This window comes from Tabrizicola oligotrophica (assembly GCF_011008935.1).
Taxonomy (GTDB): domain Bacteria; phylum Pseudomonadota; class Alphaproteobacteria; order Rhodobacterales; family Rhodobacteraceae; genus Tabrizicola_A; species Tabrizicola_A oligotrophica.
The window spans coordinates 1-56521 of record NZ_JAAIVJ010000006.1 but is presented as its reverse complement, the minus strand read 5'-3'; the positions used below and the strand labels follow the sequence as shown (position 1 = coordinate 56521).

The following is a 56521-nucleotide window of genomic DNA, read 5'->3' as shown; positions in this document are numbered from 1 at the left end:
GAATTCGGCACCGATGCCGCCGGCAACATCCTGATCGCCGACGAGATCCACACCCCCGACAGCAGCCGCTACTGGATCGCCTCGGGCTATCCGGCGGCCTTTGAGGCCGGCAGCAGGCCGCCGTCCTTCGACAAGGACGTGATCCGGTCCTGGGTGGGCGCGCGCTGCGACCCCTACAAGGACCCGATCCCGGAGATCCCCGCCGAGATGATCGAGCAGACCTCGCGGGTCTATATCGACGCCTATGAGCAGATCACCGGCGAGCGTTTCGTGCCCGACCTTGGCGGCGACACCCCGCTTGACCGGGTTCGGGCCAATCTCGCGCCCTACTTCCAGTAAGGGGCGGCCTTCGCCCCAAGCAATGTTTGCGCTAACATCGCCTTTTCCCTATCTTCTGCGAAAGCAAAAGGAAGGCCGACATGATTCTCTCCTGTGGTGAAGCCCTGATCGACATGCTGCCGCGCACCGCCACCACGGGCGAGCCGGCCTTTGCGCCCTATGCCGGGGGGGCGGTGTTCAACACCGCCATCGCCCTTGGCCGGCTTGGGGCGCCCTCGGGCTTTTTCTCGGGCGTCTCTACCGACATGCTGGGCGAGATTCTGGCCGATACGCTGACTGCCTCGAAGGTCGACACAAGCTATCTGGCGCGCTCGGGCCGGCCGACCACGGTCGCCTTCGTCAAGCTGGTGAACGGGCAGGCAACCTATGCGTTCTACGATGTCGGCACCGCGGGCGTGATGCTGGCCGAAGCCGACCTGCCCAGCCTTCCGGCCGAGGTTGGCACCCTGTTCTTCGGCGGCATCAGCCTTGTCAACGACCCCGCCGCCAGCACCTACGAGGCGCTGCAGGCCCGCGAATGCGGCCAGCGCGTCACCATGATCGACCCGAACATCCGCCCCGGCTTCATCGCCGGCAAAGAGACCGAATACCGCGCCCGGATCGAGCGGATGATCGCCCGCGCCGATATCGTGAAGCTGTCGGACGAGGATCTGCACTGGCTGATGGGCGCCGGCGATGTCGAGGCGCTGGCCCGCCAGATCCTTGGCAAGGGGCCGAAGGTGGTGTTCATCACCGAAGGCGCCGCGGGCGCGCGGGCCGTCACCGCCGGCCAGAACCGCTTTGTTGCCGCCCGCAAGGTGACGGTTGCCGATACTGTCGGGGCGGGCGACACCTTCAACGCCGGCGCGCTCTGCGCCCTGCACGAAGCTGGCGCCCTGACCAAGGCGCGCGTCGCGGCGTTGACGGATGCCGAACTGGATGCCGCGCTCAGCCTTGGCGTTCAGGCGGCGGGCGTCACCGTCAGCCGGGCCGGCGCCAACCCGCCGTGGAGAGATGAACTGTGAGAGCCGTCCTTCAGCGCGTGACCCGCGCCGCCGTCTCGGTCGACGGTCAGACCGTGGGCGAGATCGGCACCGGCCTGATGATCCTTGTCTGTGCCATGCAGGGCGACACCGAGGCGCAGGCCGACAAGCTGGCCGCCAAGATCGCCAAGCTGCGCATCTTCAAGGATGACGCCGGCAAGATGAACCTGTCGGTGAAAGACGCCGGCGGCGCGGCGCTGATCGTCAGCCAGTTCACCCTTGCCGCCGACCTGCGTGGCAACCGCCCCGGTTTCAGCTATGCCGCCAGCCCGGACGAGGGCCAGCGGCTTTACGAATATTTCACCACCCGCATCGCCGCCGAAGGCATCTCGGTGGCCAATGGCATCTTCGGGGCCGACATGGATGTGTCGCTGGTCAATCAGGGGCCGGTGACGATCTGGCTCGACACCGACAGCCTGTAGGCCCGTAAGCGGGCGGAACCTTTCCGAAACGGTCAGGGGCGCGCTGGTCGCCCCCCACCCCATCCCTCCCCACAAAGGGGGAGAGGGCTGTTCATTCCTGACATGTCTTGACGTTGGCTGGCGCTGGCACCTCCCTCGCCCACAAAGGGGGGAGGGAAGTTCCCGACGGCCGTCAGCAGCGCGGATGGCGAGGGGCGCCTGCCCGGAAGGCATGAGAACCTCCCCTCCCCCTTCGTGGGGAGGGGCCGGAGGTGGGGGTAGCCCCCCGTCAGTCGAACGGGTTGCCGTCGTTCTGCTGCAACGCATCGCCGCATTCGGCAAGCGCGCCCATCGAGGCGCTGGAGCCTTGCAGCGAGTAATCCATCACCGGCTCTCCGGCAGCGGTGCGCAGGTAAAGCCGGCTGCCCTCGGCCACCTCGGTCAGGAAGTTCACCGACTGATCGCTGTCAGGCAGGTTGAAGAGGATCGAGTTCTTGTAAAGATCGGCCGCATTCAGGTTCCAGTGCGCGCGGTTGCCGATCTGCACCTGCAGATCCGCCGTATCGCCTTCGCCGAATTCCCAGGAGGTCGAATAGAACTGCAATTTCACGGTGTTGTCGGCGTAAAGCCAGATGGTGAAGCTGTCGCTTGAGGCATCCACCTCGGCCAGGCAGGCAAACGTGCCATCGTCAAAGCCGACGATCTCCACCTCCCAATGCTTGTGCTGGAACAGGATCTCGGACTGGGTTTCGGCCAGCACGACACCCGGCAAGAGCACAGCAGCGGCCAGGGACGCGGCCTTACCCCATGAAAACATCTGCAATTCCTCCGTCTTGGAAATGCCGGCATGATGGGCGGGCGCGGGGTTAAAGTGCAAATGAAAACTGCACCGCCTGTCCGGCGATGCAGTGATTTTCCACGGCTGAACGGCCGCTTCAGGCGATCCGTTCCCATGCGGGCGGAAACTGGCCCAGCACCCCGGCAAGCGCCTCGTCCTCGACCGGGCCGGTGGTGGAGATGCGGGCGACAAGGCCGCGTTTCTTGTCCTCGGCCACCTCGGCGACATGGGCGGGAAGGCCCGCCGCCGCCAGCGCCGCATCATAGATGCGGGTGATCGCCCGGCGCCGCAGATCGGGTTTGAACACCTTGCCCACCGCGGTTTTCGGCAGTTCCGCCAGCACCTCGATATGCTTCGGCACCGCCGCCTTTTCGTGAATATGCTGATGCGCATACCCCATCAGCTCGGCCGCCGTGGCCTCGGCGCCCTTGACCAGTTCGACATAGGCGCAGGGCAGTTCACCCGCATGGGCATCGGGCTGGCCGATGGCGCCGACGAAGGCCACCTTGTCATGGCCCATCATCGCCTCTTCGATGATCGCCGGGTCGATGTTATGGCCGCCCCGGATGATCAGATCCTTGGCCCGGCCGGTGATATAGAGATAGCCGTCGGCGTCCAACCGCCCCAGATCGCCGGTGCGCAGATACTTCTCGCCGGCAAAGAGGCCGCGGTTCTTGTCGGCCTCGGTATAGGTGTGGCCGGGAAAGACCCCGGGGTTGGAAACGCAGATCTCGCCGATCTCGTCGACCGCGCAGTCACGCAGGCCCCCGGCGCCGTCCGCAGTCAGGATCTTCACCTCGCAATGCGGGAAGGGCAGACCGACCGAGCCGATCTTCTTGTTGCCCTCGGGCGGGTTGACCGAGACAAGGCAGGTGCATTCGGTCAGGCCATAACCTTCGACGATCTCGACGCCGGTGGCCTTTTCAAAGCGGTTGAACAGCTCGATCGGCAAGGGCGCCGAGCCGGAGAACGCCCCGCGCAGGGTGGAGACATCGGCATTCACCGGGCGCTGCATCAGCGCCGACAGCGCGGTCGGGACCGTGACCATGTAGGTCACTTTCCAATGCTCGACGAGCTTCCAGAAATTGTCGAACACCCCCTCGCCGCGATAGCCCTGCGGCGTGGGAAAGACCACATGCGCGCCCGAGCCGATCATCGACATCAGGATCGGATAGGCGGCAAAGACGTGGAACAGCGGCAAGGGGCAGATCACCGTATCGCTGTTCTTGAACAGCAGCCGCGCGCCGAGCCAGCCGTTATAGACCATGCCCGACAGCTTGTGCTGCGCCACTTTCGGCATGCCGGTGGTGCCGCCGGTGTGGAAATAGGCCGTCACCCGGTCAGTGGTGATATCCTTGAACACCAGCCGGTCCGCCGGCTGCTTGCGGCATTCGGCGTTGAAATTCTTCACATTGGCGCTGTGGCGGGCCGGGTTCTTCGGCCGGATCAGCGGCACGATGAACCACTTGGCCCCGCCGAGATAGCGCAGGAGGTCCACCTCCAGCACAGTCTTGACCGACGGCGCGTGTTTCACCGCCTCGTTCACCTTCTGCGGCAGGTCAGTCTTCGGGAAGGCGCGCACCGTGACCACCACCTTGGCCTTGGTCTCGCGCAGGATGGCCGATATCTGCTCGGCTTCCAGAAGCGGGTTGATCGGGTTGACGATGCCGGCGACCGCCCCGGCCAGCAGCGTCACCGCGGTTTCCACGGCATTGGGCAGGATATAGGCCACCACGTCCGTTTCGCCGATGCCAAGGCTGTGGAACAGGTTGGCCGCCTGCGTCACGCGGCCGTGCAGCTCGGCCCAGGTCAGGGTTTCCGACTTCGAGCCGGGCGCCGACAGAAGCTGATAGGACAGCGCCGGACGCGAGCCGTGGGCCGCCTTGGTGCGCGACAGGAATTCATGCATCGAGCGCGGCAGATCGCGGTCTTCCCAGGCCGATTCCGCCTCGATGGCCTTCAGATCGGCGCGCGATGCGAATGATCCCATGGTCTTTTCCTCCCCTGATCCCGCCTTGGGTGCGGGTTATCGTTCTGCCCGCCAATGTGGGGGGGATTGCGGCCTTTGCCAAGAAAAAGCGCGGCGGGGAAACGCAACGTCAAAGCGCCGGATCAGCCGCCGCGCCGCGTCACCCGCAGCATGCGGCCCATGGCAATGGCAAGCGCCGCCGCGCCGAACGAGAACACCGCGCCCATCTTGGCGGCCTCTTGCGCCGCGCCGGCCGGGAAGGCGACCGTGGTGACGAACAGCGCCACGGTAAAGCCGATGGCGGCGACGCAGCCCAGGACCCAAAGGTCTTTCGGCGTCATGCCGGCGGGCAGGCCAAAGCCCAGGACTCTGGCGGCCAGCATCCCCAAAAGGAAGATCCCCACCGGCTTGCCGATGACCAGCCCGCCCAGAACCATCCAGGTCGGTTCGCCGAACGAGGCAAAGACCACGCCTGCGTTAAGCAGCCCGAAGAAGAACAGCATGACCTCGACAAAGTATTTCAGCCGGTGTTCGATCCAGTTCAGAAGGTCGCCCAGATGTTCCTCGGCCTCGGCGAAAAAGCCGTAGGGCTTGTCGGCGTGCGGGACAGTGGGAACGATCGGCAGCAGGCCAAGCGCGGGGTGGATGCCCGCATTGTGAAAGCCATACCACGACAGCAGCCCCGCGATGGCATAGGGCCAGAACGAGGCCTTCTGCCGCATCCGGGTCGACCAGGGGCGCCTGGGATCAGAGCCGTCCAGCCGGGTCGGCAACCAGTTGGCCAGAAGATAGACCCCGACCGCCGCGCCAAGCGACAGCAAGAGCCAGGCGGGCTGCAGGTCGCCCGTCGGATAGAAGATCGCCAGAATGACCATGCCGCCGGCATCATCGGCAATGGCCAGGAGCAGCAGGAACGGAATTGCCGGATGGCCCGCGCCAAAGACGATGCGGCCGACAAGGTAGGAAAAGGCGATGTCGGTGGCAGTCGGGATCGCCCAGCCCTGGGCATAGTCGGTCATCACCCCCAAGGCCGCGCCAATGGCCAGATAGACCAGCGCCGGCCCCAGCATGCCGCCCGCCGTGGCGATAAGCGGCGTCATTGCCTTCTTGCCGCGCAATTCGCCGTCTTTCAGGATGATGCCTTCCCAGACTTCCTTGGCGGCGATGGCAAAGAAGAAGGCCATGCAGATGTCGTTGACCAGAAAATGCAGCGTCAGGCTGCGAAAGACCTCGCCGCCTTCGCTATGGGCCTCACCGATAGGGGCGTGGTCCCACAGCGAGAAATGCACCAGGTGCTGATAGCTGTCGCTGTCGACATTCGCCCAGACCAGCGCCAGCGCCGCGCCGGACAAAAGCAAGAGCGAATAGGTGGAAATGACGTCCCAGACTTTATACATCCCTGCCCCGTTGCTTTTGGCGCCCCTGACCTGCAGTCACCGGTTTCTGCGCACAGGTCAAGCCCTTCGCCATGGCAGGCGACTGTCGGGCGGACAACCTCAGGCGGCGGCGCCCAGCAGGCGGCGCACTTCCTGACGCAGTTCCTTCAGCTCGAACGGTTTGGTGATGAAGCCGTCGGCGCCGATTTCCAGCCCCTTGCGCTTTTCGATGGCCGAGCCGCGCGCGGTCATCATCAGGATCTTCACATCCGCGAGGCTCGGGTCAAGCCGGACGCCCTGACAGATCTCATAGCCCGAGGCGCCGGGCAGCATGATGTCAAGCAACACCAGATCGGGGTGCAATTCGCGGATGCGCGACAGGGCCAGGGCGCCATCGGAGACGCGCGCGTGGTCATAGCCTTCGCGCATCATCAGGAATTCCAGCGCGAGCGCGATGTTGTCCTCATCCTCGACCACCAGAATCCGGGGTTTCGCCAGGGTCATGGCCGGACCATTGTCGCAGTTGGCCGGAAGGTCGGGGTTGAAAAATCCGGGCCTTGCGTCCATGACGATGGGACCGCATCCAGAACCAAGGGGCCCCCGATGCCGACCGTCGCCGACCTGATTGCCTCCGCCCTGACCGACCCGTTCCGCGTTATCCTGCTGGTGGGTCTGGTCGTCACCCAAAGGCGCACGGCGGCGTTGACCGGCACGATCCTGCCGCTTGTGGCGGGGATCCTGTTCGTGGCCGTCGTCATCCCGCTGACCATGGGTTTCGGCGCCGAGGCCGGGATGGTCAAGGCAGTCGGCGCCGGGCTTGTCGCCAATACGATCTGGCTGGTGCCGATCATCGCGATCGTGCGGTTCTGGGACAGCCGCGCGCGCTGAGCCTGCATCCCGGCCCGGCGGGCTGGGTTGCACCTGCTTGCAGCGAACTGCTTCACGGGGCGAGCTTTCGCTTCCATGCTGTCCTTCCGGGGGCCATGCGGCCATGCCGTCCTCTCGTCGCATGAGACGCGCCACTGTCTCATCCGAGGAAAGGAAAAGGGCGCGCGAGTGATCCCGCGCGCCCCGTTGGTCAAGCCAGCTTACTGATCTGCATCAGCGAAGATGTCTTTCTTGTGGGTGCCGCCCGGCACGAAGAGCGCGCCGACGACAACGGTCATCAGGGCCACGACGATCGCGTACCACAGGCCGGTGTAGATGTTGCCAGCCTGAGCCGAGATCGCGAAGGCGGTCGCGGGCAGGAGACCCCCGAACCAGCCGTTGCCGATGTGGTAGGGCAGCGACAGGCCGGAGTAGCGGATGCGGGTCGGGTAGAGTTCGACAAGCATCGCGGCGATCGGGCCGTAGACCATGGTCACCAGCACGATCAGATAGGTCAGGATCAGGATGATCGTGATCTTCTGGCCGGTGAAGATGTCGAGGACATGCTCGGCCTTGGCGACCGTGGTGTTGTCCTTGGCGACGATCGGGTAGCCGGCGGTGGTCAGCGCCTCGGCCACGGCCTTGTCGAAGGTACCCTTGACGCCCTTGACAGCGTCGAGCGCGGCTTTCGCGGCGTCCTTGGCGGCCTGGTCGGTGCCTTTTTCGGCCTCTTCCAGCGCCGCGGTGGCGGCTTTGACATCGGCGCCATTCTTGCCGGCGTCATAGGAGGCGATCACGGTTTCACCGACCTTGATGGTGGCAGGCTCGCCCGCCGGGCCGTCAACGGTTTCCGAGTTCACCGACAGCGAGTAGAGCTTCGCCTTGGCGATGTCGCAGGAGTTGGTGAACTTGACAGTGCCGGTCGGGTTGAACTGGAACGAGCAGTCAGCCGGGTCGGCGGTCACGGTCACCTGGGTTTCCTGGGCAGCAGCCAGCATCGGGTTCGCGGTCTTGGTCAGGAAACCGAACACCGGGAAGTAGGTGATGGCCGCAATCAGGCAGCCCGCGAGAATGATCGGCTTGCGGCCGATATTGTCGGACAGGCGGCCGAAGAAGATGAAGCCGTAGGTGCCGAGGATCAGCGACCAGGCGACAAAGACGTTGGCCGAGAAGCTGTCCACCTTGATGACGTTCTGCATGAAGAACAGGGCATAGAACTGGCCCGAGTACCACACAACAGCCTGGCCCGCGGTCAGACCCAGAAGCGCGATCAGGGCGATCTTGCCGTTCTTCCAGTTGCCGAAAGCTTCGCGCAGCGGGGCTTTCGACGCAGCGCCTTCTTCCTTCATCTTCTTGAAGGCGGGCGATTCATTCATCTGCAGGCGGATGTAGAGCGAGATCAGCAGCAGGATGATCGAGCCAAGGAACGGGATGCGCCAGCCCCAGGCGTTGAAGGCTTTCTGCATGGCGGGGGAGCCATCGGCGGCCATGGTCGGCTGACCGGCGGCGTCCAGAACCGGCATGTCCGGGTAGGCGCCGTTGATATAGCCCTGAACCGACAGGATGACGACCAGCGACAGCAGCAGACCCAGCGTCGCGGTGGTCTGGATGAAGGCGGTGTAGTAGCCGCGATGGCCCTGCGGGGCGTGTTCGGCCACATAGACCGCCGCGCCACCGTATTCACCGCCCAGAGCCAGACCCTGCAGCATGCGCAGGCCGATCAGGATGATCGGAGCGGCGATGCCCCAGGAGTAGTAGGAGGGCAGCATGCCGACGAGGAAGGTCGACAGACCCATGATCATGATGGTCATCAGGAAGGTGTACTTGCGGCCGATGAGGTCGCCGAGCATCCCGAACACCAGCGCGCCGAACGGGCGAACGATGAAACCTGCGGCAAAGGCCAGCAGGGCAAAGACGTTCCGGGTTGCTTCCGGGAACGGCGTGAAGAACTGCGCGCCGATCATCGCGGCGAGCGAACCGTAAAGGTAGAAATCGTACCACTCAAAGACGGTACCGGCGGACGAAGCAAGGATAACCTTCTTCTCTTCCGCGGTCATGGGGCGCGCGCGCGCACTCCCCTCAACTGCAATATTAGCCATGTGGCCTCCTCCGTTTTGTCCGGTCCCTGTGGACCGGGTCCCTGTTCCAGATGCCTTTCCCGGTTGTTGTTTCCCCGAAGGGCCCGGTTGAGACACCTGTCTCCCGACTTCCGCCCGGCTGTGCGGGCGCAAGTATTTCCTCAGGCCGCAACGCCCTGGACGATCTGTCCCAAGGCACTGCGGATGTCTGCGATGGCCCCCATCGCATCGATCTTCTGCAAGACGCCCCTGCCCGCGTAATAGGCGATCAGCGGGGCGGTCTGGGCGTGATAGGCCTTCAGCCGCTCCCGCACGGTTTCGGCGTTGTCGTCGGCCCGGCGCTTCATCTCGGTGCCGCCGCATTTGTCGCAGGCCCCGGCTTGCGCGGGTATCTTGAACTGGTCGTGATAGCCCTCGCCGCATTTGGCGCAGGTGTAGCGGCCCGAAACCCGGCCCACCATCGCCTCGTCATCGACCTCAAGGCTGATCGCGGCTGTCACCTTCTGGCCATTGGCGGCCAGAAGCCCGTCGAGCGCCGCGGCCTGACCGTCGGTGCGCGGGAAACCGTCAAGGATGATGCCGCGCGCCACGTCCGGCTGCGCCATGCGCTCCTTCAGGATCGCCAGCACGATGTCATCGGACACCAGTTGCCCGGCCTCCATCACCGCTTTGGCGCGTTTGCCGGCCTCGCTGCCCGCAGCCACCGCCGCGCGCAGCATGTCGCCGGTCGACAGCTGAACCAGACCGAAGTCCTCCTCCAGCATGCGGGCCTGCGTGCCTTTGCCGGCCCCCGGAGGGCCGAGCAGGATCAGGACGGGTGCATTCGATGCCATGCGCGCTCAGCCCCGGTTCATGCGGTTGTTGATCAGCTCGTCGACGACCGAAGGATCGGCCAGCGTCGAGGTGTCACCAAGGCTGCCATAGTCGTTCTCGGCGATCTTGCGCAGGATGCGGCGCATGATCTTGCCCGAGCGGGTTTTCGGCAGGCCGGGGGCCCACTGGATCAGGTCGGGCTTGGCAATCGGGCCGATTTCCGAGCGGACCCAGTTCTCCAGTTCCTTGCGCAGCGCGTCGGTCGGCTCGACCCCGTTCATCAGGGTGACATAGGCGTAGATGCCCTGCCCCTTGATGTCATGCGGATAGCCGACCACGGCGCTTTCAGCCACCTTCGGGTGCGCCACCAGCGCCGATTCCACCTCGGCGGTGCCCATGCGGTGGCCCGAGACGTTGATGACGTCATCGACGCGGCCGGTGATCCAGTAATAGCCATCGGCATCGCGGCGGCAGCCGTCGCCGGTGAAGTAGTACCCGCGATACTGGGCGAAATAGGCCTCTTCAAAGCGGGCATGGTCGCCCCAGAGCGTGCGCATCTGTCCCGGCCAGCTGTCGGCGATGCACAGCACGCCATCGGCTTCGGTGGCCTCTTGAACCGTCGCGGTGGCCGGGTCCAGCACCACCGGCTTGACGCCGAAGAACGGCTTGGTGGCCGACCCCGGCTTTTGCGGAATGGCGCCCGGCAAGGGCGTGATGAGGTGGCCGCCGGTCTCGGTCTGCCAGAACGTGTCGACGATCGGGCATTTGCCCTTGCCGACATGGGTGTTGTACCAGTTCCAGGCCTCAGGGTTGATCGGCTCGCCCACCGAGCCCAGCACTCTCAGGCTGGAGAGGTCATGCTTGTCCACCCATTCCGGCCCCATGCCCATCAGCGAGCGGATGGCGGTCGGCGCGGTGTAGAACTGGTTGACCTTGTGCTTGGCGCAGACTTCCCAGAACCGGCCGGCGTCCGGGTAGGTGGGCACGCCTTCGAACATGATCGTGGTCGCGCCATTCGCAAGCGGGCCGTAGATGATATAGCTGTGGCCCGTCACCCAGCCCACATCCGCCGTACACCAGAACACGTCGCCGTCCTGATAGTCGAAGGTCATCTGCTGCGTCATCGCGGCGTAAACCAGATAGCCGCCCGAGGTATGCACCACGCCCTTCGGCTTGCCGGTCGAGCCCGAGGTGTAAAGGATGAACAGCGGGTCTTCGGCGTTCATCTCGACATAGGGGCAATAGGGCCTGGCGGCGGCCATCTCGGCCTTGACGTCGACATCGCGCTCTGCCGACCAGTGGGTCTGGTCGCCGGTGTGCTTGACCACAAGGCATTTCACCCGGTCATCGCAATGCAAGAGCGCCTGATCGGTGTTCGACTTCAGCGCCGTCTTCTTGCCACCACGCGGCGCGAAATCGGCGGTGATGACGATCTTGGCTTCGCTGTCGTTGATCCGGTTGGCCAGCGCATCGGGCGAGAAGCCGGCGAACACGATGGAATGGATGGCACCAATCCGGGCGCAGGCCAGCATGGCATAGGCGGCCTCGGGGATCATCGGCAGGTAGATCACCACCCGGTCGCCCTTTTCCACGCCCTGCGCCTTCAGCACATTGGCCATGCGGCAGGTGTTTTCCAGAAGCTGGGCATAGGTGATGTGCTGGGCCGGGGCGGCGGGGCTGTCCGGCTCCCAGATGATCGCGGTCTGGTTGGCGCGCGAAATCATGTGGCGGTCGATGCAATTGGCCGAGACGTTCAGCGTGCCGTCCTCATACCACTTGATCGAGACATTGCCGTAATCGAACGAGGTGTTCTTGACCGTGGAGTAGTCCTTGATCCAGTCGATGCGCTTGCCCTGCGCACCCCAGAAGGCGTCCGGATCGGCAACCGACGCCGCATACATGGCGGCATATTGCTCGGCGTTCACATGCGCGTTGGCGATAAAGTCTTTCGACGCGGAATAGACGCCCGTCGGCTGTCCGTTTTCTGCCATTGGATCCTCCTCAATTCTGACCGGCCTGGCGTGCCGGTCACTCAGGCCCGCGCCAGGACGCGGCTTCCCCCGTGCCTGGGATCATAGCGAAACTGTAAAAGAAATGCTAACTTTAATTGCAGCAACAATTTTCTTGTAAATTATTTGACAGACACCAAGGTCAAATCTGTAAATACGGCGAAAATTGGCAGGAAAAATAACGCAGTCGTGAGATCGCCCGCCGGCAAAGGCGGACGACGATCCGGGCGCGGCCGCCGAACCACCACGCGACTGGCAAAATCTGATAGCGCAAGCAACTCTCGATCCCGCGGCCCATCCCGGCCGCAACAATCTTGCGCAGGCGCGATTCGCCTCAGGCTGGAATCGCCTTGGACACGGCATTGGGCAGGGCCGCGAGATTGGGGATGAAGATAACCTGATTGCCCCGCGTGCCGGCCCGGCGCAGCGCGCGCCGCACTTCGGGGCGGGCGCCGGAAATCACCAGCCGTCCGCCCTTGCGCGCCATCTTTCGCGCCAGCAGCGCAAAGGAATAGGCCCCCGAACTGTCGATCAGCGGCACTTCGGCGAAGTCGACGGCAAAGGCGCGCGGATGGTCGGACACCTGATCCAGCACCGAGCCCAGCCGCGCCGCCGCCCCAAAGAACCACGGGCCGCTCAGATGGTAGATCACCACGTCGCCCGCGGTCTCGACCCCCGATTCAACCTCGCCCTCGGTTTCCAGTACCGCAATCGGCACCCGGCTTTCCCGAATGGTGGTGCCCGCTGACATGCGGTTGATGAACACCAGCCCCGCCAGCGCGAACCCCACGACGATGCCCTCGGTCAGGTCGCGGAACACCACAAGGCCGAAGGTCGCCAGCAGCACCACCGCATCGGCCCGCGAGTGCCGGGCAAGCGCCCACATCTCTTCCTTCTCGGCCATGTTCCAGGCCACCACCGCCAGCACCGCCGCCAGCGCCGCAAGCGGGATGAACCCGGCAAGGGGGGCGGCGACCAGCATGAAGGCCAGCACGAACGCCGCGTGCAACATGCCCGACATCGGCCCGTGCGAGCCGGCGCGCACATTGGTTGCCGTGCGGGCGATAGTGCCGGTCACGCAGAACCCGCCAAACAGCGGCGAGACCACATTCGCCGCGCCCTGCGCCAGAAGCTCGGCATTCGGGCGATGCCGGCGGCCCGACATGCCATCGGCGACGACGGCGGAGAGCAGGCTTTCAATCGCGCCAAGCAATGTGAATGACAGCGCCCAGGGCAGCGCCGCGCGCAGGTCATCCAGCGCGGCGTCGGGCAAGGCCGGCGCGGGCGGGATACGCGGCAAGGCGCCAAACCGGCTGTGGATCGTCTCGACCGGCAGATCCAGGGCGACGACAGCCAGCGCGGCGAGCGTGACGGCGATCAGCAGGTTCGGGGCCTGCGGACGCAGGCGCTTGATGGTCACGATCACCGCAATCGTGCCCACCGCCAGCACCAGCGCCGCCGGATTCAGGCTGCCGCGCGCCGCCCAAAGCGCCTCTAGCTTGTGCAGGATCTCGGCGGGCTCGCCTCCTGTCAGCGTCAGGCCCAGCAGATCCTTGATCTGGCTGGCAAAGATGATGACGGCAATCCCGGAGGTGAAGCCGATCGTCACCGGATAGGGAATGAAGCGCACATAGGACCCCGCCCGCAAGAGCGCGAGCAGCACCAGAAAGATGCCGGACAGCAGCGTTGCCAGCAAAAGCCCCTGCACGCCGATCTCGGCGGCGCAGGCCGACACCAGCACGATGAAGGCCCCCGCCGGCCCGCCGATCTGGAACCGCGAGCCGCCAAGCGCGGACACCAGAAACCCGCCGATGATGGTGGTGAACAGCCCACGCTCGGGCCCGACTCCGCTGGCGATGGCGATGGCCATGGACAGCGGCAAGGCAACGATGGCCACAGTCAACCCCGCCAGCGCATCCGCCCGAAGGTCGGCGGGCCGGTAGCCTTCGCGCAGGGTGGTGACAAGTTTGGGCAGAAACTCGGACGAGCTTTGGCTGGGCGTAGGAGGAAGGGCCATGAGGACGGCAACCTGTCAGATGAGGGATGGGCCAGAAATCATGGCAAAGGGGCTTAAATGCCGCTAACAAACGCCTCAGCCCCGCGCCTGTCAACGGTCTTTGCCGCAGGGCGGGCATTCAGAACCGGAGCTTTCCTCACATGACCCCGAAGCCCGACCCCGTTCAGCCCGCCGATGCCGAGGCCCGCGCCCTGGCGCGCAGCCTGCTGGGCGCCACGCATGCCGCCCTGTCCTGGCTGGATGTGGAAACCGGGCACCCGTCGATCAGCCGCATCGCCTTTGGCCTTTGCCCGCAGGGGATGCCCCTGACGTTGATCTCGGGTCTGGCGCCGCATCTGGCGGCGCTGAAGGCCGACGCCCGCTGTTCGCTGATGGTGGGAGAGGTCGGCGCCAAGGGCGATCCGCTGACCCATCCGCGCCTGATGATCCGCGCCCGCGCCACTTTCGTCGCGCCCGACGATCCGGCCCGCCCCGAACTCCGCGCCCATTGGCTGAAGGGCCACCCGAAAGCGGCCCTTTACGTCGATTTTCCCGATTTCGCCTTCGTGCGCCTGATCCCGGAAAGCGCGCTGCTGAACGGCGGCTTTGCCCGCGCCTTCCGGTTGACCCCGCAAGACCTGGCGGGCTGACGGCGCTCAGACCGGGTTGTCACAGCGCAGCGTGAGCATCGCCTTGCCCTTCACCGCACTGGGCCATTGCAGGTTCACCAGCCGGTTGCCGGCGCCCTGCTCGGTCTCGACATAGGGCTGCGCCCATTGCACCGCGTTCGCGGCATTGCGCAGCGGACCTTCCAGCACCAACGCGCCCACATTGCGCGTCCGCCCGTCAAACGGCATGTAATCCGCTGCATCCACCACCCAAGTCGCGGCGGCCGTAGTCTGGTTGTGCTCGACATAGAGCGGGCTCAGCGTGGCCTGCGCCACGCCGGTAAAGGTATTGTTCTCGAACACCACGTTGCGGAAACTGCCGGTGTTCAGCGTGCCGTTCGTCGTATCCACTCGCTCCACCCGGTCGATGTTGCCCTCGCTCGATCGGAACACGTTGTTTGTCACGACGAGCCCGTTCAGCGAATGCCCCGCACCTTTCGGGCTTACGGTGATGAAGCGGAACGCCGGGCTGGTTTCGGAATAGAGAAACAGGTTCCCGGTGATGGTCAGCCCGCCAAAGGTGTAGCTCGATCCGAAATCCGGATCGGGGTCATATTCGTTCGACAGTTCGATGAAATGGTGGTCGATGTAATTGCCGGTGATGAAGCCGCGCACATTGGGCGTGGTAAAGATCAGCCCCGCCCGCATGTAGGAGGGTGAGCCGTTGGCATCGGGGAACATGTGGTTGCCGATGATGATATGGCTGCCCCCGGCAAACACCCCGAAATGCGCGCAATAGGCGGAGCGGTTGTTGCGGATCTTCGAATCATTGGCGTTGACGTTGAAGCCGATGATGTCCTCGGGCGGGGTCAGCCCGCCGCCGTTGAACAGGCAGCCGTCGATCACCAGCCCCTGACAGCCGCTGTAGAACGAGGTCACGGCCTTGTTGCGCGGCATCATGAAGGTACAGCGGTCCAGCCGGAACAGCGCGCCGACATAGGGCAGATTGACGGCGCTGGCCTGATAGCCGCAGGAAAACTCGATATCGTTGATCTCGAACCGCACCAGCTCGGCAAAGCCGCCGAAGTCCAGCAGGTACTTGAAGCGCTTGAATGTATAGCTGCGCGTGCCGTTGCCGCCCCAGAGCGGCTGGCTCAGTTCCAGCGTACCGGCGCCGGTGTTCTTCGAGGCGACATAGACCTCGCGGCCGACCCCCGTGCCGCTGATCCGCGCGCCCACCGGGATCGCCGCGATGTTGCTGACACCGCTCAGCCGCGTGGGATTGGCGGTGTCATAGGTGCCGACTGCGGTCACGGTCACGCTGTCCCAACCGCTGCCCGAGGCCGCCGACAGCAGGCCGTTGGACAACACCCGGCGCTGGCCGAAGGTGGTCAGGCCCGCCAGCGCCGCCACGTCGATTGGCTCCGTCAGGTCAATGCGGCGGCCGTTCAGGTCAAGTGTGTTGTGGTCGGTGAAGTAGAACAGCACCTGCAGCGCGCGGCGAAAGCCCTCCAGCTCGCTGCCAAAGGCCGCGGCATAGGTGTTCAGGTTGTAATCGCGCGTGCAGGACAGGCGCTGGCTGGCCGGCATGACCAGCGACCCCTCGAACTTGACCGGATTGTCAAAGGTGAAATGGCTGCCGATGAAATAGCTGCCCGGCGACACCACCAGCGTCTTGCCGTTCGCCGCCGCATCGGCCGCGGTGAAGGCGTTCCAGTCGTCGGTCACCCCATCGCCCACTGCGCCGAAATCCCGCACATCGACCCAGTCGAACATCGCGGCGTGGAATACGGCGGTAACATCCTCGATGCTGATGTCGTCGATCCGCACCACGCCGCCCGTCGGCCCGGTCAGGTCAAGACCCAGATGGCCATAGGCGGGCGCAGTGCCCCAGACCATGTCGACCCCCTGCCGGTTGCCCGACCCGATGATCGCCGACACCTCGACCATCTGGCCATAGGCGGTCAACGCGACATCCGGCCCCTGCTGGTCGGCACCGGTCACATTGCTGCCGGAGCTGCTTGCGGCCCATCCGGCAATGCGCACCGTCGGCAGCGGCCCGCTGATCGCCTTGACCCGCGCCGTCACCCGCAGATAAAGGCCGGGCTGGAACGGGATCTGCTGAAAGCACCGCAGTTTCAGCAGCGCCGTGGTCTTTTGCACTTCAAGACAGCCCTCGAAATCCTGATCCGCCGGCACGAAGGCCGCATTGGGCTGGCCGGCATAGCTGTCATCGCCCGGTGTCCCATCCTCGCTGGACCACAGGCCCAGCCCGGCCGAAAACGGCGGCGGCATCAGAACCAAACCTTCGGTGATCGCCTTGTTCATCTCGGAAAACCTCGCCCTTTGCCGATTGGTGCAGCGGCCGGCCCCGTCGGGTCTGCCCATGCGGGAAGGGTTTGGCAGAGAGCAGTTAACCACCCGTGCCAGCCGCGAACGCCGGCAGCGGTGCCGGCGCAACGGGGCGCGGCCCGAAATCCCATGCAGCCGCGCAGCCGAGGCGAAGACACAGGCATATCTTCCACCCAGGGATGCAAACCCTGTGCAAGTGGAGTTGGCCGTGCTAGGCCTTGTTTCCGGAAGGGTCAGATTCCCATTTCCCCAGCCAGAACGCCTTATCTCGGACTCAAGCCTTGGTTCAGGATCTCTACAGATTTCTTCTCGGGTTGAGCCGCCGCAACAAGATGGCAATCCAGTTCATCGCCGATGGGCTGGCCATGTGTCTGTCCTTTGTTGCCGCGATGTGGCTCCGGCAGGACAGCCTTGCATTCCTGGGCAACCCCCACCTTTTTCTGGCGCTGGTTCCGGCGATCCCGGTTGCGCTTCTGGTGCTGCATGGCCTGGGATTTTACCGCGCGGTCATCCGCTATATCGTGGTCCGCGCCCTGAAATCGGTCCTGCTTGCCGCATTGGCCTCGGGCGGCACGCTGGCCCTGACGGCGCAGTTCCTTGCCTTGCCGATCCCGTTTTCCGTCTCGGTGATGTATGCGATCCTCGCCTTCCTGACGGTCGGCTCCTCGCGCTATGTGTTCCGCGAAGCCGCCTATCAGACCCAGAATCCCTACCGGGAACGTGTGGTGATCTATGGCGCGGGCGCGGCGGGGCGTCAGCTGGTGCAGACCCTGCGGCAGGGCACAGACTACCTGCCCATCGCCTTTCTGGACGACGATCCCCGCACCCATGGCACGATGGTTGCGGGCTTTCGCGTCCATCCGCCGGAAAAGATCGACCAGTTGATCCGCAACAACAGCGTGACCTCGGTTCTGCTGGCCATTCCCTCCGCCTCCAAAGCGCGCCGCAGCGAAGTGCTGAAATGGCTGGAACAGTTTCCGCTGCACCTGCGCACCGTTCCGGGCCTGCATGACATCGTGACCGGGGTGGCGCGCATCGACGAGCTGAACGAGGTTGCCATCGAAGACCTGCTCGGGCGTGATCCGGTGCCGCCGCGGGAAGATCTGCTGGGCGCCAACATCACCGGCAAATCGGTTCTGGTCACCGGCGCCGGCGGCTCGATCGGGTCCGAGCTTTGCCGCCAGATCCTGCGCCAGCGGCCGCACCGTCTGGTGCTGCTCGATATCTCCGAGCCCGCGCTTTACGACATCGAGCAAGAGCTTGGCCTGATCCGCGCCCATGAAAAACAGGCGGTCGAGATCGCGGCGGTGCTTGGATCGGTGCAGAACCGGGGCCTTTTGGAACGCACCATGCGGCGCTTCGGCGTGCAGACGGTCTACCATGCGGCCGCCTACAAACATGTGCCGCTGGTCGAACACAACATCGCCGAGGGTCTGCGCAACAATGTCCACGGCACCCGCGTGGCGGTAGAGGCCGCCGTGACCTGCGGCGTCGAGGCCTTCATCCTGATCTCGACGGACAAGGCGGTGCGCCCGGCCAATATCATGGGCGCCTCCAAGCGACTGGCCGAGATGGTCTGTCAGGCGCTGTCCCGCGCGCCCCATGTCCGCACCCGCATTTCGATGGTTCGCTTCGGCAACGTGCTGGGCTCCTCCGGCTCGGTGATCCCGCTTTTCCGTCGCCAGATTGCGGCGGGCGGGCCAATCACCGTGACCCATCCCGAAATCACCCGCTTTTTCATGACCATCCCCGAGGCGGCGCAGCTGGTCATTCAGGCTGGCGCCATGGCGCAGGGCGGCGATGTCTTTGTCCTCGACATGGGCGAGCCGTTGCGCATCACCGAACTGGCCGCGCAGATGGCCCGGCTGCATGGCCTGAAGGCCGTTCTGGTTTCCGAATCCACGCCCGTCGGCCCCGGTGAAATCGGCATTGTCTTTACCCGGCTGCGCCCCGGCGAGAAGCTTTACGAAGAACTTCTGATCGGCAACAGCCCGCAGGCGACCGCCCATCCGCGCATCCTGACCACCACCGAGCTGCATCCCTCGCTGGCGGAAATCGTCCGCCTGCTGGAGCTGCTGGACAGCGCCTGCAACCGCAGCGACATTGCCGCCATCCGTCGCCTGCTGGTCGAGGCACAGACCGATTATCTGCCCTATTGCGACGTGGTGGACCATTTCGGCACCGAGGCCGCGACCGCCGATCCCGACGCCGAAAGGCCGGCTTCCGAGAGCAAGCGGCTGACCGTCATCGCCGGCGGAACGCCGCGCCCGTGACGCCCTTGGCAGTCGTCGGGCAGACCGGGCGATTCGGTGCTGTCGGAGCGGTTTCCGGGCCTTGTCGCCAGCGCCAAGCCCGGCTTTTCCAAGGCGTTGTCCGGGCCGGCGCAACGAAGAGTCACGGACTGTTGCCAAATTGACGAAACTCCCTTTCTTGCACGAGGAAATCCCTGATATCGAACTGGACTTGGTTGTTTTTGCTTCCCCAACCGGGTTAGATGGCGGGGAAGAGGAATGCTTGGCTTGTCGGCGTCGCCTCTGAACCCAATCAGACGCCCTGCTTTAACCTGGAGGTCACTATGAAAAAGATCGCTCTCGCTGCCGCTCTGTCGGTTGCTGCTACCACCGCTTTCGCTGGCGGCATGGCTGAGCCCGTGATGGAGCCGGCTGTTGTCGAAGCTGGCACCTCGTCGTCGGGCGGCATCCTGCTCCCGCTGCTGCTGCTGGTGGTTGTTGCCGCCGCTGTGGCGTCGAACTAATCCTTTCGGGATTGTTCAAGATAGGGGCGGCAGGGTTTCCTGCCGCTCTTTTCTTTTGTCGCGGGCGTCGCTGCCCCTGATGAAAGCTCAGCCCCACACCCCGGTCAGGAGGTTGCGCGTCACCTGCTCGACCGGGCGGTCGCGCGCAATCAGGCCCGCCACCCATTCGCAAGACCCGGCGTTGAACACCGCACCCTTGCCGCGCCGGTATTCCGCCATGCAGCCATTGCCCCGGCTGGCCCGGCCCAGCGTTTCGGCATCGACCCGGCCATAGACCTGCGCGGCCACCTCCTCGGCATCCAGCGTTCCGATGAAATGGTCCAGGTCATGCGGCCCGGTAGAATGCGCCAGCGTCGTCGCCGGTGACAGCCCGACAATGGTCAGCACGCCGTGCAGCCCGGTGCCTTCGGCGGCATGCGGCAACCCGTGCGTCATGCCGTAGTCGATGCCGTCAACCTCATAGCCAAAGATCTTCGACGCCGCCCCCAGCACATCGCCATAGCCCAGCCCGGTGCCCGCCATCGCCCAATGCTCGGGCCGGTAGATCGCAAAGCCGCCCGATCCATGGGCGGCGCAGCGGCTCCAGCCGGCATAGACGCCCATCGACCCGGTCAACCCCATGGTCGCCACCGCCGGACGACCCACCTGCGGGTGGTCCCAATAGCTCGTCAGACGGTTGGTCCCGGCCAAGGGATCGGCCTTTTCCGCCGTGGTCTTGAAACAGGTCTGGGTCAGCAGGTCCGCCGAAAGCCGCGTCTGCCAGAAGAAATTCCCGCCGAACCGCGCCAGTTCGCCCCCCGCATCCACCCAGGCCTCCAGATGGTCGCGCATCTCCCAGGTCCAGTATTCGTCATGCCCGACGATTACCGCGCGGGCATAGCCCGCCAGCGCCGCGGAGTCGCGGTGCAGGTCGTGCTGGGTCAGGTAGTCCAGGGCGATCCCCTGCCCCTCGCACCACAGCGCAAAGGGCCGCTCAAAGGCCGCCCAGCCGGACGAGGCGTATTTCTTCGACACCCCCTTGGCGCGGGCATAGTCCATATGCGGATAGCGCGGCCGGCTGAGAAGCGGCGAGGCATGCGGGATGCGCGGGGCATCCGCAGGCCACAACACAAACCCCTTGGCCCAGGGGCGCAACAGGCTGACATGCGGCGCGAACTCGCCGCCGCTTGTCCCGGTCAGCCCCTGATAATGGTTCGACCCGCCCCAATCATTGTAAGCGCACCACGTTCCCGTCGCGAGGATCATGGCGATCCGTGCCGTCGGCGTGGCGGCGCGCAGCACGAACATGTGCTGCGACTGGTGGCCGGGAATGGTCAGCGTGACCGTGTAGACCCCGCTTTTCCAACCCGCCGGAATCTCCATGCGAAAGGCCTCGGGCCAGTCGCAGCCCGTGACCGAGCAATCGGCGGGGGTGGGCGCAAAGACGGTGGCGATCTTTTGGTCCAACACCGTTTCCGGCGCCAACCCGTCGCGGGCGATCACGACGCGCGCGACCTTGGCCGAGGACATGGCATGCAGTACCAGCACCTCGCCCGGAGCATAGGACAGCGCCCCGGTATAGGCCCAGACCTGCGGTCGGGCGGCGTCATCCGAAGCCGCCTCGTAGTAATGCCCCGTCACCGGGCTGCCGTCGTCATGCGGACCGGGGACGAAGAAACCCTGCAGGGTCATGACCCTGCGCCCATCAACCGCGCCACGTCCAGCATCCGGTTGGAAAATCCCCATTCGTTGTCATACCAGCCAAAGACTCGCAGCATCCCGCCCTTGGTCACGCGCGTCTCGGGCAGGGCCATGATGATGCTTTCAGGCCGCGCGCGCAGGTCGGTCGACACAAGCACCTTGTCCGTCGCGCCAATCACTCCGCCCGTAGCCGCAAGAACCGCATTCACCGCCTCGGCCGTCGCCGGTCGTTCGGTCATCACCGCCAGATCCACCGCCGAGACGCTCGCCGTCGGCACCCTGACCGCCGAGCCCTCGATCCGCCCGGCGATCTGTGGCAGCACCGTATCCAGAAGCCGCTGCGCGCTGGTCGTCGTCGGCACCATCGACAAGGCCGCCGCGCGCGAGCGCGAGAAATCGGCCGCCGGGGCATCCACCGTCGGCTGGCTGCCGGTATAGCAATGGATCGTGGTCATCGACCCCGTCACCACGCCCCAATGTTCATGGATCAGCCGCGCCAGCGGCGCGAGCGCGTTGGTGGTGCAGGAGGCGTTCGAGACAATCAGCTGTGCGCCCAACTCTGCCTCGTTGGCCCCCAGAACCACCGTCAGATCCGCCGCTTTCGACGGGCCGGAGATCAACACCCGCGCGGCCCCGGCCCGCAGGCCGCGTTCGGCGACCTCGCGCGCGTCCGCCCGGCCGGTGCATTCCATCACCAGATCGACGCCAGCCAGATTCAGCCCGGAAATATCCGCCGTGCGGTGCAAGGGAATGGCACGGCCGTCAATGACCAGAGCCTCGTGGGTCAGGGCGACCGTGCCGCGCCACGGACCAAAGACGCTGTCGAATTCAAAGAGATAGGCGCACATCTCGGGCGCGGCGATGTCATTGATGCCGATGACGTCGATCCCCGGCGCGGCGCCCTGTGCCCAAGCCCGCAGCACCGACCGCCCGATCCGGCCAAAGCCGTTCACGAAAACCTTCATCGCCTGCCCTCGCGCCAAATTCCGCCCTCAGGCTGCAGATCAGCACGCGGCGCGGGCGCTTGCAACCATGGCCGGTTGTTTTGATCAAACTGGACGTATTGCCTGCCCGCTCATCCCTTGCCCGGGTTCGTCGCCGGCGCTCCGCCTTCGAACCGGTTGCCATGCCGGTAGTCGCAGGGTGCCTCCTGCATCTGCAGGTGCAGGCCGGCCCCGGTGAAGGGATGGGCGCGGGCCAGATCCTCGTCGAACTCGATGCCCAGGCCGGGGCCTTCGGGCGGGATGATGTAGCCGTCTTCCCACCGGATCGAATGCTTGATGAGCCGCAGGTGGAACTCACCCCCCGTTTCGATGGTTTCGGCAATCAGAAGGTTCGGGATCGAGGTGGACAGATGCACGTTCGCCGCCCATTCCACCGGCCCGCAGTACAGATGCGGGGCCATCTCGGCATTGAAGATCTCGGCGATGGCGGACAGCTTCTTGGCCTCCCAGATGCCGCCCAGACGGCCAAGGGCGGGCTGCAGGATCTTGACCCCGCCTGCGCGCAAGAGCGTGCCGAATTCGGCCTTGGTGGTCAGCCGTTCTCCCGTCGCCAGCGGAATGCGCACATGGCGCGCGACCTCGGCAAACTCCAGAAGGTTGTCCGGCGGGATCGGCTCTTCATACCAAAGCGGACTGTAAGGCTCCAGTTCGCGCCCCAGACGGATCGCGCCGGGCGTGGTGAACTGGCCATGGGTGCCGAAAAGAAGGTCAGCCTTGTCGCCCACCGCCTCGCGGATCTTGCGGCAGAACTCGACCGAGCGGGTGATATCCGACATCGCCGGCTCATGCCCGCCGCGCATTGTATAGGGGCCGGCAGGGTCAAACTTCACCGCCGTAAAGCCCATTTCCACATAGCGCGCGGCCGCCTGCGCCGTCATGTCGGCGTTGACCCAGAACTCCGCCGCATCCTCGCCGGGCTGGGGGTAAAGATAGGTGTAGCTGCGGATGCGCTCGTTCATCTTGCCGCCGAGCAGCGCCCAGACCGGGCGGTTCCGCGCCTTGCCGAGGATGTCCCAGCAGGCGATCTCCAGCCCCGCAAAGGCCCCCATCACTGTAGGATCGGGGCGCTGGGTGAAGCCCGAGGAATAGACCCGGCGATACATCAGCTCGATGTTTTCGGGGGTCTCGCCCTGCATGTGGCGCTCGAACACGTCTTCGATCACCGCCCGCATCGCCTTTGGCCCCACGGTCGAGGCATAGCACTCGCCGTACCCAACGATCCCGGTATCGGTGGTGATCTTCGGGAATATCCAGTAGCGCCCGCCCCAACCCGGTGCGGGCGGGGCGACGACGAAGATTTCCAGATCCTTGAGTTTCATGGGCGTGCCTCCGCTATGACCGGCAGGCTGGCCCGAGGCGCGGGCAGGATCATGTCAGGCTACGACAGAAAGTGTCGCGATGAGGCGATGGATCGTCGCGGCAAGCGGCACCGGCATCGACAGATGCGGGCAATGGCCCGAGGCAAGCTCTTCCTGCGCGATGTCCGCCGCCATGGCGCGTTGCCAGTCCGGGGGAATGGCGCGGTCATCGCGGGCGATGAGAGCCGCGCGAGGCGGCAGGGCACCATGGGCGGGAAACGGGGTTTCCTGCGGGCGAATGGGCTCCGGACCCATGCGGGCGGCAAGGGCCTGGGCGTCGGGGCAATCGTGAAAGAACAGCGCCGCGCAGCGTTCGGGCGCAAAGCGGTAGCTCATGCGGTCCGGGCTGACCTGAAACGCCCCGCGCATCGGCTGTGACGGCCCAGCGCGGCGCAGGTCGGCCAGCGATATGCCGGGGCGCGGGATATAGGCGGCAAGGTAGACCAAGGCCTGAACCCGGTCGGGCGCCAGCGCGGCGGCAAGGGTGGCGGGAATGCCCCCCGCCGAATGGCCGACCAGCACCGTCGGCCCGCGGACGGCGGCCAAGATGGCGTCGGCATGGTCTTGCAGGCTGACGTCCGACCTGTCGCGCCCCGGCAGATCCAGCGCCCGCGCGCTGTGGCCAAGGGCAGAGAGCGCCGGGATCAGCCGCGCCCAGGCCCAGGCGCCAAAGCCAGAGCCGTGCACCAGCAGCAGCTCAGCCATGGCCGATGCTGCGCAGGAAATCGTCGAGCAGCGCCATGAACTCTGCCGGCCGCTCGACCATCGGCAAATGCCCGGTCGCGCGCATCAGCTCCCACCTGTGACCGCGGATCAGATCGGCGGTTTCGCGTACCAGATCGGGCGGGGTGGTGCCGTCATTGGTGCCCGCGATCACCAGCGTCGGCAGGCCCAGCGCCGCCGTGGTGGTGTAGAAATCCGCCCCAGAAATCGCATGGGCGCAGCCGATCCAACCCTGCGGGTTCATCGCCTCCAAGGTGGCGCGGATGGCCGGCATCGCTGCGGCCTCTTGCCAGTTCCGGCCGAAAATCCGCTCCATCGCGCCGGGGGCGTAGGCGGCCAGCCCCTGTGCTCCGACCTCTGCCGCGCGGCCTTGCCACAGACCCGGCCCGCCGATCTTTGCCGCCGTATTGGCCAGCACCAAGGCGCGCACCAGATCCAGCCGCTTTGTCGCCAGGCCCTGCGCCACCAGCCCGCCCATGGAAGAGCCGACCACCACCGCATCCTTCAGCCCGAAATGTTCCATCAGGCTTTCGGCATCGCGGATCAGCGCCCCCATGGCATAGCGCGCTGGCGGCACATCCGACCGGCCATGCCCGCGCGCATCGAACCGCAGGCAGCGAAAACGCGGGGCAAGGGCCGCCACCGTCGCGTCCCAAAGGTGCAGATCGGTGCCCAAGGCGTGCAGGAATACGACGGCAGGTGCCGTGTCCGGCCCTTCGATCACGGCGTTCAGACGCAGGTCTTTCAGCCAGATCAAGGCCATGGATTGCCTCCGAACCGCTCAAGGCAGTCGCGGAACACCGCCACATCGACATTGCCGCCGGAGGCAGTGCAGATCACCGTCCCCGGCAAGTCCTGCCGGAACAGGGCCGCCGCAAGGGCCACCGCGCCCCCCGGCTCCACGACGATCCGCAGATGCTGGAACGCCAGAACCATGGCGCGCAACGCCTCTTCGTCGCTGACCACCAGACCGGGGCCGCAAAGGCGCTGCAGGATCGGAAAGGTTATCTCGCCGGGGCTGGGCGTGACGATGGCATCGCAGATCGAGCCCGTCGTGGCGGCATTCCTTTCCCGCCGGCCAGAGGCCAGCGACCGCGCCGTGTCGTCAAAGCCCGCCGGTTCCGCTGGGCGCACCCGCAGCCCCTGCGCGCGGGTCTCCAGCGCCAGCGCGATCCCCGCCGTCAGCCCGCCACCGCCGCAACAGGTCAGGACATCGGCCCCGCCAATGCCGGCCTCGGCCGCCTGCCGGGCAATCTCCAGCCCCGCCGTGCCCTGCCCCGCGATCACCTGCGCATCGTCATAAGGCTTGACCAGCGTCAGCCCGCGTTCGGCGGCAAGCGCCGCGCCAATCGCATCACGGTCGTCCTTCACCCGGTCATAAAGCACCACCTCCGCGCCATAGGCACGGGTGTTGGCGATCTTCACGCCGGGCGCGTCTGCCGGCATGACAATGACGCAAGGCGCGCCCAGCCGGCTGGCGGCCAGAGCCACCCCCTGCGCATGGTTGCCCGACGAATAGGCCAGGACCCCTTTGGCCCGAAGCTCGGGCGAAAGCGCGGTCAGGGCCGACCAGCCACCGCGAAACTTGAAGCTGCCGGTCCATTGCAGGCATTCGGCTTTGACGAAGACCCGCCGCCCGGCCAGCCGGTCCAGCAGCGGCGCGTTCAACAGCGGTGTGACGCGGGCATGGCCGGACAGTCGCACCGCCGCCGCTTCGATCATGGCCAGAGACGTCATGCGCAGGCCCTCAGGAATGCCCGCAGCGCCGCAACCGCCTCGGGTTCGTCAAGGAATGGCACATGCGCCCGGTCCGGCACATCGGCGAAGATCATGTCGGGCCGGCGCCGCTGCATCCCCGCCACCGTTTCCGGCGTCAGAAGATCGGAGTTCGCCCCCCGGATAAGCGCCACCGGCAGGCCCGCTGTTGCCTCCCACAGCGGCCAAAGATCCACGGGCGGCCCCTGAAACGCCGCGAGAAACGCCTCGCGCAGCGCCGGGTCATAGGTGATCTTCAGACCGGCGGGGGTTTCGGTGTAGAACTTCGTGACCTCCTCCAGCCAGCGGCTGGCCGGCACATCGGCAAATCCCGGATTGTACCGCGGCATCCTTTCAGCGATCTCGGCCAGCGTCCTGGTCGACGGATTGCGCCCGACATAGTCGAAAATCCGCTCCAGCCCCGGCCGGGCAATCTCGGGCCCGACATCGTTCAGGCACAGCCCCAGAAGCCGCTCCTTCGCCACCGCCGCCAGCATCATGCCGATGAGCCCGCCGCGCGAGGTGCCAAGGACCGCGGCCTTGGCCACCCCCAGATGGTCCAGAAGCTCCAGCACATCCTTGCCCTCCTGCGGCACGGTATAGCTTGCCGCCCCGGTCCACTGGCTTGCCCCCCGGCCCCGGTAATCCATGCGGATCAGCCGCACCGGGGGCAGATGCGGGATCATGTAATCGAAATCCGCCATGGTCCGCGTCAGCCCGGCAAGGCACAGAAGCGGCAGCCCATTGCCCTCGTCGCGAAAGGCCAGCCGGGCGCCATCCGAGGCGGTGAAGAACTGGATCATGGCGGTCTCCTTCGCGACGCACAGTCGCATGCGGCAAAGCCGACGAAAAGGGGGCCTCGCTTGCCTGCCGGAACCGCAACAGGTAAGGGGCAGACAGCAAAAGAGGTATTCCATGGCCGAGCCAACCGAAGAACGGGCAAAGTCGAAACAGGTGGGCGCGCTGGCCGCGCTCTGGCCCTTTGTGCGGCCCTACCGCCCCATGGTCATTCTGGCGGCGCTGGCGCTGATCCTGACCTCAACCGTCAGCCTTGTGCTGCCCATGGCCGTGCGCCGCGTCGTCGACAGCTTCGGCGCCGGCAATCTTGCCATTCTGGACACCTATTTCACCGCCTTTCTCCTGATCGCCGCGCTTTTGGCGCTGGGAACCGGCGTGCGCTATTACTTCGTCACCCGTCTGGGCGAGCGGGTGGTGGCAGACATCCGCTGCGCCATCTTCGACAAGGTCATGGGCATGTCGCCCGCCTGGTTCGAGCGCATCATGACCGGCGAGATCGTCAGCCGCATCACCACCGACACCACGCTGATCCTGTCGGTCATCGGCTCGTCGGTGTCGGTCGCGCTGCGGCATTTCCTGACGCTGGTGGGCGGGCTGGTGCTGCTGGCGCTCACCTCGGCCAAACTGGCCGGGATCGTGCTGCTGCTGGTGCCGCTGATCGTAGTGCCGATCATCGTTCTGGGGCGCCGCCTGCGCCGGCTTTCGCGTGAAAATCAGGACTGGATCGCGAATTCCTCGGGCAAGGCGACCGAGGCGCTGGGCGCGGTGCAGACCGTGCAGAGTTTCACCCACGAGACCGCCACCCGCGTGGAATTCGGCACCGTCACCGAGCAATCCTTCCTCTCCGCCAAGACCCGCATTGCCACCCGCGCGGTGCTGACGGTCATCGTGATTTTCCTCGTCTTTGCCGGCGTCGTCGGCGTGCTGTGGCTTGGCGCGCGCGATGTGCGGGGCGGGGTGATGACCGCCGGGGAGCTCGTGCAATTCGTCATCTATGCCGTGCTGGTGGCCGGGGCCGTCGGCAGCCTGTCGGAAATCTGGGGCGAGTTGCAGCGCGCCGCCGGCGCGACTGAACGGCTGGTGGAAATCCTGCAAGCCGAAGATCCGGTGACGGATCCGACCCGGCCGATGCGCCTTCCCGTCCCGGTACGCGGCGAGATCACCCTCGACAACGTCGCCTTCCACTACCCCTCGCGCCCCGAATACCGCGCGCTGAACGGCATTTCCCTGACCGTCCAGCCCGGTGAGACCGTGGCGCTGGTCGGCCCCTCGGGGGCCGGAAAATCGACTGTCTTGCAGCTTCTGACGCGCTTTTACGATCCGCAATCGGGTGTGATCCGCTTTGACGGCATCGACCTGCGCGACATGACGCGCGAGGATTTCCGCGCCCATATGGCGCTGGTGCCGCAAGACCCGGTGATCTTCGCCGCCTCCGCCATGGAGAACATCCGCTTCGGCCGCCCCGGCGCCACCGATGCCGAAGTCACCGACGCCGCCCGCGCCGCCGCCGCGCATGAGTTCATCACGGCCCTGCCGCAGGGCTATGACACCTTCCTTGGCGAGCGCGGCGTGATGCTGTCTGGCGGGCAAAAGCAGCGCATCGCCATCGCCCGCGCCATCCTGCGCGACGCGAAGGTTCTGCTGCTGGATGAGGCCACCAGCGCGCTGGACGCCGAAAGCGAACGCGCCGTGCAAGAGGCCGTCGACCGCCTGGCGCAAGGCCGCACCATGCTGGTCGTCGCCCACCGCCTAGCCACCGTGAAGAAAGCCGACCGCATCGCCGTCTTCGACCAGGGCCGCATTGTCGCCATCGGCAGCCATGACGATCTGGTGGCCGAGGACGGGTTGTATGCCCGGCTGGCGCGGTTGCAGTTCACGGACGGGGCGGCGTAAGGCGGGGCAGAACGGTCCTCCACACCTAGCGGACAGTCCGTTCCCCAAACTCGTTCATCAGGCCGAGGCCCGGATTCTGCGCCAGATAGTCTCCCAGTCTGGCATCCTCTGCATAGCGCGGCTGCTCATCCACGATCGCAAACTCCACCGCCAACTCCTGCCGCAGAAGCCTCAGAAGTCGTTCCACATCCGCATTGAACCGATCACACAGCCCCTGTGACCAAAGGCTCGGGTCAAGCGGGTAAAGCGGATTGAGATAGCCGGAATGTTGATGATCAAGCTGATCCCGAAGGCGACGGGCGGCGTCCGAGATGGGTAACATCGCAGGGGAGGCAGGCATGTCACCGACCCGTAGGGGTTCCGCATCCACTGGACCGCCCCCCAGTCGCGCGCGGGTTCCGGCGTCGCCGGCCCAAAGGCAACCGCCAGCGCCATACTCGAAAAAGAACCTGAGAACGCCTCGAGCCATCCCCCCCTCAAAACACCTCTACCGGATACCCCACCCCGGTCAGATACAACCCATCCGGCGGGCACACAGGCCCACAAGCCGCCCGATCCCGCGCCTCCAGTGCCGATTTCACATCTGCAGCGGTCCATGACCCGGCCCCGACCCGCTCCAGCGTGCCGACAATCGACCGCACCTGATTGTGCAGGAAGCTGCGGGCGCGCAGGGTAAAGCGGATTTCGCGCCCGCCGGGATAGGGCATCTCTTCAATGCCGATCTCGTCCAGCGTCTTCACCGGGCTTTTCGCCTGACACAGGGTCGAGCGGAAGGTGGTGAAATCATGCAGGCCGATGAGATGCGCCGCGCCGTCGCGCATCGCCTGCACATCCAGCCGGTTCTGCACCCGCCACGCCAGCCCCGCGTCATGGGTCAAAGGCGCGCGGCGTTCGATCAGGCGGAACAGATAGCGCCGCTCTATCGCCGAAAACCGGGCGTGAAAATCGTCGGCCACCCGCGCCACCGCCAGAATGGCCACCGGCGCAGGGCGCAGATGAAAGTTCAGCGCCTCGCTCAAGCGAAAGGGCTGCCAGTCGCGCGTCAGGTCGACTGTCGCCACCTGGCCCCAGCCATGCACCCCCGCATCGGTGCGACCTGCGGCGGCAATCGTATGCGGCCCCGGTTCGAGCCGCGCCAGCGCTGCCTCCACCGCCCCTTGAACCGAGGGCAAACCCTGCGCCTGCCTTTGCCAGCCGGCAAAGGGCGCACCGTTGTATTCGATCTTCAGGGCATAACGCGGCATGGCCCCGGCTTAGCGTGACGCGACGCACCTGTCCATTCCCCCTACCCATTCCCCCGCCCCATGCCTATCTTGACCCCGCAAGCATGGGGCGCAGTTTGGTTTTCTCAGCCATCACCGACGGACTTACCCGGCAAATCGAAGGGGCCATGGCCTCGGTTTCCGGCGCCTTTCTTGAACCCGTGATCCGGCTGGGCGTCACCGGCCTGTCGCGCTCGGGCAAGACGGTGTTCATCACCGGGCTGGTGGCCAACCTTCTTGACCGGGGCCGCATGCCGCAGCTGAAGGCGGGCCCCCGCATCGAGGCGGTGCATCTGCAGCCGCAACCCGATGTCACCCTGCCTCGCTTTGCCTTTGAAGACCACCTTGCCGCCATGACCGGCGATGCGCCACGCTGGCCGCAATCGACCCGCGCGGTGTCGGAGCTGCGGCTCTCGTTCCGCCTTGCGCCCTATGGCCTGTTCGCGGGATTTTCCGGCGCGCGCACGCTGCATGTCGACATCGTCGATTACCCCGGCGAATGGCTTCTGGACCTTGCCCTGATCGGCAAGAGCTATGCCGATTGGTCCGAAGCCACGCTGGACCGCATCGCCAGGCGGCCCGAGGCCGCCGCCTTCATGGCGCAGGCCCGCGCCGAGGATGGCGCGCTGCGGCTGGAGGAACCGAAGGCTCAATCGCTTGCCGCCGCCTTCACCGACTATCTGCACAAGGCCCGCGCCGCCGGCTGGTCCGATTGCACGCCGGGCCGATTCCTTTTGCCCGGTGAGCTTGCCGGCAGCCCGGTCCTGACCTTCGCCCCACTGCCGACCCCCAGCCAGACCCCGCGCGCCAGCCTCTGGCGCGAGATGGAGCGCCGGTTCGAAGCCTACAAGTCCCGCGTCGTGCAGCCGTTCTTCCGCGATCACTTCGCCCGCATCGACCGCCAGATCGTGCTGGCCGATGTGCTGGGCGCAATCCATCAGGGGCCGCAGGCCGTCGAGGACCTGCGCCGCACCATGGCCGAGGTGCTGGTGGCCTTCCGGCCCGGCGCCAATGGCTGGCTTGCCGGCTTTCTCGGCGGCAGGAAGGTGGAAAAGATCCTCTTTGCCGCGACCAAGGCCGACCATCTGCATCACCTGCAACATCCCGCCCTGACCGCCATCACCGAAGCCCTGCTGCGCGATGCCAGGGCGCGGGCGGATTTCGCCGGCGCCCAAACGGCGGCCCTGTCCCTCGCCAGCCTGCGTTGCACGGTCGAAGAGATCATCCAGCGCGACGGCGCCGCGTTGCCGGCGGTCAAGGGCAGGCTGCTGTCCACCGGCAAGCAGGCAGTGATGTATCCGGGCGAGCTGCCGAAAGACCCCGCCCGCATCCTCGCCCCGGCCCGCGACGGCGCAACCGGCTGGCTGGGCGCGGATTACGCTCTCATGGGCTTCGCGCCCGCCCGCACCAGCCAGTCACCGGGCATGGGCCCGCCGCATATCCGGCTCGACCGTGCTGCGGACTTCCTGTTCGGAGACCGGCTGTGACCCATCGCCTGCACCTGAACCGCCCCGCACTGATCGAAGCCGAAGACGGCCCCGCCGCCGACCCCGGCCTTGAAGCCGCCGTGCCCGACCTGCAGCCCTCCGGATCGGACCCGCAGACTGCCGACCGGATCACAGCCCGCCCCGTCTCTGCCCGCCCCGTCTCTGCGCTGTCGCGCGCCGCCCTCTGGGTGTTCGGCACGCTCCTCGGCTTTGTCCTCTCGGTCGCCGCTTGGGATTTCGTCGCCACGCTCCTCGCACGCGACTCGCTCCTCGGCTGGATTGCCATGGCGCTGGTCAGTGCCGCGATCCTTGTCCTGCTGCTGATCGCCCTGCGCGAAGCCGCCGCCTTCGCCCGCATTGCCCGGATCGACCGTCTCCGGAACCGCGCCATTGCAGCCCGTGCCCGGACCGATCTTCCAGCCGCCCGCAGCATTGTCGCCGCGCTGCAGACCATCTACGCCACGCGCCCCGAGACCGCCTGGGGCCGCGCGCGCCTTGGCGAACAACAGACCGAAATTTTCGACGCCGACGCCCTTCTCGACCTTGCCGAGCGCGAACTCATGGCCCCTCTCGACAAGGCGGCGCTGGCTGAAATCGAATCTGCTGCCCGTCAGGTCGCCACCGTCACCGCCCTTGTGCCGATGGCCCTGGCCGACGTGGCCACCGCGCTTTTCGCCAACCTGCGCATGATCCGCCGGCTCAGCCAGATCTATGGCGGCCGCTCCTCGAGCCTTGGCAACCTCGCCCTCCTGCGTCGGGTCTTCACTGCCCTTCTGGGCGCCGGTGCCGTCGCGCTGGCCGATGACCTGATCGGCTCCTTCGCCTCGGGCGGCCTGCTTGCCAAACTCTCGCGCCGCTTTGGCGAAGGCGTGGTGAACGGCGCCCTGACCGCCCGCGTCGGCCTTGCCGCGATGGAGGCCTGCCGCCCCCTGCCCTTCGTCGCCCTTGAAAAACCCGGCACGACGGCCACCATCAGCCGGGCGCTGGCCGGGTTTCTGTCCCGGGACAAAGACCCCGCCTGAACGCCTTCAATGTGGCCGAAATATCCTCGGGGGGCGCTGCGATTGCCCCGCAATTGCAGCCGGGGGGCAGACAGCCCCCCGCGCCACGGCGGCCCTAAAGCCCTGCCTCCAGCCGGTCCAGCAATGCTGCCATCATCGCCTCGCAGCGGCCCATCTGCTCTACCGAGACAAACTCGTCCGGCTTGTGGCCCTGCGCCATCGAACCCGGCCCGCAGATCACCGTCGGAATGCCCAGACGCGCGTCGAAAAGCCCGCCCTCGGTGCCGAAGGCTACCTTCATCGTGCCGTTCGCCCCGGTCAGCCCCTTGACGAAATTCACCACCGCCGCGTCCGAAGCGGTGCCAAGGCCGGGGTAATCCCACAGCCGTTCCACCACGATCGCCGCTTCCGGAAACTCGGCCCGCAAGGGCGCGACGATCGCCTCGGCCGCGGCGCGCAGCCGGGTGATCAGCCCGTCGACATCCTCGCCCGCCACCGAGCGGATCTCGAAGTCGATGACCGCCGTGTTCGGAACGATGTTGACCTGCACCCCGCCGTTCAGCTTGCCGACATGGATCGTGGAATAGGGCACGTCGTAATCGCCGTCCTTCAGCCCGTGAGCCGCCACATCGGCCTGCAGCGCCCGCACCGCCTGCACGAAATCGGCGGCGAGGTGCAGCGCGTTCAGCGCCATCGGGGCCAGCGCCGAATGGCCCTCGCGCCCGGTGCAGGTGGCCCGCAGCGCGACCTTGCCCTTGTGACCGGTGGCCACCTGCATGCCGGTCGGCTCGCCGACGATGCAGAAGCGCGGCCGCACCGGCGCGCCTTCCAGCATCGTCACCAGCGAGCGCACGCCCATGCAGCCGATCTCCTCGTCATAAGACAGCGCCAGATGCAGCGGCGTCTTCAGGGGCCGCTTGGCGGCCGCCAGCAGGGTGGCAATCGCCACCGCGCAGAAGCCCTTCATGTCGGCCGCGCCGCGCCCGTAATAGCGGCCATCCGCCTCGGTCAGCGCGAAGGGCGGCCTGGTCCAGGCCTGGCCCTCGACCGGGACCACGTCGGTATGGCCCGACAGCATCACGCCGCCCTGCCCCGCAGGCCCGACGGTCGCATAAAGATTGGCCTTGCCGCCCGATGGGTCGGGGATCAGCACCGCTTCGATGCCGGCCCCGGCCAGCAGGTCGCGGACGTAATCCATCAGCTCGATGTTCGGCTTTGACGATACTGTGTCAAACCCCATCAGCCGGTCGAAGATTGCACGCATGTCCATATGGGCCTCCCTGATCGGCCATGGCTACCCTTTTGCCAAAGCCTGCGAAACCCCGGACGGGCGATTTCCGCCCGGAAATCGCAGGCGAAAACCGCGCGGTTTTCGCGGCCTCAGCCGTTGGCGTGCATCCGTTCGATATAGGCACGCATTTCCTCGGCCTCGTGGCGGGCGTCGCGCAGGCCTTCCATGGCGGCGCGCAGTTCGGCCTCGGTCTGGGCGATCTGGTTCATCAGTTCGGCCTCGCGCTGCTCAAGGTAGATGATCGCCTGATCGCGGACCTCTTCGGCCTCGTGCAGGGATTGCGCCAGCTTGTCCATCTCGCCCATGTCGCCGCCGGCAACCCGGGTGAAGCGGTGCATCAGCCAATAGGCGAACCAGCCCAGGGTAAAGGCGGCCAGAAGGATGAAGGCCGTGGCGATGATGAATTCCGTGCGGTTCATGGGGTCAACCTTGGCTCAATTGCTGGCATCGGGGCGGTGCTTGGGCCGCCGGGTCTTTTCCTTCGGCGCGACCGAGGGGCTGGTGTCGGCCGAGAAATCCGCGCCTTCGGCCGCCGCGGGCTGAACCGCCGGGTCGCCGGTGGCCGGCTTGGCTGCGACCGCCTCTTTCTTGCCGGCGCCGATCAAGGTGAACTCGATCCGCCGGTTCGCTTCGCGCCCGGCCTCGGTGCCATTGTCGGCAATCGGCCGCTCTTCGCCATAGCCGCGGGCGATGATGCCCGAAACATCCACCTGCCGGCCCTGCAAGGCCACGGCGACCGCTTCGGCCCGCGCCTGGCTGAGCGCGCGGTTTCCATCTTCGGAACCCTGGGCGTCAGTGTGACCGGCAATTTCCATCCGGACGCCGCCGCAGCGCGCCAGGGCCTTGGCCAAGGCCTCCATGACCGCGCCAGCGCCGGCGTCGATCTCGGCCGAACCGGGGGGGAAGGTGATCTTCTGCCGCGCCAGCACGGCGTTGACGTCTTCGGCACAGTCCTGCGGCGTCGGCAGGGCGGCCACGGGATCAAGCTCCACGTCATAGGTGACGTTGACCTTGTAGGTCTTGCCCTGCCCCAGCTTGTCCGACAGCACCTGCGCAATCCGGGCGCGGCCGGCCTGCGAGCCGGTCACGCCGGTGATTTCCACCGTATCGGCCCGCACCAGAAGGCTGCCATGTTCCAGCTCTGCAAGGGCCTGCAGACCCGCCAGCACCCGCACCGGCCATCCCTCCGGCAGGTCGGGGTCAAGCCGGGTGGCCTGATAGACCTTGGTACTGCCGAAGGCGGCCTTGGCGAAACTGTCGACCGCGGTGCGCTGCAACTCATCCGCAAGCCGGCCCCGCAATTCGACCTTGCCCGTGTCCTTGGCCAGAACGGCGGTGAACTCCGCCGGGCCTTGTGCCGCGTTCTCGGCCTTGTCGAGCGTCGCGTTCAGCGAGAACACATCCGGCAGCGCCGCTTCAAGCTCGCCCACCACCCGGTCAAACTCGGACTGCGACACCGAGGCGGCGGCCTGTAGCGTCACATCGGCATCCTTGAAGGTGATGGTGGCGGCCGTCAGCTCGGCCACGGCCTTGATTCCGGCTTCGGCAGCTTCGGCCCAGGACGGGCTGGGAACGCCCAGACCGATCACGCAGTTCTGCCGCCCGACCGCACCCGCGGCCGTCGCGGCCGCCACGATGCGCAAACGGGCCTTTTCACTGTCGGCGGCGCAGGCGTCAAAGCGCGGCCCCTCGGCGTCCATCACGAAACGCAGCGTGAAGGGGGTGATGACCGGGCGGGGCGCGGAAATCTCGTAGGTGACAGTCACGCCCTCGGGCTGGCCCTGCGAAAGCGCGCTTTCAAAGCTGCGCTTTTCCGCGTCGGATGCGGCAATCGCCGTGATCCGCACCGAAGTCGCGTCAATCGTGATCTTCGACCGCGGCAAGAGCGCCAGCGCCATGCGCGCAAAGGCCAGCGCCGGGGCCCAGGTTGCCGGCGGCTCGTAGGCGGCGGTTTCCAGCATGTCCTGCAACTCGGTGTCAGGCTGCAGGGCCTCGACCTCGACCATCAGGATATCCTTGGTGTCGCCTTCGGGCAGCAGGCCGATCAGCTGGATACCGTCGTCATTGCGCAGCATTTCCAGCGAAAAGCGCGGCGCTTCGACGGCGCGGGCCGGGGTCACTTCCATCATGTCGCGCACCCGCGACGCCTCCACCACCGAGCCGGCCAGATTGATTGCCCGATAGCGCGCGGCCTCGTTGGGCGCGGTGCCCAGAAGCTGAACCCGCAGGCCGTCACCGTTGACGACGGCGAAGGTGATGCCCTCGGTCAGGAGTTTCGACCGGATCGCGCGTTCGGAAAGCCGCTCGATCAGCAGGACCGAAGCCCAGGAGAACAGCAGCGCCACGAAGGCCGCCACCGCAAAGGCCACAGCCGTTGCAAGGCCGGGCGTCAGGCGCGGCGTGAAGGGCAGACGAAGGGCGGGCAGTTTCACCAAGGGAAAGGTCACATTCTCTTGCAGCAGCGCAGGTTGCCAGACGCTCTTAAAGCCGGGTTCGGCCTTGATCAATCAAAGGAAAGCCGAAACGGCAAGAAACAGCGCAAGGATCAGGCCTGCATCACGGTTGGCGCGGAACACGACAAGGCAGGAGGCCGGGTCGTCGACATCCAGCCGGCGCATTTGCCAGACCATGTGCCAGCCAAAGGCCCAGACCCCTGCCAGCGCCACCAGCGGCGGCCACAGGCCCGTGACAGGCAGGGTCACGATGGCCGCCGCCGCGAGCACCAGCGTCAGCGTGAGGAAGCCCCACAACGCCGGACGGGACCGGTCGCCAAACAACCGAGCCGTGGATTTCACCCCGATCAGCGCGTCGTCCTCCTTGTCCTGATGAGCATAGATCGTGTCGTAATACAGCGTCCAGCTGATGCCGGACGCGTAAAGGAGCAACGCCGGCAGGCTGACCGTGCCGGCATGCGCCGCATAGGCCAGCACCGCCCCCCAGTTGAAGGCCAGCCCCAGGAACACCTGCGGCCACCAGGTGAAGCGCTTGGCAAAGGGGTAGATCGCCACCAATACAAGCGAAGCGATGCCGAGCAGGATCGCAAGGCGGTTGTAGCTGAACAGGATCAGCGCGGCGACCAGCGCCTGCACCGCCATCCACACCAGCGCCTGTTTTACCGTCACCTGCCCCGAGGGGATCGGACGCGAGCGGGTGCGGGCCACCTGCCCGTCGAAATCGCGGTCGGTGATGTCGTTCCAGGTACAGCCCGCGCCGCGCATCAGGAAAGCACCTGCACCGCAGGACAGCGCGACCCAGAGATCCCAGAGTCGAAAGCTGTCCGCCATGGCCGCCAAGGCCACGCCCCACAGGCAGGGAATGTAAAGAAGCCAGGTGCCGATGGGCCGGTCGGCGCGCGAAAGCCGCAGATAGGGCACTGTTGCGGCCGGGGCAAAGCGGTCCACCCAATTGCCCTTTGGGGCATCGGCAACCTGTCTGGCGGGCTCTGGCATTTCGCGCGGGTCGGTCATAGGGTCTGTCCATGGAAAAGCCAAAGGTCCGCCTGTTTGTAGATCAGCCCTTGGGCGCGGGGCAAGCCGTGGCCTTGGGGCCCGAGGCTGCGAATTACCTGTTCAACGTCATGCGCCTTGGCAAGGGCGCGGGTGTAGCCCTGTTCAATGGCCGCGATGGCGAATGGCGGGCCGAGGTGGCCGAGGCGGGCAAGCGGCAGGGAATCGCGGTCTGTCAGGACCGGACCGCGCCGCAGGTGATGCCGCCCGACCTCTGGCTGATCTTCGCCCCGGTAAAGAAGGAACGCACGGCCTTTATCGTCGAAAAGGCGGTGGAACTGGGCGTTGCGCGCCTGATGCCGGTCGCCACACGGCACATGAACTCGGAGCGCTGGCGGGTGGACAAGCAGACCGCCCATGCGGTCGAGGCGGCCGAGCAATGCGGCGCAACCTTCGTGCCAGAGGTCGCGGACCTGCAACCGCTGGACCGGGTTCTGGCGGCATGGCCCGGCGAGCGCGCGCTTTACTGGGCGGACGAGACGCTTGCGCAAGGTGCCGCCACGCCGTCCGGATTCGTCACCGGGCCTGCCGCCATCCTGATCGGACCGGAAGGCGGCTTTTCGGAGGACGAAAAGGCGCGGCTGCGGGCGCTGCCCTTCGTGCGGCCTCTGGCGCTTGGCCCCCGTATCCTGCGGGCAGAAACCGCGGCCCTGGCGGCGGTCGTCCTCTGGCAAGACGCAGTGGGGGATTGGCGGGGATGACCCCGGCACGGCTTCATGTGCTGACCGCCCGCCGGTCCGCGGCGGCGGCGGTGGTGCGCCGTGGCCCCTCCGAAATGGTGGCCGCCATCGGGTGGGACAGGGACAGCGGTAAACTGTGCGAACCGCACTGGCTGCGCGGACGGATTTACGAATACCGCGCCGACCTGTCGCTGGATGGCCGTCACATGGTCTATTTCGCCGGCAAGGGCGGGCGCTGGTGGACCGCGCTTGCGCGGGCGCCGCGGCTGACGGCCATCGCGCTCTGGCCACAGGCCGACACATGGGGCGGCGGTGGCGCCTTTGACCTTGACGGGCGGCTTTGGCTCAGTGCCGGCACGGCCAGGGATTTGCCGGACGGGCTGGAAGCTGCGTCGCCGCACGCATTCCCGCATGCGACCGATGGCATCCACATGGGCGGCACCCATGCCGCCAAACTCGTGCTTCGCGGCTGGCGCCATGAGACGGCGGTGCGGCCTATGCCACCCGCCTGTCGCGCCCGATCACCGGCGGCTGGCGGCTGGTGCAGGGCTACAACACCGGACAGGCGAACCGGGCGATTGTCTCCTCGACGTTCTGGCTGCAGCCGCCAGCGGCCGAGACCATTGCGCAACCCGGCTGGGAATGGGCCGATGTCTGGAATGCCAGCGTGCAATTTGCCGCCAAGGGCTGTCTTTGGCAGGCAGATGTCGGGGAGCAGGGCCTTGCAACACCGGAATTGATTGCCGATCTCAACGACATGCGCCCCGACTGGCCGGAACGCCCCACCCGAACCGAAAGCGCCCGATGAGCCTTGTTCGCCCCACCGCCCTTGCCACCCTGTCGCGCTGGCGCGAGGTTGCACTGTCCGCCGCCACCGCGCTGCTGGGTCTGTGGATCGCCACCCGGGGCGGGCCGATCCTGGCGGTGGCGGGCCTTGCCCTTGCCGCGCTTGCCGGCGGGCTGGCGCTGACCGCCTTGCGCCGGTTGCGTTTTGCGCAAGACATCGCGGCGCCGGGCCTTGTCGAGGTGGTCGAGGGCGAGGTGCGCTATTTCGGGCCAAGCGCGGGCGGTACGGTCAGCCTGTCGGACCTGACCGAGCTGCGCCTGATCGTCCTGCGCGGTCATCGCATGTGGCGACTCAAGCAGGCCGACGGGCAGGCGCTGCTGATTCCGGTTGATGCCGCCGGCGCCGAGTCTTTGTTTGACGGCTTTGCCAGCTTGCCGGGGATCGACCTGCCAGCGGTTCTTGCCGCCCTGTCCCCTGCCCCCTCGGGCCCTGCGGCGTCCGGCCCCGGCCAGATCGTCGCCGGCCAGCCGGACATGATCGTTCTGTGGCATCGCGGCGGACGGGTGCCCACGGCCATGCGCCCCCTGTCCCCGCGGGGCTGAAAGGACGGGCTGCACCCCGGCCCCCGTTACCCCTGCGCGAGCAGCGCGCTGCAGGTCTCCGGCCAGAGATCGGCAGCCCGTTGCAGGTGCTCTGCCAGCCGCATGCCGTCGCCCGCCTTGCCTGCGGCCTCGGCTTCGGCCAGATGCGCGCGCAGCCGGGCGGCCCCCATCAGCGCCGCGGAGCCGGCGATGCGGTGCGCGTCGGCCTGCAACGCCATCGCCGCTGCGCCCTGTGGCGTGGCCACCAGATCCAGCCCCCGCCAGCCCGCGACGACCGGATCCGTTTCGTCGACAAAGGCCTGAAACAGCGACGCTGCGCGCTCCTTGCCGAGCGTGGCGATCAGGTCTGCCAGACGGCTCTGGTCGATCAGGGGTACCTCCGTCGGCACGGCGGGATGCACCCGCGCCCCCGCGCTTTCCGGTCTTTCGTCACCCTGTCCCAGCACCTGCCGCAAGACCCGCCGCAACGCATCGCGCGAGACGGGTTTGGTCATCACCACCTGCATGCCCGCGGCAAGGAACCTGTCCGTCTCGCCGGGCAGCGCGTGGGCGGTCAGCGCGATGATCGGGCTGTCGGCACTTGCCCCGCCGGACTTGCGAATGGCGATCGTCGCCTCCACCCCGTCCTTTTGCGGCATGGAGACGTCCATGAAGATCGCGTCCCAGCGGTGGCGCGCGGCAAGACGAATGCCTTCCTGGCCATCCTGCGCTTCGGCCACCGCATGCCCGTCGCTTTCCAGCATTTCGCGGACGACAAGGCGGTTGACCGGGTTGTCCTCGACCACGAGCAGGGAAAGACTGCGACCGACCGGTGGTTCAGGCTGGGCTTCGGCCTCAGCGACCTCGCCGGACGCTGGCCGCTCGGCCGGACCGGACAGCGGCAGACTGACCTGAAAGACGCTGCCGACGCCCGGTTCGCTTTCCAGGCTGACGTCGCCTCCCAGAGCCCGCGCCCAGCGCCGCGCGATGCCAAGCCCAAGCCCCGTCCCGCTGGCTGACCGGGTGTAAGAGGCGTCCAGCGTCACGAAGTCGTCGAAGATCCGGTCCTGATCTTCCTTGCGGATGCCAATCCCGGTGTCGGCCACGCGAATGTCAATCTGACCCGCCGCATCCCGCCGCGCAACGTCAATGCGCACCTCGCCGTTGCGGGTGAACTTCAGGGCATTTCCGACAAGGTTCAGCAGGATTTGCCGCAGCCGTACCGGGTCGCCTGCAATCACCGTGCGGCCATCGGCCGGAAGGCTCGTGCGCAGCCGGTTTTCTCCGGCAAGTGCCATCGGGGTCAGGTTTTCGACGATGTCACGCAGCAGTGGCGCCAGATCGAAGCGCTGCGAGGTGATCGCCGCCTTGCCGCTGTCAAGCCGCGCAATGTCGAGAACATCGTTGACATGGTGCAGCAAGAGCCGCCCCGAGCTTTCCATGATGCGGTGATACTGTCTTTGCTTGGCGGTCAGACGGGTCTGCTGCAGCAACTCGATCGTGCCGAGCAGGCCGTTCAGGGGCGTGCGCATTTCGTGGCTCATCACCGCAAGTAATTCTGCCTTGGCCTTTTCTCCCGCCAGGGCATCGTCGCGGGCGCGGTAAAGCTCCTCTTCGGCGGCGACCTGCGCCGAGACGTCGCGCAGATAGGAAATGAAAATCTCGCCATCCGCGCCGGTGCTGACGGACACCGCCGCTTCGATGGGAAAGGTCTCGCCGCCTTTGCGCATGGCGGTCATCCGCAGATGACCGGCGCCGATGACGTGTTTCGCGCCGGCCTGGCGGTAGCGGGCCATGCCGCGCCAATGGGCCTCGCGCAGCGCCGGCGGGATGATCAGCGGCGCGATGTCCTGACCCAGCGCCTCGGCGGCGGAGTAGCCGAACACGGCTTCGGCGGCGGCGTTGAACTCCAGAATCCGGCCATCGGCATCGGTCACGATCACCGCGTCGAGCGAGGTCGAGAACACCGCCTTTACCCGTTCGCCCTGAATCTGGTTCTCCAGAACCTGCCGCTTGATCGCCGCGTTCATCCGCGCCAGCGTCGCCGCAAGAATGCCCATCCCCAGAATGAGACCAAGCGTCAGGACCGACACCTGCAACAGCGTGCTGGCGATGCCTTCGCGTTCGGCATCGGTGCGGCTGGCAAAGACCCGGATTCCGGTCAGGCCCATCACGCTGGCATCGCCGCGCAGATCGCGCAACTCGGCGGCAATCTCGTCCAGACCCGCCCGCAGATCGGCGTCGGATCCGTCGATCAAAATGACGCGGCGTGTCAGGAAATCCCATATCCGGCTGAAGCTTGTCGTGTAGTCAGGGTCTTCCCGCAGCACAGCAAAGACTGGGCTGAGTTGCAGCGTGATCATGCGGCTGTAGAACACGTCGAACCGCTGGCGCACCTCCTCCAGCGTTTCGGTCCCGGCAATCGCGCGCTCCATGGCCAGCAGGAGTTGCAGGTATTCGACGTTGATCTGCGCGATCGACCATTGCACGTTGTCGGTGCTTGCCGTGCTTTGCTGGTCGATCTTGCGCACCACATCCAGCGACAGAACGAGGATCACCGCGACCGCCGACAGCAGCGCCACAACCACGGCAAAGATCCGCCTCTGCCGCCGCGACCGCTCCGCTGACGGACTGGCTTCGGATATCGAAGGTCTTCCGGTGCGGCTCAGTTCACGGCCTCGATACGGTCAAGCTGCCAGATGCTGCGCGAGTAATAGACTTCGCTGCGGTAGTCGGAATTGCTGTCGAACGGATAGATCAGCCAGAGCGGTCCCTTGTCGCGTACCGACATGGGCTTGCCATCCATTTCATAGGCAAGGATCGGGCCTTCGTCGATGGCATCCGAAACCGGCACCTCCACCATGTAGTCGTTGATGGCCGACATCCGCAACGTGCCGCCGACAACGCCCAGCGCATCGGTCAGCGCCTTCAGGGGAATGCCGGTAAAGCTGTGGACCCCCTCTGTCCAGATCGTGCTGGTCCTTATTTCCACCGGACCAAGACTTGCCAGCAGCGCGGAATCGAACAGGGCCATCTCGGGGGCATTGGTTGTTGCCAGGTCGCCGGAAACCGTGAGGAAAACTTCGCCCTCGGGCCGCGCCAGCCCTTCGGCGGCAACCGGGCCGGCCAGAAGGCCGCCAATCGCAAGCGCCATGACCAGACGGGAAACTGAAGCGGGCCTCATGCAGACTCTCCTGGTTCGCAGGTCGCGCATCGGTTTACACATCCTCGTGCAGTCGGTCATCTAATCTTTGGCCTAGTGTCTCACGCTTTGGTATAGTTCACATGCGCCTTGTTCACGATCGACATTCACCGCCCGAGTCAGTTATTCGCACAGATCCTGTCTCCGCGGGGCATCACCCCGCAATTTAGCGACAGAATTCTGCGCCTTCTGTCAAGATAATGACACCATTGGAAGAAAACTATGTCACTCTTTCTACCTGACGGCGTCAAAAGCACCCACCCTCCCGAGGCCGCAGCCACGTCGGATGGCCAAAAGATGGAGCGGAACGGAAGGATGCGGATTCTTGTCGCAGACGATCACGGCCTGGTTCGCGAAACCATCGCGGCCTTTCTCGTGGCCGAAGGCTTTCCCGAGGTCGAGACCGTCGCCTCGCTGGACGAGGCCGTTGCGGCCGCGGCTGCATCGGGCAGTTTCGATCTGGTGCTGCTCGACTACAACATGCCCGGCATGAACGGGCTGAACGGTCTTGAAAAGATGGCGCTGGCCAATGGGGGCCAGTCGGTGGCCATCATGTCCGGCACGGCGACACCGGAAATCGCGGAAGAGGCGATTGCCAGCGGTGCAGTCGGATTCGTGCCGAAAACCCTCGGGTCGAAGTCCATGCTGGCCGCCGTTCATTTCATGCTGGCCGGCGAGGTCTATACGCCGTTCGGCTTTTTCAATCAGGAACCCGGCCCAGGCGTCGCAGCCCTTTCCCCGCGCGAGCTTGACATGGTGCGCGGCGTCTGCGCGGGCAAGTCGAACAAGGAAATCGCCCGCGACCACGATTTGCAGGAAGTCACCGTCAAGCTGCACGTCAAGACCATGAGCCGCAAGCTGGGCGCCAGAAACCGCACCCACGCGGCCATGATCGCCAGGACCCTGGGGCTTTGCTAGGCCGGAATTCCGACAGGACCCGGACAGCGGAGCGCGGCGTTTTCCACCGCTTTTCGTGCATTTGCGCACAAACATTGATGCGTCGCGCCGCCAGCGCGCCTTGACTTGGCGCGCAATCGGCGACAGGTCTAGGCGCCCGAAGCGCAATGAAACGATGAGACCCGCAAATGTCCATTCCCCAGTCCGGTGGCGGCCCGATCGAGCGGTTCGAGCAGTTGGCAGAATACATGGCCTCGGGTTGCAAGCCCAAGGAGCAATGGCGCATCGGCACCGAACATGAGAAATTCGGCTGGCTTGCGGGCAGCCGCGCGCCATTGCCCTACAGTGGCGACGCCTCGATTTCCGTTCTGTTTCAGGCGCTTGAATCTCGCTTCGGCTGGGCCCCGCTGCGCGAGGGCGACAATGTCATCGGCCTGACCCGCAATGGCGCCAACATCAGCCTGGAACCGGGCGGGCAGTTCGAGCTGTCGGGCGCCCCCCTGATCACCATGCACGAGGTCGCCGCCGAGTTGCAGATCCACCTTGACGAGGTGGCCAGCATCGCCGGCCCGCTTGGCATCCGCTTCATGGGGATCGGTGCCGCGCCGGAATGGGGCCATGACGCCATGCCAGTGATGCCCAAGGGCCGCTACCGGCTGATGACCGATTACATGGGCCGCGTCGGCACCCACGGCACGCAGATGATGTACCGCACCTCGACGACGCAGGTGAACCTCGACTTTTCGTCCGAGGCGGACATGGTGCAGAAGCTGCGCGTGGCGCTGGCCTTGCAGCCGGCGGCGACCGCGCTATTCGCCTCCTCGCCGTTTTTTGACGGCAAGGTGAACAGCCACAAGTCCTGGCGCTCGCGCATCTGGCGCGATCTGGATGCCAGCCGTACTGGCATGCTGCCCTTCGCCTTTGAGCCGGGCATGGGCTTTCAGCGCTATGTCGACTGGGTGCTGGACGTGCCGATGTATTTCGTGTTCCGCGATGGCAAGTATATCAATGCCCTGGGACAAAGTTTCCGCGATTTCCTGGCCGGCAAGCTGCCCGCGCTGCCGGGCGAAAAACCGACGCTGTCCGACTGGGCCGACCACATGACCACGGTCTTCCCCGAGGCCCGAGTCAAGAAGTTCATCGAGATGCGTGGCGCCGATTGCGGCGATCAGGCCCATATCAACGCCCTGCCGGCCTTCTGGGTCGGGCTGATGTATGACCAGACTGCGCTGGATGCCGCCTGGGATCTGGTCAAGGGCTTTGACGCCGAAACCCGCGAGGGGCTGCGGGTCGCGGCCTCGGTCGCAGCGCTGGATGGCGAGGCGAATGGCGTGAAACTGGCCGATCTCGCCCGCGCCGCCGTCGGCCTGTCGCACGCCGGCCTTGCCGCGCGGGGTCTCGGCGAGGAGAAATATCTCGCCCCGCTCGTCGCCTCGCTGAAATCGGGCAAGGTGCAGGCCGACCGCTGGCTGGAGCTTTACAAGGGTGACTGGGGCGGCGACCTGTCGCGCATCTACGAGGCGGCGAGCCTGTAAGGCCGCCGCTTCGGCTCAGCCCTTCTTGTGCCCGATCTTCGGCTCGGTTCCGGCCTTGATGCGCTTGAGGTTCGGCCAGTGCCGGACATAGACCAGCACCGTCAGCGCGAAGGTCAGGATCAGCACGTCGCCGCGGCCAAAGACAAAGCACCACAGGCCCGACAGCGCCGCCGCGATCAGCGCCGAGGCCGAGGAAATCCGGGTGATCAGGGCCGCCACCAGCCAAGTGGCGCAGGCCGCCAGCCCGACCGGCCAAGCAAGTGCCAGAAGCGTGCCGAGGAAGGTCGCCACGCCCTTGCCGCCCTTGAAGCCCAGCCAGACCGGGAAAAGATGGCCCAGAAACGCCATGCCGCCGGCCAGTTGCGCGGCATCTTCCCCGACAAGGCAGCGCGCGATCAAGACCGCGACCGCGCCCTTGCCGGCATCCAGCACCAGCGTCGCCAGCGCCGCGCCCTTGTGGCCGGTGCGCAGCACATTGGTCGCGCCGATGTTGCCCGAGCCGATGGCGCGCAGATCGCCCAGCCCCAGCGCACGGGTGATGACAAGGCCGAAGGGTACCGAGCCGAGCAGATAGCCGCAGAGACCGGCAAGGATCAGCAGGACGGGAGAGGTAGCGATTTCCGGCATTCAGCGCGCCTCATGAACCAGAGAGCCTGCGACATAGGTGGCCAGCACCTTACCCTCCATCCGCGCCCCGTCAAACGGCGTGTTCTTCGACTTGGACGCCAGCGCGAAGCGGTCCAGCACAAAGGGCGTGTCGGGGTTGAACAGCACCAGATCGGCGGGTGCGCCTTCGGCCAGCCGGCCTTGCGGCAGGCCCAGACGACGGGCGGGGTTGAAGCTGAGCGCGCGGAACAGCGTCGGCAGGTCGAGCTGTCCGGCATGGTAAAGCCGCAGCGCCGCCGGAAGCAGGGTTTGCAGGCCCACGGCGCCCGAGGCCGCTTCCTCGAAGGGCAGGCGTTTGGATTCCTCGTCCGCCGGGGTGTGGAAACTGCCGATCACGTCGATCACCCCGTCGGCCACCGCCTGCACCATGGCCAGCCGGTCCTCCTCCGACCGCAGGGGCGGCGTGAACTTGAAGAAGGTGCGATAATCGCCGACGTCGAACTCGTTCAGCGTCAGGTGGTGGATCGAGATCCCCGCCGTCACGTCCAGCCCCATGGCCTTGGCCCGCGCCAGCGAGGCCAAGCTGCGCGTCGTGGTGATCTGGTCGACATGCCAGCGCGCGCCGGTCATCTCCACCAGCCCGAGATCGCGGTCCAGCCCGATGCGCTCGGCCATCGGCGACACGCCCGGCAGGCCTTTCAGCGAGGCGAACTTGCCCGAGGTGGTCGCCGCGCCTGCCGACAGCCCCGGCTCCTGCGGGTGGCCGACGATCAGCGCGCCCAAGGACCGGGCATAAGTCATCGCCCGCGACAGCGCCTTGGTGTTTTCCGCCACATGGAACACATCAGAAAAGGCAATGGCCCCGGCATCCAGCAGAAAGCCGATCTCGGTCATTTCGCGGCCCGCCCGGCCCTTGGTCAGCGCCGCCATGTGGCGGATGCGCACCGGGGCCTCGCCGGCGCGGCGGGTGACGAATTCCAGCGTTTCGGGGGTGTCGATGGCGGGCGCGGTATCGGGGCGGGCAATGATCGTCGTCACGCCGCCCGCCGCCGCGGCGAGCCCCGCCGAGCGGAAGCTTTCGCGGTGCCGCTCGCCCGGCTCGCCGATTTTCACACCCCAGTCGACGATGCCGGGGGCAAGGCAGGCACCGCCGCAGTCTGTCACCGTCGCTCCTTTCGGCGCCGGCCCGTTCAGCGCGACGATCCGGCCCTGATCCACGGTCAGGCTGCCAAGGCTGTCGGTTCCGGCCTCGGGGTCGATCAGGCGGGCGTTTTCGAAATGGGTGGTCATGCTTTGCCCTTCTTCAAGTCGCGGCGCTGGCCGGTGTGGCGGTGCGGGATCATGGCTAGCTCAACAGCACGATGCCAAGGGTGAACAGCGCGAGAAAGACCAGCACGGCGGCGGCCACCATGCCGCCTGCGCGCATTTCCTGCTTCGTGGGCTTGCGGTCGGGATCGGGCGTCATTTGCGCGCGCCCCTCGCCCTGTCGATGGCGGCGATCGTTGCCGCCGTGTCGGCCTGATACTTCATCAGATGCTTGTCCCCCGCCGCCGTGACCAGCTGCACCGCTCCGAAGAAGGCGCGCACCTGTTTCAGACTGGAGAGCGGCGCGACACGGCCGCCCGGTCCGATCAGGCGGCGGCTGGTCAGCTTCCACTCCTCGGCCAGAACTTCGGATTTCAGATAGGCCGCGCGCAGACCGATCGCCAGCACGGCGGCAACCGGGCCAACCCATGGCGCCGGATTGCCGCCATAAGCCAGCGCCGCTCCGGCAGCGGCTCCGGCAAGGAGCGCCATGATGCCATTCGACCGCCAATAGGTGCCGGCATCGGGCCGGAACACCGCCACCAGCGTTTCGCCGGGGCCGAGATGCACCTCGCGGCCAAGGATCGGGTCGCGGCTGATCTCAGACATGCCGCGCCTCGCTGCCCGACCGCATCACGCCATCACCCCCGCCGCCTTGGCGCCCCGTTCGGCGCGCAGGTTGCGGGCCAGAAGGTCCATGCAGGCCATTCGGACGGCGACGCCCATCTCCACCTGTTCCTGAATGACGCTGCGGTTGATGTCGTCGGCAATCTCGCCGTCGATCTCCACACCCCGGTTCATCGGGCCGGGATGCATGACGATGGCGTCCGGCTTGGCGAAGGACAGCTTTTCGGCATCCAGCCCGTAGCGGTGGTAATATTCGCGCTCGGAGGGGATGAAGCCGCCGTCCATCCGCTCCTTCTGAAGCCGCAGCATCATCACCACGTCGGCACCTTCCAGCCCCTTGCGCATGTCGTCGAAAAGCTCGCAGCCGAACTCGCCGACGCCCGAGGGCATCAGGGTGGGGGGTGCAATCAGGCGGATGCGGTTTTCCATCTTGTTCAAGAGGATCAGGTTCGACCGCGCCACGCGGGAATGCGCGATGTCGCCGCAGATCGCCACAGTCAGGCGCTGGATGCGGCCCTTGGCGCGGCGGATAGTCAGCGCATCAAGAAGCGCCTGCGTCGGGTGTTCGTGCCGCCCGTCGCCGGCGTTCAGCACCGCGCAATCGACCTTCTGCGCCAGCAGGTTCACCGCGCCCGAGGCCCCGTGCCGCACCACCAGAAGATCCGGGTGCATGGCGTTCAGCGTCATCGCGGTGTCGATCAGCGTCTCACCCTTCTTCACGCTCGACGAGGCCACCGACATGTTCATCACGTCAGCGCCCAGCCGCTTGCCCGCCAGCTCGAAACTGGCCTGCGTCCGGGTGGAGTTCTCGAAGAACATGTTGATCTGCGTTAGCCCCGCCAGCGCGTCGGACTGTTTCACTGTGCGGCGGTTCAGATCGACATAGCGGTCGGCCAGATCAAGGACCGTAGTGATTTCCTGCGGGGAAAGCTGCTCGATGCCAAGAAGGTGGCGGGCGCGGAAGGTGGTCATCGAGATCCCCCGGATTGGCAGCTGTTCGGGGGCTTATAGAAAGCCGGGTTGTGGGGCGCAAGGCCAGAGCCTAGGGTCTTGCCCATGGGAATCGGGCAAGAGATCGCGGGCGATTGGCATGCAGCGCTGGCGGCGCTGGCGTGGCAGGTCGATCTGGGCGTCGACGAGGTGATCGGCGACACGGCGATTGACCGTTACGAGCTGCCGGAAACCAACCGGCCCGCCGCCCCTCCGGCCGTGGCCCCCCGTGCGCCGGCCCCCGTGATGCAGGACGCCCCGCAGGTCGATCCGGTCGAGGCCGCCCGCGGGATTGCCGCCCGCGCCACCAGCCTTGAGGCGCTGCGCGAGGCACTCTCCGCCTTTGACCTCTGCGATCTGAAGAAGGGCGCGCGCAACACCGTCTTTGCCGATGGCAATCCGGCAGCCCGCGTACTGATCCTTGGCGAAGCGCCGGGGCGCGAGGAGGACATCGAAGGTCGCCCCTTTGTCGGCCGCGCCGGGCAGCTTCTGGACCGGATGTTCGCCGCCATCGGCCTTGCCCGCACCGCTCCCGATGCGGGAGCCGCGCTTTACATCACCAATGTCATGCCCTGGCGCCCGCCCGGCAACCGCGACCCGGAACCGGCGGAAGTGGCGATGATGCGCCCCTTTGTCGAACGCCATATCGCCCTGATGGACCCGGATGTGATCGTGGTCATGGGCAACACGCCCTTGTTCGCGCTGACCGGGCACAAGGGCATCATGCGCGCGCACGGCACATGGACCAAGGCGCTGGACCGGCCGCTGTTGCCCATGGTCCACCCGGCCTATCTCTTGCGCAACCCGATCGCCAAGCGCGAGGCCTGGGCTGACCTTTTGTCGTTGCAAGCCCATCTGCGGGCGAACGGCTGACCCCCTGAAGGTCGGAGAACGCCTCAGGGTGCCGGACAGCCGTCGATCTCGACCGCGCTGTCACCGCCCAGAACCGTCAGCCGCAAGGCCGAACGGTCCAGCGCAAAGGGCGCGCCGCTGGAGGCAACCATTTCGCTCACCGAGGTCAGAACCCCGCCCTGCCGCAGCGTCTGGCTGTCCGAGACCCAGATCGACGGATCGCCGGGTTCGATCACCACGGCCTCCTCGCCGCCGCGCGCCGCGATCTCGACTGTCGCGGTCAGCCGCAACCCGTCGGCAATCGGCTCCACCGCACAGGACACCCGGCCCACCCCCGCCCCGCCGCCACTGGCCGGACGCGCCTTCAGCGCGGCGCGGATGCCGTCGCTTTCCGCCCCCGGCGCAGCCAGATCGGCAGAAACCGTGACTTGCGCCGGCATGCAGATGTCCTTGCAGATGCCCATGCTGATGCGGGCCTTCAGATGCATCGGCGCCCCCGGCACCTTGGGTTGCACCTCCAGCGGCAAGACCACGCCACCCTTGTAGCCCACGGTCTGCATGCCGTTGGTATGAAACATCACCGGGCTTGGCCAATGTACCCGCACCGAGGCGACGTTCTCTGACCCGGACCAGTCGAACTCGGGCGGAATGCCGGCCTCGCCGGGGCGGCGCCAATAGGTCTTCCACCCCGGCGCCAGAACGAAGGACAGGCCCGCCATGTGATGCCCGCTTTCCATGCGCCAGCCGGGCAGCAGGCTTGCCTGCAACACCTCATCCTGCGTCATCGCCGCAAGAGGCGCGGCGCTGGCCAGAAACAGAAGAAGGGACGCGGTTTTCATGCCCTGTAAAATAGGCAACCGCAGGTCCAAGGGAAATCACGTTCCGGTCAAGCCCATGCAACAAAACGGGACTTGAGGCGAAAGCGCCGCAGGCTCACACTGAGATCAGGGAAAGGGGCGTCGATTCGATGGACCTGACAGGCAAGTTTCTGGTGGCGATGCCCGGCATGGGCGATCCGCGCTTTGAAAAAAGCGTCATTCTGGTCTGCGCCCACAGCGACGAAGGGGCCATGGGCATCATCGTCAACAAGCCGGTCGAGGAAGTCACCTTCGCGGGCCTGCTGGACCATCTGAACATCCTGCGCGCGCCGGATGGCCGCGACATTGCCGTGCATTTCGGCGGCCCGGTCGAACGTGGCCGCGGTTTTGTGCTGCACAGCCGGGATTACCGGGGCGGGGCCGCGACGATGAAGATCGAGGGCGGCTTCGGGATGACTGCGACGCTCGATGTGCTGGAGGCGCTGGCGCGCGGCGAAGGCCCGCACCGGGCGCTGCTGGCGCTTGGCTATTCCGGCTGGGGTCCGGGGCAGCTGGAAAGCGAGATTGCCCGCAACGACTGGCTGACCTCCGAAGCCGATGCCGGGCTGGTCTTTGCCGAGGATGACACCGGCAAATGGGTCGGCGCCTTGCGAGGCATGGGGATCGACCCGCTCAGCCTGTCCGGGGCGGCCGGGCGGGCCTGAGGGCTTGCCCGAAAATTGCCGCAATCGGCCGCTAGTCAGAAGGAAAACTCAGGCAAATCTCCCCTCTCATGCGCCCTGTCTTTGCCCTTGCCTTTTCGCTTCTGCTGTCTTTGCCCGTCCAGGCCGAAGAAAGCCGGCTTGTCAGTCTGGAAACCTCGGATGCCGGGCATGACTGGCAGGCCGTCGGCAGGCTGGACCTGGGGATGCGCGGCTTTTGCACGGGGGCGCTGATTGCGCCCGATCTGGTGCTGACGGCGGCACATTGTCTGTTCGACAAGGAAACCGGCGCACGGATTGCCGACCGCGACATCCAGTTCCTTGCCGGCTGGCGCAATGGCCGGGCCGAGGCCTATCGCGGCGTGCGCGCTTCGGTCGCGCATCCCGAATACATCTTTGCCGGGGCCGAAAGTCTGGATCGCGTGGCCTATGATCTGGCGCTGGTCGCGCTTGACCAACCGATCCGCCTGCCACAGATCACCCCCTTTGCCACCGATACCCGCCCCGCGCTGGGGGATACGGTGGGGGTGGTGTCCTATGCCCAGGACCGGGCCGAGGCGCCGTCCCTTCAGGAAACCTGCCATGTGCTGGACCGCGCGCCGCAGATCGTGGTGTTTTCCTGCGATGTCGATTTCGGCTCCTCCGGTGCGCCGATCTTTGCCCTGCGCAATGGCGAGATGAAGATCGTTTCCGTCGTTTCGGCCAAGGCCGATGTCGAAGGCAAGCGCGTGGCGCTGGGCTCGGTCCTGACCGGCCGCATCGAAGAGTTGCAGGCCGAGCTGGCGGCTGGCCCCGCCACCGCCCGTGTGACCGCCGGTTCCGTGCGCGTCCTGTCCGGCGGTCAGACCGGCGGAGCGAAATTCGTCAAGCCCTGAGCGGCAGGCGCGGCGCCGGTCAACTGGCGAATCGCCGGGTTGGCAGCACTGGCGGACGTCTCATTTTGCCGCAAATCCACACCGCGCGTCCGGCCCCCGAACCGGCAAGGCCGGACTACAAGACGCAGGAAGATGCAACGCGGCGCGGCGCTTTGCGTTTCTTCTTGCCAGCGTTGCCTTGCAGCGGCAGGCCGGATGCTCCCGACCTGCCCCCCCGACCTGCCCCAAGGAGCGCGACAATGACCGCAAAGACCAATGTGCATGACCTGCTGGCCGCGAAGGGCAAGCGCAAATGGGTGCAACTGCATGTCGACAGCGCGGCAGAGGCGGCAGCGGCAGAGGCCGCAGGGATCGTGATCCTGTCCTGCGAGGCGGATCACACGCTCGCGGCGGTCCGCGCCGCGGCCCCGTCGGCCTTCATTTCGGCAGGTATGCCGCATGGCGCGGCGGCCACCCCGGACGAGGCCCTGCGTCTGGCCTTCGACGCGCTGCGCCGGGGTGCGGATGCGATCTACAGTTCCCACTCATCGCGCTTCATCGAAGCCATGGCGCGCGAAGGGATTCCGGTCACCGGCCATGTCGGGCTGGTGCCCAACCTTGCCGCCTGGACCGGGTTTCGCGCCATCGGCCGCAAAGCGGACGAGGCCCTGCAAGTCCTGCGCAAGGCAAAAGACATCGAGAACGCCGGCGCCGCCTGTCTGGAGGTCGAGGTGGTGCCGGTGCAACTGGCCGATCACATCACCCGCACCACCCCGATGCTGACGATGGGCATGGGCTGCGGCGCGGTCTGCGACACCCAGTATCTGTTTTCCTGCGACGTGCTGGGCAGCAACACCGGCCATTATCCCCGCCATTCCAAGCGCTATGCCGATTTCGCCCTGCTGGAGGCAGAGTTGCAGGCCGCGCGCGTCGCGGCCTTCCGGGACTTCGCCGCTGATGTGGAGCGCGCAGGCTATCCCGAGCGCCGGCACGAAATCTGGATGGAAGCGGCAGAAGCCGAGGCCTTTGCCCGAGCCGCAGAGCGGATTTGACACATTGCCGCGGAATGAGGCATCCTGACCGGGTTATCTCCTTCCGGATCAAGCCATGCGTCGCGTCACAGTTGCCGAAATCATGCGTGAAACCGGTCTGTCGCGGGCGACGGTTGACCGGGTTCTGAACAACCGGGGCCGGGTGCATGACCGCACCCGCAGCGTGGTCGAGGAAACGCTGCAGCGCCTTTCCGCGCCGGACACCCAGCCGCCCTCCGGCCCGCCGCAGGCCGACCTTGTCCTGCGCGTCGGCCGCGGCATGATGGGGCAGGTTCGCGCCGCCTTTACCGCCAGCGGCGCGCTCGGGGCCTTTCACGACCTGCATATGGCGGACGAAGCAGCGGTGCTGCGCTGTGTCGAGGGCCTGTGCAAAGACCTTGCGCGGCCCCTGATCGTGACGGCCAAGAACAGCGACCGGCTGGTGTCCGTGCTGGCCAACGCCCGCGCCAGGGGCAAGCGGATCATCGCCATGGTGTCCGACCTTTCGCCCATGGCGCGCGATGCCTTTGTCGGGCTGGACGACCGCGCGGCAGGGCAGACGGCGGCCTTTTTGATCGGGCGGATGCTGGGCGATCGGCCAACTACAGTTGGAGTTGTGCTGGGCAGCCCGGCCTTTCGCTGCCATGAGGACCGCGAGATCGGCTTTCGCACCGGTCTGCGCGCGCATTTCCCGAAGGTCATCATCTCGGCCGAGGTGCAGGGCGAGGACAGCGCCGACCTGACGCGCAGGGCGGTGGCGGACCTTCTGGCGCGGCACCCGGCGCTGGGGGCGATCTACAACGTCGGAGGCGGCAATGCCGGCATGGTCGAAGCGCTGCGCGGCGCGGGCCGGGTGTCGGACATGCTGGTCGTCGGGCATGAGGTGAACCCGGTGACCATGCCACTTCTGCAATCGGGGGCCCTGGATTTCGCCATTTCCGGTGACCCGTCGGACATGCTCGACGCGGCGCTGCGTTGCGCGATGGCGCGCGGCCCCGACGGGGCGCAGCCGCCGAGACTGCGCAGCTTCGGCATCTACACCCGCTTCAACATGCCGGATTTCAGCACCACCACCTGACCGCCACCGCAGCCGGGGCGAATCGCGGCGGACGGCCCGGCGCGGGCCAGCAATCAAGGCCGCTCAGTTTGCCTCTTGCGCCGAGAGCATGCGCCGGAACATACGCCCGCCCCGCGAGGCGTGATGCATCCTGAGGCAATTCCACCGATGGAATGAACATTCCACTTGCGTCATTTTTTGGAACGCACGACACCATTTCCCATAGCTCGTCCCGATGAAGAACGGGCCGCGGAGAGGGGAAAGCCAGATGGACGACACGCAGTTCGGCACAAGGGACAAACGCGGCAACTGGACGCCGAACGAGCCGCTGGTCCACGCCCCCCTGTTTTCCCTGCCGCCGAAACCGCTGGCGCTGTTGAAATGGCTACCGCAATATTTCCTGCCGTGGAACCTGATCTGGGCGGCCTCCGCCGCGGCGTGGTGGGTCTGGGTGGTGCCGAAAAAGGCGACGATGCAAAGCCTTGACTGGGGTTGGGTGCTGTGGCTTTTCGCCATCAACTGCATTGCCGTCGCCCTGTTCTATGGCGCCTTCGAGGTGCATCTCTACATCCGCCGCGCCCAAGGCTCCCGGTTCAAATACAATGCGAAATGGCCATCCGAGCATAAATCCAGCGCCTTCATGTTCGGCAGCCAGAACATCGACAGCCTGATCCGCGGCTTTGGCACCGGCGTGCCGATCTGGACCGCGTGGGAGGTGCTGGTGCTGTGGGCCTGGGCCAATGACATCGGCCCCTGGGTCAGTCTGATGGACCATCCGCTTTACCTTTTTGCACTCTGGCTGCTGCTGCCGGTGATCCATGAGTTTCACTTCTTTTGCATCCACCGCCTGATCCACATGCCGTTTCTGTATAAGTGGGTGCATTCGGTGCATCACAACTCGGTCAACCCGTCGCCCTGGTCGTCCTTGTCGATGCATCCGGTCGAGCACCTGCTGTACTTCGCCACCGCCGCCTATCACTTCATCATCCCCTCGCATCCGCTGTTGGCCATCTACCAGCTGCACTTTGCGGGCTTTGGCGCCGTGGTCGGCCATATCGGGTTCGACAAGCTGGAAGTGACCGAAGACAGCGCCGTCGATAGCCACGCCTTCGCCCATTACCTGCACCACAAGTATTTCGAGGTGAATTACGGCGATGGCCTGATCCCCTTGGACCGCTGGTTCGGCACCTGGCACGACGGCACCAAGGCGGGCGATGCGGCGATGAACGCGCGCTACCAGAAGACCAAAGCCAAGGCCAACGCCAAGGCCTGACGACCCACCGAAAAGCCAGACCTGCGGCGCCCCCGAAGGGATGCCCCGCGAAAGGTTTGTCTGAAACTGCAAGACCATGAGGGAGGAAACCATGAAGAAACTTGCACTTACCTGCTGCACACTGGCGCTGTTTGCCGGGGCGGCGCATGCCGAAAAGATCGGCGTTTCGATCGTGAACTTTGACAACAACTTCCAGACCCTGCTGCGGCAGGGGATTGAGGCGCGGGCCGGCGAAGTCGGCGTCGAGGTGCAGATCGAAGACGCGCAGAACGACGGCGCCAAGCAGCTTGACCAGATCAACAATTTCATCGCAAGCGGAGTCGATGCCATCATCGTCACCCTGGTCGATACCGCGGCCTCGCCCGCCATCACGGCGGCCGCCGATGCCGCGGGCGTGCCGCTGGTCTTCGTGAACCTTGAACCGCAGGACATCGCCGCCCTGCCCGCCAAGCAGGTCTATGTCGGCTCGAACGAAATCGAGAGCGGCACGCTTGGCGCCTTCGAGGCCTGCAAGATCCTGCGCGGGCAGCTGAAGTCGAACGGCGCCGGCGGTTACATCATCATGGGTTCGCTGTCGCATCAGGCGGCGCTGCAACGCACCAAGGATGTCGAGGACATTGTCGGCACCGACATGTGCAACTTCATCAAGATCCATGACAAGCAGTCTTCGGAATGGTCGCGCGACGGGGCGCAGACTCTGATGACCAACTGGCTCTCGAGCGGGGCGGCACCCGATGTGGTCTTTGCCAACAATGACGAAAGCGCGCTCGGTGCGATCCTTGCGCTGAAGGCCGCGAATATCCCGATGGAGGATGTCGTCGTCGTGGGCGTCGATGCCACGGCCGATGCGCTGCAATTCATGCAGGCGGGCGATCTGGACGTGACGGTGTTCCAGAATGCCAAGGCGCAAGGCGGCGGCGGTCTCGATGTGGCGCTGAAGCTGGTCAAGGGCGAAGAGGTGGACCGTGTCACCTATATCCCCTTCGAGCTGGTGACCCCGGCCAACATGGCCGACTACATCGGCAAGAACTGAGCCGCCACAGCCCGGGCGGGTTCTCCCCCCGCCCGGGCCTTTCCATGGAAGGACAAGGACATGACCGACTGGATCGACGCCTGCGGGCTTGAGGACATCGAGGAAGAGAGCGTGCGCCGGTTCGACCATGCCGGGCGCAGCTTCGCGATCTACCGCATGACGGGCGAGGAGGTGTTCTGCTCCGACGGCCATTGCACGCATGAGGCGGTGCATCTGTCTGAGGGCCTGCTGATGGATTACGAAATCGAATGCCCGAAGCATTCCGGCGTCTTCGACGTGCGCACCGGCGAGGCCCGGCGCCTGCCCGCCTGCGTCAACCTGCGCACCTATGAGGCGCGGGCCGAAGACGGCCGGATCAAGGTGCGACTGGCATGACAGAGGTTTCGACCCACGGGCTTGGCGGCCTAAGATATGATCCTGCGCGTCGGGCGCGGGCTGCGGAGTGGAATGTGGCTTTGGCGCTGGTGATCATGGTGGTGATCTTCGAGGTGCTGAACCGGCTGCAGGGGGG

Annotated in this window: 52 protein-coding genes (1 of these 52 cut by a window edge); 23 read left to right on the top strand and 29 right to left on the bottom strand. The window is 66.1% G+C overall.

Translation table 11 applies throughout. The annotated features are described in order from the left end of the window. The 3 genes from G4Z14_RS11235 to dtd form a co-directional block, all read left to right on the top strand. A protein-coding gene (locus G4Z14_RS11235; RefSeq protein WP_164625738.1) for a phosphoribosylaminoimidazolesuccinocarboxamide synthase crosses the window boundary here: on the top strand, positions 1-339 show its final stretch. It extends 606 nt beyond the left edge of the window; only the last 339 of its 945 coding nucleotides appear in the window; its start codon lies off the left edge, out of view; it ends in the stop codon at positions 337-339. Positions 340-419: 80 nt separating this feature from the next. After that, entirely contained in the window at positions 420-1343 is a 924-nt protein-coding gene (locus tag G4Z14_RS11230) for a carbohydrate kinase family protein (protein ID WP_164625736.1), read from the top strand. Further along, positions 1340-1783, top strand: a complete 444-nt coding sequence (dtd, locus tag G4Z14_RS11225; RefSeq protein ID WP_164625734.1) for a D-aminoacyl-tRNA deacylase — start codon at positions 1340-1342, stop codon at positions 1781-1783. Before G4Z14_RS11230 ends, dtd begins: the two co-directional genes overlap by 4 nt. A gap of 268 nt (positions 1784-2051) precedes the next feature. Here dtd and G4Z14_RS11220 read toward each other — a convergent pair whose 3' ends face one another. The 4 genes from G4Z14_RS11220 to G4Z14_RS11205 all read right to left on the bottom strand — a co-directional run bounded on the left by G4Z14_RS11220 (position 2052) and on the right by G4Z14_RS11205 (position 6449). Next, complete coding sequence (locus G4Z14_RS11220; protein ID WP_164625732.1) at positions 2052-2579, bottom strand: hypothetical protein; 528 nt, start codon at positions 2577-2579, stop codon at positions 2052-2054. Positions 2580-2697: 118 nt separating this feature from the next. Next, positions 2698-4590, bottom strand: coding sequence for an acyl-CoA synthetase (locus G4Z14_RS11215; protein WP_164625730.1), 1893 nt, complete (start codon positions 4588-4590; stop codon positions 2698-2700). A 122-nt stretch (positions 4591-4712) separates the two neighbouring features. After that, the gene (locus G4Z14_RS11210; RefSeq protein WP_164625728.1) at positions 4713-5966 is read right to left on the bottom strand and encodes a Na+/H+ antiporter NhaA; all 1254 of its coding nucleotides are present in this window, start codon (positions 5964-5966) and stop codon (positions 4713-4715) included. Positions 5967-6065: 99 nt separating this feature from the next. Further along, positions 6066-6449, bottom strand: a complete 384-nt coding sequence (locus tag G4Z14_RS11205) for a response regulator transcription factor (RefSeq protein WP_164625726.1) — start codon at positions 6447-6449, stop codon at positions 6066-6068. Between the two features lie 99 nt (positions 6450-6548). On the opposite strand from G4Z14_RS11205, the gene G4Z14_RS11200 reads away from it, so the two are divergent. Further along, complete coding sequence (locus tag G4Z14_RS11200) at positions 6549-6833, top strand: hypothetical protein (RefSeq protein WP_164625724.1); 285 nt, start codon at positions 6549-6551, stop codon at positions 6831-6833. A gap of 200 nt (positions 6834-7033) precedes the next feature. On the opposite strand, the gene G4Z14_RS11195 is transcribed toward G4Z14_RS11200, so the two are convergent. The 4 genes from G4Z14_RS11195 to G4Z14_RS11180 form a co-directional block, all read right to left on the bottom strand. Continuing rightward, on the bottom strand, positions 7034-8869 hold the full coding sequence (locus tag G4Z14_RS11195) for an MFS transporter (RefSeq protein ID WP_227751675.1): 1836 nt from the start codon (positions 8867-8869) through the stop codon (positions 7034-7036). 182 nt (positions 8870-9051) lie between these two features. Beyond that, positions 9052-9723 (bottom strand): adenylate kinase, encoded by a 672-nt coding sequence (locus tag G4Z14_RS11190; RefSeq protein ID WP_164625720.1) that lies wholly within the window; start codon positions 9721-9723, stop codon positions 9052-9054. A gap of 6 nt (positions 9724-9729) precedes the next feature. Next, positions 9730-11694 (bottom strand): acetate--CoA ligase, encoded by a 1965-nt coding sequence (acs, locus tag G4Z14_RS11185; RefSeq protein WP_164625718.1) that lies wholly within the window; start codon positions 11692-11694, stop codon positions 9730-9732. A 352-nt stretch (positions 11695-12046) separates the two neighbouring features. Then, a complete protein-coding gene (locus G4Z14_RS11180) occupies positions 12047-13729 on the bottom strand; it encodes a SulP family inorganic anion transporter (protein WP_164625716.1) in 1683 nt (560 codons plus the stop codon). 140 nt (positions 13730-13869) lie between these two features. Between G4Z14_RS11180 and G4Z14_RS11175 the strand changes: the two genes are divergently transcribed. Further along, on the top strand, positions 13870-14358 hold the full coding sequence (locus G4Z14_RS11175) for a HugZ family pyridoxamine 5'-phosphate oxidase (protein WP_164625714.1): 489 nt from the start codon (positions 13870-13872) through the stop codon (positions 14356-14358). 6 nt (positions 14359-14364) lie between these two features. Here G4Z14_RS11175 and G4Z14_RS11170 read toward each other — a convergent pair whose 3' ends face one another. Next, entirely contained in the window at positions 14365-16704 is a 2340-nt protein-coding gene (locus G4Z14_RS11170) for a glycosyl hydrolase family 28-related protein (RefSeq protein WP_227751674.1), read from the bottom strand. Positions 16705-17000: 296 nt separating this feature from the next. Here G4Z14_RS11170 and G4Z14_RS11165 point away from each other — a divergent pair, with 296 nt between their 5' ends. Further along, positions 17001-18941 carry a polysaccharide biosynthesis protein gene (locus tag G4Z14_RS11165; RefSeq protein ID WP_164625712.1) on the top strand — a complete coding sequence of 647 codons (1941 nt, stop codon included), beginning with the start codon at positions 17001-17003 and terminating at the stop codon, positions 18939-18941. Positions 18942-19243: 302 nt separating this feature from the next. Beyond that, positions 19244-19423 carry a hypothetical protein gene (locus G4Z14_RS11160; RefSeq protein WP_164625710.1) on the top strand — a complete coding sequence of 60 codons (180 nt, stop codon included), beginning with the start codon at positions 19244-19246 and terminating at the stop codon, positions 19421-19423. 87 nt (positions 19424-19510) lie between these two features. Here the strand turns inward: G4Z14_RS11160 and G4Z14_RS11155 are convergent, their stop codons facing one another. The 7 genes from G4Z14_RS11155 to G4Z14_RS11125 all read right to left on the bottom strand — a co-directional run bounded on the left by G4Z14_RS11155 (position 19511) and on the right by G4Z14_RS11125 (position 26746). Next, complete coding sequence (locus tag G4Z14_RS11155) at positions 19511-21094, bottom strand: N,N-dimethylformamidase beta subunit family domain-containing protein (RefSeq protein WP_164625708.1); 1584 nt, start codon at positions 21092-21094, stop codon at positions 19511-19513. Beyond that, positions 21091-22068, bottom strand: a complete 978-nt coding sequence (locus G4Z14_RS11150) for a type I glyceraldehyde-3-phosphate dehydrogenase (RefSeq protein ID WP_164625706.1) — start codon at positions 22066-22068, stop codon at positions 21091-21093. The genes G4Z14_RS11155 and G4Z14_RS11150 overlap by 4 nt, the downstream gene beginning before the upstream one ends. 110 nt (positions 22069-22178) lie before the next feature. Next, entirely contained in the window at positions 22179-23426 is a 1248-nt protein-coding gene (locus tag G4Z14_RS11145; protein ID WP_164625704.1) for a mandelate racemase/muconate lactonizing enzyme family protein, read from the bottom strand. A gap of 54 nt (positions 23427-23480) precedes the next feature. Continuing rightward, entirely contained in the window at positions 23481-24170 is a 690-nt protein-coding gene (locus G4Z14_RS11140; protein WP_164625702.1) for an alpha/beta fold hydrolase, read from the bottom strand. Beyond that, positions 24163-24951 (bottom strand): alpha/beta fold hydrolase, encoded by a 789-nt coding sequence (locus G4Z14_RS11135; RefSeq protein WP_164625700.1) that lies wholly within the window; start codon positions 24949-24951, stop codon positions 24163-24165. Before G4Z14_RS11135 ends, G4Z14_RS11140 begins: the two co-directional genes overlap by 8 nt. Beyond that, positions 24942-25925 carry a threonine ammonia-lyase gene (locus tag G4Z14_RS11130; protein WP_164625698.1) on the bottom strand — a complete coding sequence of 328 codons (984 nt, stop codon included), beginning with the start codon at positions 25923-25925 and terminating at the stop codon, positions 24942-24944. The genes G4Z14_RS11135 and G4Z14_RS11130 overlap by 10 nt, the downstream gene beginning before the upstream one ends. Then, positions 25922-26746 carry an alpha/beta fold hydrolase gene (locus tag G4Z14_RS11125; RefSeq protein ID WP_164625696.1) on the bottom strand — a complete coding sequence of 275 codons (825 nt, stop codon included), beginning with the start codon at positions 26744-26746 and terminating at the stop codon, positions 25922-25924. Before G4Z14_RS11125 ends, G4Z14_RS11130 begins: the two co-directional genes overlap by 4 nt. A gap of 112 nt (positions 26747-26858) precedes the next feature. On the opposite strand from G4Z14_RS11125, the gene G4Z14_RS11120 reads away from it, so the two are divergent. After that, on the top strand, positions 26859-28634 hold the full coding sequence (locus G4Z14_RS11120) for an ABC transporter transmembrane domain-containing protein (protein ID WP_164625694.1): 1776 nt from the start codon (positions 26859-26861) through the stop codon (positions 28632-28634). Between the two features lie 25 nt (positions 28635-28659). Here G4Z14_RS11120 and G4Z14_RS11115 read toward each other — a convergent pair whose 3' ends face one another. Both G4Z14_RS11115 and truA read right to left on the bottom strand, forming a co-directional pair. Further along, a complete protein-coding gene (locus G4Z14_RS11115) occupies positions 28660-28956 on the bottom strand; it encodes a hypothetical protein (protein ID WP_164625692.1) in 297 nt (98 codons plus the stop codon). Positions 28957-29110: 154 nt separating this feature from the next. Then, entirely contained in the window at positions 29111-29878 is a 768-nt protein-coding gene (truA, locus tag G4Z14_RS11110; RefSeq protein WP_164625690.1) for a tRNA pseudouridine(38-40) synthase TruA, read from the bottom strand. A 95-nt stretch (positions 29879-29973) separates the two neighbouring features. Here truA and G4Z14_RS11105 point away from each other — a divergent pair, with 95 nt between their 5' ends. Both G4Z14_RS11105 and G4Z14_RS11100 read left to right on the top strand, forming a co-directional pair. After that, the gene (locus G4Z14_RS11105) at positions 29974-31383 is read left to right on the top strand and encodes a YcjX family GTP-binding protein (RefSeq protein WP_164625689.1); all 1410 of its coding nucleotides are present in this window, start codon (positions 29974-29976) and stop codon (positions 31381-31383) included. Then, the gene (locus G4Z14_RS11100; RefSeq protein WP_321573028.1) at positions 31380-32405 is read left to right on the top strand and encodes a YcjF family protein; all 1026 of its coding nucleotides are present in this window, start codon (positions 31380-31382) and stop codon (positions 32403-32405) included. Before G4Z14_RS11105 ends, G4Z14_RS11100 begins: the two co-directional genes overlap by 4 nt. Before the next feature lie 94 nt (positions 32406-32499). Here G4Z14_RS11100 and argE read toward each other — a convergent pair whose 3' ends face one another. The 4 genes from argE to ubiA all read right to left on the bottom strand — a co-directional run bounded on the left by argE (position 32500) and on the right by ubiA (position 37142). Next, positions 32500-33654, bottom strand: coding sequence for an acetylornithine deacetylase (gene argE / locus G4Z14_RS11095; protein WP_164625687.1), 1155 nt, complete (start codon positions 33652-33654; stop codon positions 32500-32502). 110 nt (positions 33655-33764) lie between these two features. After that, positions 33765-34094, bottom strand: a complete 330-nt coding sequence (locus tag G4Z14_RS11090) for a hypothetical protein (RefSeq protein ID WP_164625685.1) — start codon at positions 34092-34094, stop codon at positions 33765-33767. A gap of 15 nt (positions 34095-34109) precedes the next feature. After that, a complete protein-coding gene (locus tag G4Z14_RS11085) occupies positions 34110-36182 on the bottom strand; it encodes an OmpA family protein (protein WP_227751673.1) in 2073 nt (690 codons plus the stop codon). Further along, the gene (ubiA, locus tag G4Z14_RS11080; protein ID WP_164625683.1) at positions 36183-37142 is read right to left on the bottom strand and encodes a 4-hydroxybenzoate octaprenyltransferase; all 960 of its coding nucleotides are present in this window, start codon (positions 37140-37142) and stop codon (positions 36183-36185) included. It abuts the gene before it with no gap. An 11-nt stretch (positions 37143-37153) separates the two neighbouring features. Here ubiA and G4Z14_RS11075 point away from each other — a divergent pair, with 11 nt between their 5' ends. From G4Z14_RS11075 to G4Z14_RS11065, 3 genes are all read left to right on the top strand, one after another. Next, positions 37154-37882, top strand: a complete 729-nt coding sequence (locus G4Z14_RS11075) for a 16S rRNA (uracil(1498)-N(3))-methyltransferase (protein ID WP_164625681.1) — start codon at positions 37154-37156, stop codon at positions 37880-37882. A gap of 520 nt (positions 37883-38402) precedes the next feature. Next, positions 38403-38669 (top strand): hypothetical protein, encoded by a 267-nt coding sequence (locus G4Z14_RS11070; protein ID WP_164625679.1) that lies wholly within the window; start codon positions 38403-38405, stop codon positions 38667-38669. Beyond that, entirely contained in the window at positions 38666-39250 is a 585-nt protein-coding gene (locus G4Z14_RS11065; RefSeq protein ID WP_164625677.1) for a hypothetical protein, read from the top strand. Before G4Z14_RS11070 ends, G4Z14_RS11065 begins: the two co-directional genes overlap by 4 nt. Positions 39251-39276: 26 nt before the next feature. Here G4Z14_RS11065 and G4Z14_RS11060 read toward each other — a convergent pair whose 3' ends face one another. After that, on the bottom strand, positions 39277-41817 hold the full coding sequence (locus G4Z14_RS11060) for a hybrid sensor histidine kinase/response regulator (RefSeq protein ID WP_164625675.1): 2541 nt from the start codon (positions 41815-41817) through the stop codon (positions 39277-39279). A 77-nt stretch (positions 41818-41894) separates the two neighbouring features. Continuing rightward, the gene (locus G4Z14_RS11055; RefSeq protein WP_227751672.1) at positions 41895-42413 is read right to left on the bottom strand and encodes a molybdopterin-dependent oxidoreductase; all 519 of its coding nucleotides are present in this window, start codon (positions 42411-42413) and stop codon (positions 41895-41897) included. Between the two features lie 333 nt (positions 42414-42746). Here G4Z14_RS11055 and G4Z14_RS11050 point away from each other — a divergent pair, with 333 nt between their 5' ends. Next, complete coding sequence (locus G4Z14_RS11050) at positions 42747-43349, top strand: response regulator transcription factor (RefSeq protein ID WP_164625673.1); 603 nt, start codon at positions 42747-42749, stop codon at positions 43347-43349. A 167-nt stretch (positions 43350-43516) separates the two neighbouring features. Beyond that, on the top strand, positions 43517-44863 hold the full coding sequence (locus G4Z14_RS11045) for a glutamate--cysteine ligase (RefSeq protein WP_164625671.1): 1347 nt from the start codon (positions 43517-43519) through the stop codon (positions 44861-44863). A 15-nt stretch (positions 44864-44878) separates the two neighbouring features. On the opposite strand, the gene plsY is transcribed toward G4Z14_RS11045, so the two are convergent. From plsY to G4Z14_RS11025, 4 genes are all read right to left on the bottom strand, one after another. Further along, positions 44879-45490 carry a glycerol-3-phosphate 1-O-acyltransferase PlsY gene (plsY, locus tag G4Z14_RS11040; protein WP_164625669.1) on the bottom strand — a complete coding sequence of 204 codons (612 nt, stop codon included), beginning with the start codon at positions 45488-45490 and terminating at the stop codon, positions 44879-44881. Then, positions 45491-46759 (bottom strand): dihydroorotase, encoded by a 1269-nt coding sequence (gene pyrC, locus G4Z14_RS11035; protein ID WP_164625667.1) that lies wholly within the window; start codon positions 46757-46759, stop codon positions 45491-45493. Positions 46760-46930: 171 nt separating this feature from the next. Further along, positions 46931-47383: a hypothetical protein gene (locus G4Z14_RS11030; RefSeq protein WP_227751671.1), complete on the bottom strand. Its 453-nt coding sequence runs from the start codon at positions 47381-47383 to the stop codon at positions 46931-46933. 24 nt (positions 47384-47407) lie between these two features. Next, positions 47408-48373 carry an aspartate carbamoyltransferase catalytic subunit gene (locus tag G4Z14_RS11025; RefSeq protein WP_164625665.1) on the bottom strand — a complete coding sequence of 322 codons (966 nt, stop codon included), beginning with the start codon at positions 48371-48373 and terminating at the stop codon, positions 47408-47410. Positions 48374-48457: 84 nt separating this feature from the next. On the opposite strand from G4Z14_RS11025, the gene G4Z14_RS11020 reads away from it, so the two are divergent. Further along, a complete protein-coding gene (locus G4Z14_RS11020) occupies positions 48458-49264 on the top strand; it encodes a uracil-DNA glycosylase (protein WP_227751670.1) in 807 nt (268 codons plus the stop codon). 23 nt (positions 49265-49287) lie between these two features. Here G4Z14_RS11020 and G4Z14_RS11015 read toward each other — a convergent pair whose 3' ends face one another. Continuing rightward, positions 49288-50082 carry a protein-disulfide reductase DsbD domain-containing protein gene (locus G4Z14_RS11015; protein WP_164625663.1) on the bottom strand — a complete coding sequence of 265 codons (795 nt, stop codon included), beginning with the start codon at positions 50080-50082 and terminating at the stop codon, positions 49288-49290. Between the two features lie 128 nt (positions 50083-50210). Between G4Z14_RS11015 and G4Z14_RS11010 the strand changes: the two genes are divergently transcribed. The 7 genes from G4Z14_RS11010 to G4Z14_RS10980 all read left to right on the top strand — a co-directional run bounded on the left by G4Z14_RS11010 (position 50211) and on the right by G4Z14_RS10980 (position 56385). Further along, positions 50211-50765: a YqgE/AlgH family protein gene (locus tag G4Z14_RS11010; protein WP_164625662.1), complete on the top strand. Its 555-nt coding sequence runs from the start codon at positions 50211-50213 to the stop codon at positions 50763-50765. Positions 50766-50833: 68 nt separating this feature from the next. Beyond that, complete coding sequence (locus G4Z14_RS11005; RefSeq protein WP_164625660.1) at positions 50834-51637, top strand: trypsin-like serine peptidase; 804 nt, start codon at positions 50834-50836, stop codon at positions 51635-51637. A 239-nt stretch (positions 51638-51876) separates the two neighbouring features. Further along, positions 51877-52668, top strand: coding sequence for a 3-methyl-2-oxobutanoate hydroxymethyltransferase (locus G4Z14_RS11000; protein ID WP_164625658.1), 792 nt, complete (start codon positions 51877-51879; stop codon positions 52666-52668). 82 nt (positions 52669-52750) lie between these two features. Next, positions 52751-53725, top strand: coding sequence for a LacI family DNA-binding transcriptional regulator (locus G4Z14_RS10995; protein ID WP_164626062.1), 975 nt, complete (start codon positions 52751-52753; stop codon positions 53723-53725). A gap of 247 nt (positions 53726-53972) precedes the next feature. Beyond that, positions 53973-54977, top strand: a complete 1005-nt coding sequence (locus G4Z14_RS10990) for a sterol desaturase family protein (RefSeq protein ID WP_164625656.1) — start codon at positions 53973-53975, stop codon at positions 54975-54977. A gap of 91 nt (positions 54978-55068) precedes the next feature. Further along, entirely contained in the window at positions 55069-56010 is a 942-nt protein-coding gene (locus G4Z14_RS10985) for a substrate-binding domain-containing protein (RefSeq protein ID WP_164625654.1), read from the top strand. A gap of 60 nt (positions 56011-56070) precedes the next feature. Next, on the top strand, positions 56071-56385 hold the full coding sequence (locus G4Z14_RS10980; RefSeq protein ID WP_164625653.1) for a MocE family 2Fe-2S type ferredoxin: 315 nt from the start codon (positions 56071-56073) through the stop codon (positions 56383-56385). The last annotated feature ends 136 nt before the right edge of the window (positions 56386-56521 follow it).

Bases quoted from the DNA above. Each gene is read 5' to 3' on its own strand.
- G4Z14_RS11030 (WP_227751671.1), bottom strand. From the start codon at position 47,383: ATGTCTGAGATCAGCCGCGACCCGATCCTTGGCCGCGAGGTGCATCTC.
- G4Z14_RS11065 (WP_164625677.1), top strand. From the start codon at position 38,666: ATGAGCCTTGTTCGCCCCACCGCCCTTGCCACCCTGTCGCGCTGGCGC.
- G4Z14_RS11215 (WP_164625730.1), bottom strand. From the start codon at position 4,590: ATGGGATCATTCGCATCGCGCGCCGATCTGAAGGCCATCGAGGCGGAA.
- G4Z14_RS11005 (WP_164625660.1), top strand. From the start codon at position 50,834: ATGCGCCCTGTCTTTGCCCTTGCCTTTTCGCTTCTGCTGTCTTTGCCC.
- G4Z14_RS11120 (WP_164625694.1), top strand. From the start codon at position 26,859: ATGGCCGAGCCAACCGAAGAACGGGCAAAGTCGAAACAGGTGGGCGCG.
- G4Z14_RS11135 (WP_164625700.1), bottom strand. From the start codon at position 24,951: ATGGCCTTGATCTGGCTGAAAGACCTGCGTCTGAACGCCGTGATCGAA.
- G4Z14_RS11115 (WP_164625692.1), bottom strand. From the start codon at position 28,956: ATGTTACCCATCTCGGACGCCGCCCGTCGCCTTCGGGATCAGCTTGAT.
- G4Z14_RS11150 (WP_164625706.1), bottom strand. From the start codon at position 22,068: ATGAAGGTTTTCGTGAACGGCTTTGGCCGGATCGGGCGGTCGGTGCTG.
- G4Z14_RS11090 (WP_164625685.1), bottom strand. From the start codon at position 34,094: ATGAACCGCACGGAATTCATCATCGCCACGGCCTTCATCCTTCTGGCC.
- G4Z14_RS11140 (WP_164625702.1), bottom strand. From the start codon at position 24,170: ATGGCTGAGCTGCTGCTGGTGCACGGCTCTGGCTTTGGCGCCTGGGCC.
- G4Z14_RS11055 (WP_227751672.1), bottom strand. From the start codon at position 42,413: ATGAGGCCCGCTTCAGTTTCCCGTCTGGTCATGGCGCTTGCGATTGGC.
- argE (WP_164625687.1), bottom strand. From the start codon at position 33,654: ATGGACATGCGTGCAATCTTCGACCGGCTGATGGGGTTTGACACAGTA.
- G4Z14_RS11125 (WP_164625696.1), bottom strand. From the start codon at position 26,746: ATGATCCAGTTCTTCACCGCCTCGGATGGCGCCCGGCTGGCCTTTCGC.
- G4Z14_RS11210 (WP_164625728.1), bottom strand. From the start codon at position 5,966: ATGTATAAAGTCTGGGACGTCATTTCCACCTATTCGCTCTTGCTTTTG.
- G4Z14_RS11020 (WP_227751670.1), top strand. From the start codon at position 48,458: ATGGGAATCGGGCAAGAGATCGCGGGCGATTGGCATGCAGCGCTGGCG.
- G4Z14_RS11190 (WP_164625720.1), bottom strand. From the start codon at position 9,723: ATGGCATCGAATGCACCCGTCCTGATCCTGCTCGGCCCTCCGGGGGCC.
- G4Z14_RS11160 (WP_164625710.1), top strand. From the start codon at position 19,244: ATGAAAAAGATCGCTCTCGCTGCCGCTCTGTCGGTTGCTGCTACCACC.
- G4Z14_RS11200 (WP_164625724.1), top strand. From the start codon at position 6,549: ATGCCGACCGTCGCCGACCTGATTGCCTCCGCCCTGACCGACCCGTTC.
- G4Z14_RS11015 (WP_164625663.1), bottom strand. From the start codon at position 50,082: ATGAAAACCGCGTCCCTTCTTCTGTTTCTGGCCAGCGCCGCGCCTCTT.
- G4Z14_RS11050 (WP_164625673.1), top strand. From the start codon at position 42,747: ATGCGGATTCTTGTCGCAGACGATCACGGCCTGGTTCGCGAAACCATC.
- G4Z14_RS11175 (WP_164625714.1), top strand. From the start codon at position 13,870: ATGACCCCGAAGCCCGACCCCGTTCAGCCCGCCGATGCCGAGGCCCGC.
- G4Z14_RS10980 (WP_164625653.1), top strand. From the start codon at position 56,071: ATGACCGACTGGATCGACGCCTGCGGGCTTGAGGACATCGAGGAAGAG.
- G4Z14_RS11000 (WP_164625658.1), top strand. From the start codon at position 51,877: ATGACCGCAAAGACCAATGTGCATGACCTGCTGGCCGCGAAGGGCAAG.
- G4Z14_RS11220 (WP_164625732.1), bottom strand. From the start codon at position 2,579: ATGTTTTCATGGGGTAAGGCCGCGTCCCTGGCCGCTGCTGTGCTCTTG.
- G4Z14_RS11025 (WP_164625665.1), bottom strand. From the start codon at position 48,373: ATGACCACCTTCCGCGCCCGCCACCTTCTTGGCATCGAGCAGCTTTCC.
- G4Z14_RS11045 (WP_164625671.1), top strand. From the start codon at position 43,517: ATGTCCATTCCCCAGTCCGGTGGCGGCCCGATCGAGCGGTTCGAGCAG.
- G4Z14_RS11195 (WP_227751675.1), bottom strand. From the start codon at position 8,869: ATGACCGCGGAAGAGAAGAAGGTTATCCTTGCTTCGTCCGCCGGTACC.
- G4Z14_RS11130 (WP_164625698.1), bottom strand. From the start codon at position 25,925: ATGACGTCTCTGGCCATGATCGAAGCGGCGGCGGTGCGACTGTCCGGC.
- G4Z14_RS11205 (WP_164625726.1), bottom strand. From the start codon at position 6,449: ATGACCCTGGCGAAACCCCGGATTCTGGTGGTCGAGGATGAGGACAAC.
- pyrC (WP_164625667.1), bottom strand. From the start codon at position 46,759: ATGACCACCCATTTCGAAAACGCCCGCCTGATCGACCCCGAGGCCGGA.
- G4Z14_RS11155 (WP_164625708.1), bottom strand. From the start codon at position 21,094: ATGACCCTGCAGGGTTTCTTCGTCCCCGGTCCGCATGACGACGGCAGC.
- ubiA (WP_164625683.1), bottom strand. From the start codon at position 37,142: ATGACCGACCCGCGCGAAATGCCAGAGCCCGCCAGACAGGTTGCCGAT.
- G4Z14_RS11180 (WP_164625716.1), bottom strand. From the start codon at position 13,729: ATGGCCCTTCCTCCTACGCCCAGCCAAAGCTCGTCCGAGTTTCTGCCC.
- G4Z14_RS11145 (WP_164625704.1), bottom strand. From the start codon at position 23,426: ATGAAACTCAAGGATCTGGAAATCTTCGTCGTCGCCCCGCCCGCACCG.
- G4Z14_RS10995 (WP_164626062.1), top strand. From the start codon at position 52,751: ATGCGTGAAACCGGTCTGTCGCGGGCGACGGTTGACCGGGTTCTGAAC.
- G4Z14_RS11165 (WP_164625712.1), top strand. From the start codon at position 17,001: ATGGCAATCCAGTTCATCGCCGATGGGCTGGCCATGTGTCTGTCCTTT.
- G4Z14_RS11230 (WP_164625736.1), top strand. From the start codon at position 420: ATGATTCTCTCCTGTGGTGAAGCCCTGATCGACATGCTGCCGCGCACC.
- plsY (WP_164625669.1), bottom strand. From the start codon at position 45,490: ATGCCGGAAATCGCTACCTCTCCCGTCCTGCTGATCCTTGCCGGTCTC.
- G4Z14_RS11170 (WP_227751674.1), bottom strand. From the start codon at position 16,704: ATGGGCAGACCCGACGGGGCCGGCCGCTGCACCAATCGGCAAAGGGCG.
- acs (WP_164625718.1), bottom strand. From the start codon at position 11,694: ATGGCAGAAAACGGACAGCCGACGGGCGTCTATTCCGCGTCGAAAGAC.
- G4Z14_RS10985 (WP_164625654.1), top strand. From the start codon at position 55,069: ATGAAGAAACTTGCACTTACCTGCTGCACACTGGCGCTGTTTGCCGGG.
- G4Z14_RS11075 (WP_164625681.1), top strand. From the start codon at position 37,154: ATGGAAAAGCCAAAGGTCCGCCTGTTTGTAGATCAGCCCTTGGGCGCG.
- G4Z14_RS10990 (WP_164625656.1), top strand. From the start codon at position 53,973: ATGGACGACACGCAGTTCGGCACAAGGGACAAACGCGGCAACTGGACG.
- G4Z14_RS11010 (WP_164625662.1), top strand. From the start codon at position 50,211: ATGGACCTGACAGGCAAGTTTCTGGTGGCGATGCCCGGCATGGGCGAT.
- truA (WP_164625690.1), bottom strand. From the start codon at position 29,878: ATGCCGCGTTATGCCCTGAAGATCGAATACAACGGTGCGCCCTTTGCC.